Annotated in this window: 41 protein-coding genes; 20 read left to right on the top strand and 21 right to left on the bottom strand. The window is 68.5% G+C overall.

Annotated features, from left to right (window positions below):
* Window positions 1–381: 381 nt before the first annotated feature.
* Window positions 382–1,230 carry a hypothetical protein gene (locus ACFPJ1_RS16105; protein WP_380104562.1) on the bottom strand — a complete coding sequence of 283 codons (849 nt, stop codon included), beginning with the start codon at window positions 1,228–1,230 and terminating at the stop codon, window positions 382–384.
* Window positions 1,231–1,368: 138 nt separating this feature from the next.
* On the bottom strand, window positions 1,369–1,863 hold the full coding sequence (locus tag ACFPJ1_RS16110) for a winged helix-turn-helix transcriptional regulator (RefSeq protein WP_380104564.1): 495 nt from the start codon (window positions 1,861–1,863) through the stop codon (window positions 1,369–1,371).
* A gap of 206 nt (window positions 1,864–2,069) precedes the next feature.
* On the opposite strand from ACFPJ1_RS16110, the gene ACFPJ1_RS16115 reads away from it, so the two are divergent.
* From ACFPJ1_RS16115 to ACFPJ1_RS16125, 3 genes are all read left to right on the top strand, one after another.
* On the top strand, window positions 2,070–3,611 hold the full coding sequence (locus tag ACFPJ1_RS16115) for an N-acetylmuramoyl-L-alanine amidase (RefSeq protein ID WP_380104566.1): 1,542 nt from the start codon (window positions 2,070–2,072) through the stop codon (window positions 3,609–3,611).
* Window positions 3,608–4,831 (top strand): SpoIID/LytB domain-containing protein, encoded by a 1,224-nt coding sequence (locus tag ACFPJ1_RS16120; protein WP_380104569.1) that lies wholly within the window; start codon window positions 3,608–3,610, stop codon window positions 4,829–4,831. The genes ACFPJ1_RS16115 and ACFPJ1_RS16120 overlap by 4 nt, the downstream gene beginning before the upstream one ends.
* Before the next feature lie 84 nt (window positions 4,832–4,915).
* Window positions 4,916–6,085 (top strand): glycoside hydrolase family 76 protein, encoded by a 1,170-nt coding sequence (locus ACFPJ1_RS16125; protein WP_380104571.1) that lies wholly within the window; start codon window positions 4,916–4,918, stop codon window positions 6,083–6,085.
* Between the two features lie 98 nt (window positions 6,086–6,183).
* On the opposite strand, the gene ACFPJ1_RS16130 is transcribed toward ACFPJ1_RS16125, so the two are convergent.
* The 3 genes from ACFPJ1_RS16130 to ACFPJ1_RS16140 form a co-directional block, all read right to left on the bottom strand.
* Window positions 6,184–7,062, bottom strand: coding sequence for a peptidylprolyl isomerase (locus tag ACFPJ1_RS16130; protein WP_380104573.1), 879 nt, complete (start codon window positions 7,060–7,062; stop codon window positions 6,184–6,186).
* A 70-nt stretch (window positions 7,063–7,132) separates the two neighbouring features.
* The gene (locus ACFPJ1_RS16135) at window positions 7,133–8,908 is read right to left on the bottom strand and encodes an acetyl/propionyl/methylcrotonyl-CoA carboxylase subunit alpha (RefSeq protein ID WP_380104575.1); all 1,776 of its coding nucleotides are present in this window, start codon (window positions 8,906–8,908) and stop codon (window positions 7,133–7,135) included.
* A 67-nt stretch (window positions 8,909–8,975) separates the two neighbouring features.
* Entirely contained in the window at window positions 8,976–9,425 is a 450-nt protein-coding gene (locus ACFPJ1_RS16140) for an Lrp/AsnC family transcriptional regulator (RefSeq protein WP_380104577.1), read from the bottom strand.
* Between the two features lie 73 nt (window positions 9,426–9,498).
* Between ACFPJ1_RS16140 and ACFPJ1_RS16145 the strand changes: the two genes are divergently transcribed.
* Both ACFPJ1_RS16145 and ACFPJ1_RS16150 read left to right on the top strand, forming a co-directional pair.
* Complete coding sequence (locus tag ACFPJ1_RS16145; protein ID WP_380104579.1) at window positions 9,499–10,431, top strand: SMP-30/gluconolactonase/LRE family protein; 933 nt, start codon at window positions 9,499–9,501, stop codon at window positions 10,429–10,431.
* A gap of 41 nt (window positions 10,432–10,472) precedes the next feature.
* Window positions 10,473–11,396: an SMP-30/gluconolactonase/LRE family protein gene (locus ACFPJ1_RS16150; RefSeq protein WP_380104581.1), complete on the top strand. Its 924-nt coding sequence runs from the start codon at window positions 10,473–10,475 to the stop codon at window positions 11,394–11,396.
* Window positions 11,397–11,489: 93 nt separating this feature from the next.
* Here ACFPJ1_RS16150 and ACFPJ1_RS16155 read toward each other — a convergent pair whose 3' ends face one another.
* Entirely contained in the window at window positions 11,490–12,929 is a 1,440-nt protein-coding gene (locus ACFPJ1_RS16155; RefSeq protein WP_380104583.1) for an Nramp family divalent metal transporter, read from the bottom strand.
* Between the two features lie 156 nt (window positions 12,930–13,085).
* Between ACFPJ1_RS16155 and ACFPJ1_RS16160 the strand changes: the two genes are divergently transcribed.
* The 3 genes from ACFPJ1_RS16160 (at window position 13,086) to ACFPJ1_RS16170 (ending at window position 18,541) form a co-directional block, all read left to right on the top strand.
* Window positions 13,086–15,701, top strand: a complete 2,616-nt coding sequence (locus tag ACFPJ1_RS16160) for an ATP-binding protein (protein ID WP_380104585.1) — start codon at window positions 13,086–13,088, stop codon at window positions 15,699–15,701.
* On the top strand, window positions 15,670–16,110 hold the full coding sequence (locus tag ACFPJ1_RS16165) for a helix-turn-helix transcriptional regulator (protein WP_380104587.1): 441 nt from the start codon (window positions 15,670–15,672) through the stop codon (window positions 16,108–16,110). Before ACFPJ1_RS16160 ends, ACFPJ1_RS16165 begins: the two co-directional genes overlap by 32 nt.
* Before the next feature lie 370 nt (window positions 16,111–16,480).
* Entirely contained in the window at window positions 16,481–18,541 is a 2,061-nt protein-coding gene (locus ACFPJ1_RS16170) for a hypothetical protein (protein ID WP_380104589.1), read from the top strand.
* A 186-nt stretch (window positions 18,542–18,727) separates the two neighbouring features.
* Here the strand turns inward: ACFPJ1_RS16170 and ACFPJ1_RS16175 are convergent, their stop codons facing one another.
* Window positions 18,728–19,168 (bottom strand): YdeI/OmpD-associated family protein, encoded by a 441-nt coding sequence (locus ACFPJ1_RS16175; protein ID WP_380104591.1) that lies wholly within the window; start codon window positions 19,166–19,168, stop codon window positions 18,728–18,730.
* Between the two features lies 1 nt (window position 19,169).
* Window positions 19,170–21,416 carry an MMPL family transporter gene (locus ACFPJ1_RS16180; RefSeq protein ID WP_380104593.1) on the bottom strand — a complete coding sequence of 749 codons (2,247 nt, stop codon included), beginning with the start codon at window positions 21,414–21,416 and terminating at the stop codon, window positions 19,170–19,172.
* Window positions 21,417–21,636: 220 nt separating this feature from the next.
* Here ACFPJ1_RS16180 and ACFPJ1_RS16185 point away from each other — a divergent pair, with 220 nt between their 5' ends.
* The 5 genes from ACFPJ1_RS16185 to ACFPJ1_RS16205 are packed head-to-tail and all read left to right on the top strand — an operon-like array spanning window position 21,637 to window position 30,730.
* Window positions 21,637–23,019: an MFS transporter gene (locus ACFPJ1_RS16185; protein ID WP_380104595.1), complete on the top strand. Its 1,383-nt coding sequence runs from the start codon at window positions 21,637–21,639 to the stop codon at window positions 23,017–23,019.
* A complete protein-coding gene (gene nirB, locus ACFPJ1_RS16190) occupies window positions 23,016–28,559 on the top strand; it encodes a nitrite reductase large subunit NirB (protein ID WP_380104597.1) in 5,544 nt (1,847 codons plus the stop codon). The genes ACFPJ1_RS16185 and nirB overlap by 4 nt, the downstream gene beginning before the upstream one ends.
* 11 nt (window positions 28,560–28,570) lie before the next feature.
* Window positions 28,571–28,906, top strand: a complete 336-nt coding sequence (gene nirD / locus ACFPJ1_RS16195) for a nitrite reductase small subunit NirD (protein WP_380104598.1) — start codon at window positions 28,571–28,573, stop codon at window positions 28,904–28,906.
* Entirely contained in the window at window positions 28,899–30,023 is a 1,125-nt protein-coding gene (locus tag ACFPJ1_RS16200; protein ID WP_380104600.1) for a uroporphyrinogen-III synthase, read from the top strand. The genes nirD and ACFPJ1_RS16200 overlap by 8 nt, the downstream gene beginning before the upstream one ends.
* Entirely contained in the window at window positions 30,020–30,730 is a 711-nt protein-coding gene (locus tag ACFPJ1_RS16205) for a sirohydrochlorin chelatase (protein ID WP_380104602.1), read from the top strand. Before ACFPJ1_RS16200 ends, ACFPJ1_RS16205 begins: the two co-directional genes overlap by 4 nt.
* On the opposite strand, the gene ACFPJ1_RS16210 is transcribed toward ACFPJ1_RS16205, so the two are convergent.
* The 3 genes from ACFPJ1_RS16210 to ACFPJ1_RS16220 form a co-directional block, all read right to left on the bottom strand.
* The gene (locus ACFPJ1_RS16210; RefSeq protein WP_380104604.1) at window positions 30,731–31,291 is read right to left on the bottom strand and encodes a dihydrofolate reductase family protein; all 561 of its coding nucleotides are present in this window, start codon (window positions 31,289–31,291) and stop codon (window positions 30,731–30,733) included.
* Window positions 31,292–31,371: 80 nt separating this feature from the next.
* Window positions 31,372–33,123 carry a SulP family inorganic anion transporter gene (locus tag ACFPJ1_RS16215; protein ID WP_380104605.1) on the bottom strand — a complete coding sequence of 584 codons (1,752 nt, stop codon included), beginning with the start codon at window positions 33,121–33,123 and terminating at the stop codon, window positions 31,372–31,374.
* A 68-nt stretch (window positions 33,124–33,191) separates the two neighbouring features.
* Complete coding sequence (locus ACFPJ1_RS16220) at window positions 33,192–34,022, bottom strand: amidohydrolase family protein (protein WP_380104607.1); 831 nt, start codon at window positions 34,020–34,022, stop codon at window positions 33,192–33,194.
* A gap of 215 nt (window positions 34,023–34,237) precedes the next feature.
* Here ACFPJ1_RS16220 and ACFPJ1_RS16225 point away from each other — a divergent pair, with 215 nt between their 5' ends.
* The 3 genes from ACFPJ1_RS16225 (at window position 34,238) to ACFPJ1_RS16235 (ending at window position 38,080) form a co-directional block, all read left to right on the top strand.
* Window positions 34,238–34,609, top strand: coding sequence for a hypothetical protein (locus ACFPJ1_RS16225; protein ID WP_380104609.1), 372 nt, complete (start codon window positions 34,238–34,240; stop codon window positions 34,607–34,609).
* 41 nt (window positions 34,610–34,650) lie between these two features.
* Complete coding sequence (locus ACFPJ1_RS16230; RefSeq protein ID WP_380104611.1) at window positions 34,651–34,989, top strand: hypothetical protein; 339 nt, start codon at window positions 34,651–34,653, stop codon at window positions 34,987–34,989.
* A 109-nt stretch (window positions 34,990–35,098) separates the two neighbouring features.
* A complete protein-coding gene (locus tag ACFPJ1_RS16235; RefSeq protein WP_380104613.1) occupies window positions 35,099–38,080 on the top strand; it encodes a helix-turn-helix transcriptional regulator in 2,982 nt (993 codons plus the stop codon).
* Here the strand turns inward: ACFPJ1_RS16235 and ACFPJ1_RS16240 are convergent.
* The 6 genes from ACFPJ1_RS16240 to ACFPJ1_RS16265 form a co-directional block, all read right to left on the bottom strand.
* Window positions 38,077–38,880 carry a SagB/ThcOx family dehydrogenase gene (locus ACFPJ1_RS16240; protein WP_380104615.1) on the bottom strand — a complete coding sequence of 268 codons (804 nt, stop codon included), beginning with the start codon at window positions 38,878–38,880 and terminating at the stop codon, window positions 38,077–38,079. The two genes, ACFPJ1_RS16235 and ACFPJ1_RS16240, sit on opposite strands and share 4 nt — an antisense overlap.
* 9 nt (window positions 38,881–38,889) lie before the next feature.
* Complete coding sequence (locus ACFPJ1_RS16245; RefSeq protein ID WP_380104617.1) at window positions 38,890–40,959, bottom strand: TOMM precursor leader peptide-binding protein; 2,070 nt, start codon at window positions 40,957–40,959, stop codon at window positions 38,890–38,892.
* Entirely contained in the window at window positions 40,956–43,154 is a 2,199-nt protein-coding gene (locus ACFPJ1_RS16250; protein ID WP_380104618.1) for a hypothetical protein, read from the bottom strand. Before ACFPJ1_RS16250 ends, ACFPJ1_RS16245 begins: the two co-directional genes overlap by 4 nt.
* A gap of 595 nt (window positions 43,155–43,749) precedes the next feature.
* Window positions 43,750–44,043, bottom strand: a complete 294-nt coding sequence (locus ACFPJ1_RS16255) for a hypothetical protein (RefSeq protein WP_380104620.1) — start codon at window positions 44,041–44,043, stop codon at window positions 43,750–43,752.
* A 97-nt stretch (window positions 44,044–44,140) separates the two neighbouring features.
* Window positions 44,141–45,238 carry a Nickel transporter NicT gene (gene nicT, locus ACFPJ1_RS16260; protein WP_465261075.1) on the bottom strand — a complete coding sequence of 366 codons (1,098 nt, stop codon included), beginning with the start codon at window positions 45,236–45,238 and terminating at the stop codon, window positions 44,141–44,143.
* A gap of 98 nt (window positions 45,239–45,336) precedes the next feature.
* On the bottom strand, window positions 45,337–46,371 hold the full coding sequence (locus tag ACFPJ1_RS16265; protein WP_380104623.1) for a DUF4331 family protein: 1,035 nt from the start codon (window positions 46,369–46,371) through the stop codon (window positions 45,337–45,339).
* 195 nt (window positions 46,372–46,566) lie between these two features.
* Between ACFPJ1_RS16265 and ACFPJ1_RS16270 the strand changes: the two genes are divergently transcribed.
* Complete coding sequence (locus ACFPJ1_RS16270; protein WP_380104624.1) at window positions 46,567–49,383, top strand: ATP-binding protein; 2,817 nt, start codon at window positions 46,567–46,569, stop codon at window positions 49,381–49,383.
* A gap of 10 nt (window positions 49,384–49,393) precedes the next feature.
* Here the strand turns inward: ACFPJ1_RS16270 and ACFPJ1_RS16275 are convergent, their stop codons facing one another.
* Entirely contained in the window at window positions 49,394–50,326 is a 933-nt protein-coding gene (locus tag ACFPJ1_RS16275; protein ID WP_380104626.1) for a polyphosphate kinase 2 family protein, read from the bottom strand.
* 147 nt (window positions 50,327–50,473) lie between these two features.
* On the opposite strand from ACFPJ1_RS16275, the gene ACFPJ1_RS16280 reads away from it, so the two are divergent.
* Window positions 50,474–51,301 carry an alpha/beta fold hydrolase gene (locus tag ACFPJ1_RS16280; protein ID WP_380104627.1) on the top strand — a complete coding sequence of 276 codons (828 nt, stop codon included), beginning with the start codon at window positions 50,474–50,476 and terminating at the stop codon, window positions 51,299–51,301.
* A 19-nt stretch (window positions 51,302–51,320) separates the two neighbouring features.
* Here the strand turns inward: ACFPJ1_RS16280 and ACFPJ1_RS16285 are convergent, their stop codons facing one another.
* Both ACFPJ1_RS16285 and ACFPJ1_RS16290 read right to left on the bottom strand, forming a co-directional pair.
* Window positions 51,321–54,110, bottom strand: coding sequence for a cation-translocating P-type ATPase (locus ACFPJ1_RS16285; RefSeq protein ID WP_380104629.1), 2,790 nt, complete (start codon window positions 54,108–54,110; stop codon window positions 51,321–51,323).
* Window positions 54,111–54,196: 86 nt separating this feature from the next.
* A complete protein-coding gene (locus tag ACFPJ1_RS16290) occupies window positions 54,197–54,589 on the bottom strand; it encodes a MerR family transcriptional regulator (protein WP_380104631.1) in 393 nt (130 codons plus the stop codon).
* A gap of 73 nt (window positions 54,590–54,662) precedes the next feature.
* Between ACFPJ1_RS16290 and ACFPJ1_RS16295 the strand changes: the two genes are divergently transcribed.
* Complete coding sequence (locus tag ACFPJ1_RS16295) at window positions 54,663–55,829, top strand: acyl-CoA dehydrogenase family protein (RefSeq protein ID WP_380104633.1); 1,167 nt, start codon at window positions 54,663–54,665, stop codon at window positions 55,827–55,829.
* A 70-nt stretch (window positions 55,830–55,899) separates the two neighbouring features.
* Window positions 55,900–57,426 (top strand): acyl-CoA carboxylase subunit beta, encoded by a 1,527-nt coding sequence (locus ACFPJ1_RS16300; RefSeq protein ID WP_380104635.1) that lies wholly within the window; start codon window positions 55,900–55,902, stop codon window positions 57,424–57,426.
* Window positions 57,427–57,457: 31 nt separating this feature from the next.
* On the opposite strand, the gene ACFPJ1_RS16305 is transcribed toward ACFPJ1_RS16300, so the two are convergent.
* Window positions 57,458–57,595: a hypothetical protein gene (locus tag ACFPJ1_RS16305; RefSeq protein ID WP_380104637.1), complete on the bottom strand. Its 138-nt coding sequence runs from the start codon at window positions 57,593–57,595 to the stop codon at window positions 57,458–57,460.
* Window positions 57,596–57,671: the final 76 nt, after the last annotated feature.

Consider the following 57,671-nt stretch of genomic DNA (forward strand, 5'->3'; position numbering starts at 1 on the left):
GCTCACTTACCAGCGGCTACAGGCACCGAGTCTGCCAGCGACCGACCCGATAACACCCATTAGGAAGTCCTGCGTTGTCCGTGCGCCTGAACACCCTCGTTGCGCGTGGGGGTTGCCCCGCGAGCGAGGTCTTCCTGTCGCTCGGTACAGGCGCACCCGTGCGGCGGCTCGATGGGGACTTCTTCTGAGGCGACCCGGTTAGCCTGATCAGCTGACTGCGGCCTGGCAATTGCCCGGGCCCGGCTGGTGATAACTCGCCCCACTGCGATCACCCGGCATTCGCTGAGCGGCGACGGAGGAGCGCGTGAGGGTCGCAGTACTCAGAAAACAAGCAGCCGGTGTGGACCATGGGGTCCGCCACCGGCTGTTGTTGGGTGTGGGTTAGAAGTCGCCGCCGAAGTCGCCGCCGCCGAAGTCCCAGCCGCCGGAGTCGCCGCCGCCGCTGTCGCCCATGTCGAAGCCGCCGCCGTCGCCACCGTCGCCGCCGCCGTCACCTCCACCATCGCCGCCGCCGTCACCACCGCCGTCGTAGCCGGCCGCGTAGTCGCCGTAGCCGCCGCCCGCGAACATGCCACCGAGCATGGTGCCCAGGAACATGCCGGTCATCACGCCACCGAGGGCGCCGAACATGCCTTGTGCGTAAGGGGAGTAGGCCGGGCCGGCCTCCCAGTACGGGACGCGCTGCGGGCCGACCATGACCTTGCGGACGTCCGGCTCGGCGCCGGCGCGGATGCGCTCGGCGTCAGCGGCACAGGCCGGTACTTCGCGGGGCGCGCCGCCCGGGGGAGACCACATCACGTCCACCACGGACGGGCCGTGCTGCGGGTTGAAGAAGCAGGACGGGCGCCGCTGCGGCAGGGGCTCGTCGTTGACCCGGGCGCGGACGCACGCCATCGCGTAGCGGCCGTCCTCCAGGATCTCGATCACGTGCTTGATCTGCTCGGCCTCGGTGACCTTGCCGACCGCTTCCTTGGCCGCCTCGTAGGAGTCGAGGGCGCGCTGGTAGTCCTGCCGGGCGCCGTCGCCGAGGTCCTTGCCGACCATGTCCAGGTCGAGGTCCTGCAACTCCTCGCCGAACTTGGTGATGTCCTCGTCCGCGGTGCGCTTGACCGATTCGAGCTCGGCCGAGCTGATCTCGTCCCTCTTCTTGGTCTGCAGCTGCGTGCGCCGGTACGAGCGGTAAGCCAGTACGGCGATCACGACAACCGCGATCAACAGGATGATTTCCATGACGCGCCTTCCTCGACGAGTGTTGCGTCGAGCGTACCGGGATCCGGAAACCGACCGAAATCTCCTGAGAATCTCCTGAAAATCAGCGCGATCGCAGCCTCGAGCGCAGGAAGAACCCTCGGCGACCCCGCGACGCGATCACGCGGTTCGCCGTACGCCCGCGTACCGTTTCCGCATCGCCGGGCTCGCCGCGGGTCCGGAGGTGAAGACGAAGTCCGGTCCGTCGATTCGTCGGCCGGTCGCCTGGTCGACGACGACCGGCTCGACCTCCTTGCCGGTCTCGCTGTCGACGAGGATCATCGTCCGGTCCTCGGGGGCGAGCCGCTCGTTGCCCCACGCGGCCAGGGTGATGATCACCGGCCGCAGCGACCGCCCGAGCTCGGTCAGCACGTATTCGTACCGCGGCGGCTTGTCCTGGTACTGCCGGCGCTCCAGCAATCCGTCGTCCACCAGGGTTCTGAGCCGCGTCGTCAGCATGCTCGACGAGATCTTCAGGTTGCGCTGGAACTCGTCGAAGCGGGTGAATCCGTCGAAGGCATCGTGCAGGATGAGCAGCGTCCACCACTCTCCGACGTGCTGCACGGTCGTGGACAGCGGGCAGGACAGGTCCTCCAGCCGGAACCGGTTGGTCATCCCGCCTCACCCCACTCGGTACTGCGCTTCGGGTCCCTGCATTCGAGTCACTGCGATTTCAGCAGTAATTCTAGCCGCCGGGTCGCACGCCACGCAGGGTGACGACAATGCCCGGGTTTCGAGTCACGCCGTGCACATAATCGATTACTGCTGTCCCCGCAAGGTCTGGGACCACATCAGTGATGCCCTGGCCGGAAGGCTGACCCATGAGCCATCTTCCCCGACTGGCACCGTTCCTTCACCGGCTGGCCCTTCCGCGACTGGCCCTGCCCCGACTGGCCCTGACCGGGGTGACGGGCCTCGCCCTGCTCGCGCCCGCGCCGGCCCTCCAGCCGGGCTCAGCGCAACCAGTCGCGACGCAGAGTGCACAACTCGGGCCGAGCTACGAAGAATTCCCGCTGCGACCGAGCTCCGGAGTGCTGCGACAGAGCCCCGGTGCGCTGCGGCAGGGCCCCGGTACGGCGTACGCGAGCGCGGCGGTTTCGCGGACGAAGCCGTTCAGCCTTGTCGGCGTGACTTGGCCGAGCCGGGCGGACTCCCAGCACGTCGAGGTGAAAGTCCGTGTCCAGCGCAACGGCCGATGGTCCGCCTGGGAACGCCTCCCGGTGGAAGACGACCACGCGCCCGACCCGTCCGCCCCGGAAGGTGTCGAGCGATCGGGCACCGAGCCGTACTGGGTCGGCGACGCGAACGGCGTACAGGTCAGCCTGACAACGACAGACGGTAGGACGATCCGCGACGCCAAGGTCGCCCTGATCCAGCCGGGCACTCTCGCCACCGACGCGGAGCCGCCGGCCACCGCGCAGGCAGTTCCCCTGGCGGTCAGTGCCGCGCCGTACGCGATGCCGCCTATCGTCACCCGCCGCGGCTGGGGTGCCGACGAGCGGTTGCGCGCTTACAACGGCGCGGCCTGTGCGAAGCCGAAGTACACCAGTACCGTGCAGGCGGCCTTCGTGCACCACACGGTCGACCGGAACGACTACACCCGCACCCAGGTCCCGGCGATGGTCCGCGGCATGTACGCGTACCACGTGAAGAGCCGCGGCTGGTGCGACCTCGGCTACAACTTCCTGGTCGACCGGTTCGGCCGCGCCTTCGAGGGCCGGTACGGCGGGATGCACCTGCCGGTGCTCGGCGCGCACACCGGGGGGTACAACGCGAACTCGTTCGGCGTCTCCATGATCGGCAACTACGAGACGGCCGTGCCGTCGACCGCGGCGCTGGAGATGACGGCGAGGATCATCGCCTGGAAGATGGACGCCAACTATCGCTCGCCGCGCACCACCCTCGTCCTGGCCGGCACCAAGTTGCTCAGCATCTCGGGCCATCGCGACACCACGGCGACCGCCTGCCCGGGCAAGAACCTGTACGCCGCGCTGCCCTGGCTGCGGCAGCGGACACATATCCTGATGGGCAAGAGCGTCGCCACCGAGATCTACCGCTTCGCCCTCCGGCTCGGCGGGTTCCCGGTGGTCGGTCAGCCGGTCTGGGGCGAGCATGCGACCAGGACCGGACGGGCGACCTACTTCGGCGTCCGGGACATCCATTGGTCCGTTGCCACCGGCCCCCATTCGGTGATGGGATCGTTCCGGACCCTCTTCCGGAAGCTGGGGGACAGCCGGCTTGGGCTGCCGACCACCGAGATGTACAGCGTCCAGGGCGGCAAGCGGCAGGATTTCCAGGGCGGGTCGATGGTCTGGCACACCGCCGACCGCAAGGTTTACGTCCAGTACAAGGCGCTCTCGTGAAGCGCGCGATGGTCGCCGTGGTCCTGGCCTCGACGTTGCTCAGCGCAACGGCCGAGGCACGCGAGGTGCTGCTGCCCGTTGACCAGCAGGCGAACACCACCATCACCGGACGCGGCTACGGTCACGGACGCGGCATGTCGCAGTACGGCGCTCAGGGCGCGGCGATCGCCGGACGCTCGGCCAAAACGATCCTCGACTTCTACTACCCCGGTACGACGGTGGGGAAGGCGACGGGTGGTATCCGGATTCGGATCACCGCGGACACCACTGACGGGGTCCGGGTCGCCGCGGCGAACCAGCTGCGGATCCGTGACCTCAAGGCGGGCCAGGTCACCACGTTGCCCACGGCATCCACCCGGAACCAGTGGTCGATCGACCCGTACGGCGAGCACGGGTCCCGGGTGCGGTCGTACAACGCCGGAACGAAGGCATGGACCCTCTGGAAGACCCTCGCGGGGATGGCGCAGTTCGAAGGACCGACGACGATCTCGCTGATCCTGCCGAGCGGGTCTGTCGTCAGGTACCGCGGCGCCCTCCGGTCCGGGGATGTCGCCGGTGCGCACCTGGACACGATCAACGTGCTGCCGCTGGAGAGCTACTTGCGCGGCGTGGTTCCACGGGAAGCCCTGGTGAGCTGGAAACCTGCGGCGCTGCAGGCGCAGTCGGTTGCCGCGCGCACCTATTCGGTGTACTACCGCAAACGCAGCACGGCGCGGATCTACGACCTGTGTGACACCACCTCGTGCCAGGTCTACGGCGGCTCCAACTCGGAGCAGACCGCAACCAACACGGCGATCGCCGCCACGGCCGGCCAGATCCGCCTCTACAAGGGAAACCCGATCATCGCGGAGTTCTCCTCGTCGAACGGCGGAGCCACCGCGGCGGGGACGCCGGCGTACCAGGTGATGAAGGTGGACGGCTGGGACGCCTACCCGGGCAACAGGAATCCGTACGCCAGTTGGTCGGTGAGCAGGACCAGTGCGCAGTTGCAGGCGGCCTTCGGGGTCGGGACCCTGCGCAGTTTGCGAGTGACGAAGCGGACCGGTGTCGGTCCCACGGGAGGTCGCGTGGTGTCGGTCGAAGCGGTCGGCTCGAGCGGCAAGCGGGTGTTCACGGGCGACCAGGTCCGGTCGAAACTCGGGCTCCGCTCGGCCTGGTTCACCTTCGTCCCACCGCAGCCGGCGACAGTTGATATATCAAGACAACCGGAAATCGGCTGACCGCGAGCCATTGACGCGGAATCCCTGCGACGGTTAGAAACTGACATCGATGTCAACCGCTGCCGCCCCAGGAGGAGCAGGTCGATGGCCAGAAAATTTGGTATATCAACTCGGAAAATCACCGGCGGATTGCTCGCCGCCGGGATGCTCGCCGCACTGCACGTCCCGGCCGCCGAGGCCGCAGAGTCAGCCCCGACCGTGAACCCGGCCGCACGGGCCGTCGCGTCGTACCAGGCGCTGGACACGTACTTCGCCACCAGCCAGGGCCTGCTGCTGGAGGAGTACCCGAACACCCAGCAGAACCCGTACTCCTACGTCTGGCCGTACTCGCAGGCCGTGGTGGCCGCCGAGAACCTGGCGGGGATCCCGGGCATTGGGAGCAAGTGGTCCGCCGAGGCCGAGCACCGGCTCAACGGCTACGAGCCCTACTGGAACGCGACGACCACGCCCAAGGGCTACGACTCGTACGTGCGGCCGCCGCTCGGCCAAGGTGGCGACAAGTTCTACGACGACAACGAGTGGATCGGCCTGAACCTGATCCAGCACTACCAGCGGACTGGTGACCGCTCGTCGCTGGCCCGGGCGAAGGAGATCTTCGCGCTCGTCGTGCACGGCTGGGACACCGACCCGGCCCACCCGTGCGCAGGTGGCGTCTACTGGACCCAGGCGCCGTGGAGCCAGGACCGCAACACGGTGTCGAACGGGCCTGGCGCAGAACTCGGCGCGCACCTGTACCTGCTGACGAAGGACCAGTCGTACCTGACCTGGGCGAAGCGGATGTACGCCTGGGCGCAGCAGTGCATGCTCGCCCCGAACGGCCTGTACTGGGACCACATCGACCTGGCCGGGACGGTCGAGAAGACGCAGTGGAGCTACAACCAGGGCGTCATGCTCGGCGCCGGCACCTTGTTGTACAAGGCAACCCACGACAAGAAGTACCTCAACGACGCCAAGGCACTCGCGACGGCGTCGCTGGCCTTCTACAACACCGACGACCGGCTCTGGAAGCAGCCGACCCGGTTCAACTCGATCTACTTCAAGAACCTGCTGATCCTCGACTCGGTCTCGCACGACCGCAGCTACAAGGCGACCATGCAGGCGTACTCCGACCGCGCCTGGCGCGAGGTCCGCGATCCGGCCACCGGCCTGTTCCACTTCGCCGAAGGCCCGGTCACGCTGCTCGAGCAGTCCGGCATGATCCAGATCGACGCGTTGCTCGCCTGGCCGCGCAGCCGCTACGACGAACTCGCCTGATCTGTCTGGCCGGCCGGTCCGGATGCCCGGCCGGCCAGACCTTGCCAAACCGAACGCCCCGCCTGCCAGTACCGGCAGGCGGGGCGTTGGTCTGCTTGCTAGCTGGCCGCGGTGGCGGACTTGATCTTGACCTCGAGGAAGGGCTTGCCGTCGGTCGGGGTTCCGCCCGGCTCCGGGACGACGCCCGCGTTGGCCACCTTGTCGATCACCTTCAGGCTGGTCGCGTCGACCGTCCCGAAGACCGTGTACGCCGGGCTCAGGCCGGCCGCGTCGCCGTACACGATGAAGAACTGGGAGCCGTTCGTGTTGGGGCCGGAGTTCGCCATCGCCAGCACGCCGCGGCCGTACTTCAGCTCGGGGAAGACCTCATCCTTGAAGCTGTAGCCGGGGCCGCCGCTGCCGGTGCCGGACGGGTCGCCGCACTGCAGCACCTGGAGGCCTTCGACGGTGAGCCGGTGGCAGGTGGTGTTGTCGAAGTACTTCTGCCCGACGAGGCTGAGGAAGCTCTTCACCGCGCACGGCGCCAGACTGCTGTCCAGGGTGAGGCGCACGTCCCCGACCGAGGTGTTCAGCGCGACCGGCGACGTGCCGCTGGTCTTGGTCTTACCGTTCGGCGGCGGGTTGACCTGCTTGCTGGCGGGTTCCGCGGACTTCGTGAAGGTGCAGTCGACCTCGGCCGCCAGCGGGGTCGGGCGCTTGTTCGGCGCCGCGAGCGCGGTCGGGATCGACTTCGGCTTGTTCTCCGGACCGGGCGAGGCCGCGCTCGGGCTGCTGCTCGGAGTGTCACCGGCGGCCGGCGTGTCGTCCCCTGTGTTGGCGGCGATCACGAAGACACCGGCGATCACCACGACCACCGCCACGATCGCCGTGATGGTGATCGTCAGCATCTTCCGCTGGCGGGCGCGCTCGGCCTCCCGCTCGGCCATCCGTTGGGCCTTCCGCTGGGCCAACTGATGCTGATGGGTCTTCTTGGACATCCGGAGTTCTCCTCACCGCGGGGCGATCCTCGGGGAAAGCTACAACCAAACCCTGAGAAACCCCTGTAAATCAGTCCTTGATCTCGCAGATGGCCGCGCCGGCGGCGACCGTCGCGCCGACCTCTGCGGACAGGCCCGTGATGGTGCCGGCCTTGTGGGCGTTCAGCGGCTGTTCCATCTTCATCGCCTCGAGGACGACGATGAGGTCGCCCTCGGCAACGGTCGCGCCCTCCTCGACGGCGATCTTGACGATGGTGCCCTGCATCGGCGAGGTCAGCGAGTCGCCCGAGGCGGCCGCGCCCTTGCCGCCGCCGCTCGCCCGCCGGCCCGGCTTCTTCTTCGCGCCGTTGCCGGTGGCGACCGCGGACGCGCCGAGTCCGGCCGGCAGGACGACCTCGAGTCGCTTGCCGCCGACCTCGACGGTGACCTTCTCGCGCTCGCCGGGCTCCTCGCCGGGCTCGGGCACGCCGTCGTACGGCGGGATCTGGTTGTCGAACTCGGTCTCGATCCAGCGGGTGTGCACCTTGAAACCGTCCTCGCCGACGAAGGCGGGGTCGGATACCACGGCAGCGTGGAACGGTATGGCGCTGGGCATACCCTCGACGACGAACTCCTTCAGCGCGCGGCGGGACCGCTCGAGTGCCTGGGTGCGGTCGCGGCCGGACACGATCAGCTTGGCCACCAGCGAGTCGAAGGAACCCGGCACGGTCTCGCCCTGGTCGTAGCCGCCGTCGAGCCGGATGCCCGGCCCGGACGGCGCGTGCCACTTGGTCAACGTGCCAGGTGCGGGCAGGAAGCCGCGGCCCGGGTCCTCCGCGTTGATCCGGAACTCGATCGAGTGTCCGGAGATCTCCGGGTCGTCGTAGCCGAGCTCCTCGCCGTCGGCGATCCGGAACATCTCCCGGACCAGGTCGATGCCGGTGACCTCTTCGCTGACCGGGTGCTCGACCTGCAGTCGCGTGTTCACCTCGAGGAAGGAGATCAGGCCGTCCTGGCCGATCAGGAACTCACACGTCCCGGCGCCGACGTACCCGGCCTCGCGCAGGATCGCCTTGGACGAGGTGTAGAGCGTCTCGAGCTGCTCGGGCGAGATGAACGGCGCGGGCGCCTCCTCGACCAGCTTCTGGTAGCGGCGCTGCAGCGAGCAGTCCCGGGTGGAGATCACCACGACGTTGCCGTGGGCATCGGCCAGGCACTGCGTCTCGACGTGCCGCGGCTTGTCCAGGTAGCGCTCGACGAAGCACTCGCCGCGGCCGAAGGCGCTGATCGCCTCGCGGGTCGCGGACTCGAACAGCTCCGGCACCTCTTCCATCGTGCGCGCGACCTTCATGCCGCGACCGCCGCCGCCGTACGCCGCCTTGATCGCGATCGGCAGCCCGTACTCGGTGGCGAAGGCGACCACCTCGGCGGCGTCGGCCACCGGGTTCGGCGTACCGGGGACCTGCGGGGCGCCGACCTTCTCGGCGATGTGGCGCGCCTTCACCTTGTCGCCAAGGGAGTCGATGGCGCTCGGCGGCGGGCCGATCCAGATCAGGCCGGCGTCGATCACGGCCTGGGCGAACTGGGCGTTCTCGGCCAGGAAGCCGTAGCCCGGGTGGACCGCGTCCGCGCCGGAGCGGGCCGCGACGTCCAGGATCTTGGCGATGTTCAGGTAGGAGTCCGCCGGGGTCGCGCCGTCCAGCGAGTACGCCTCGTCGGCCAGCCGGACGAACAGAGCGTCGCGATCAGGCTCCGCGTACACCGCGACACTGCCCAGACCCGCGTCGGCGGCGGCGCGGACCACCCGGACGGCGATCTCGCCCCGGTTCGCGACCAGGACCTTGCTGATGCGCTTGCTGTCAGACACAGCTGAACTCCCTTCGGCAACGCCTGAGTCTAGGGTCAAGCGGGCTTCAGGAGTGACAGGGTGTTGATCACATCACCGCGGGTGGCCGTTCGAAGAAGGACTCCAGCACGACGACTGTCTGAGTACTGGTCACCCCGTCCACCTGGTGGAGAGCGCGCAGAGTCGCCTGGAGTTGTTCCGTGCTGATGGTGCGGACCTTGACCAGGATCGACGCCGGGCCGGCGATGACGTGAGCCTCCTCGACGGCCGGGATCGCCCGCAGCGCGTCGGCGGTCGGCTCGTCGCCCATCCAGCTCTCCGCGTCGAGCAGGACATAGGCCAGTACTCCGGCGCCGAGTGCGGCCGGATCTACCTCAGCTGTGGTTCGGCGGATCACCCCGGCCGCCTTGAGCTTGCGGACCCGCTCGTGGGCCGCCCCGGCGGACAACCCGACGGCCTCGCCGAGCGCGGCGTACGACTGGGTCGCGTCCTCTTGCAAACGCGCGAGCAGCTCGCGGTCTATCTGATCTACAGTCATCTATGCCTCTTGCTGAATCTGATCCTGTGTCGTAGAACAATAGCAGGATCAGATTCGGATAAGTGAGGAAATCATGACTATCACTGTGGCTGAACCACCCACCCGGCTCCGCGCCGACCTGGTCACCCTGGACGAGCGGTTCGGCGCCGTCGCCCGCGGCGACGAGTACGTGGAGCGCCTGTACGACGGCGGCCGCTGGCTTGAGGGGCCCGTCTACTCGCCGGCCTGGCGGTGCCTCCTCTTCAGCGACATCCCGAACGACCGGATGCTCCGCTGGGACGAGGTGTCGGGCGCGGTCTCGATGTTCCGCCAGCCCGCCGGGTACACGAACGGGAACACCCTCGACGCGTCCGGCCGGCTGGTCAGTTGCGAGCAGGGCAACCGCCGGGTCACTCGGACCGAGGTGGACGGGTCGATCACCGTGCTGGCCTCACACCTCGACGGGAAGCGGTTGAACAGCCCGAACGACGTCATGGTCCGGCGGGACGGCTCGGTCTGGTTCACCGACCCGCCGTACGGCATCACCTCGAACTACGAGGGCCACGCGGCCGAGCAGGAGATCGCGGGCTGCCACGTCTACCGGCTCTCCCCGGACGGCGAACTGACCGTCGTGGCCGACGACTTCATCCGCCCTAACGGCCTCGCCTTCTCCCTCGACGAGACGCGGTTGTACGTCGTCGACACCCCGGCGCGGCACATCCGCCGGTTCGACGTGAAGGACGACGGGCGCCTCGCCGGAGGTGAGGTGTTCGCGCTCTGCGAGGCGGGGATGTTCGACGGGATCCGGCTGGACGCTGTCGGGCGGGTCTGGGCGGCGACCCACGAGGGCGTGCACTGCTTCGATCCTGACGGCACCTTGATCGGCAAGCTGCTCTTCCCGGATGTGGTGTCGAACTTGTGCTTCGGCGGCCCCAAGCGGAATCGCCTGTTCGTCACCGCGACGACGTCGGTCTACTCCTGGCTGCTCACGACGGATGGGGCTCCGCAGCCGTACGATCACGGGTGACAACGCAGTCACCCGTGCGCGATCGATCGTGAGGAGCCCGCATGACCCTGCTCGAGCCGTTGGCCGGAACCGTGCCCGCCGAGTTCCAGAAGCTGGACGATCGGTTCAGCGGGATCCGTGGGGACGCACAGTTCGAGCGGTTGTGGACGGGGGGCCGCTGGCTCGAGGGTCCGGTGTACTCCCCGGCCGGGCGGTACCTGCTTTGGAGCGACATCCCGAACGACCGGATCCTGCGCTGGGACGAGACGTCGTACCAGGTCTCGGCCTACCGGGAGCCGGCCGGCAACACGAACGGGCACACGCTGGACCAGCAGGGCCGCCTGGTCAGCTGCGAGCACGGCAACCGGAGGGTCACCCGGACCGAGCACAACGGCCGGGTCAGCGTGCTCGCGGACAACTTCGAGGGCCACCGGCTGAACAGCCCGAACGACGTCGTCGTCCAGGCCGACGGGACGGTGTGGTTCACGGACCCGGCGTACGGGATCGACAGCGACTACGAGGGTCACAAGGGCGAGATCGAGACGCAGGGGTGCCACGTCTACCGGATCACCCCGGACGGTGTGCTCAGCAAGGTGGCGGACGACTTCAACCGGCCGAACGGGCTCGCGTTCTCCAACGACGGCAGCCTGCTCTACATCACCGACACCGAGGAGGCGACCATCCGCGTCTTCACCGTGACGGAGTCAGGGCTCAGAGGCGGCAAGTTGTTCGCTGAGTGCGGTAACGGCGTCTTCGACGGGATCCGGCTGGACTCCGAGGGCCGGATCTGGGGTGCGGCCGGCGACGGCGTGCACATCTACCACCCGGACGGCGGCCTACTCGGCAAGCTGCTAGTCCCCGAGACCGTCTCCAACCTCTGCTTCGGCGGCGCCAAGCGCAACCGCCTCTTCCTCACTGCGACGACCTCCCTCTACTCCCTCTTCACCACCGTCAACGGCGCCCCCCAGCCCTACGACCACGAGTAGGCGACCCACTGGGGAACGGGTCCGCCGAGCACACGACGACGCTGTGCTCGGCGGACTCGTCTCAAGGCTTCTCAGTCTCAGAGCCTCTCGGTGTCAGAGCTTCTTGACCTGGTCGATGATGGTGAAGACGGCCAGGAAGCCGAAGGCCAGGAACGAGAACAGCATGACCGCCGCGCGGACCCGGGTGATCCGGATCGCCCGCGGCAGCGCGCGGGAGTTCATCCACCAGAGCAGGCCCGAGTAGACGAACATCATGGTGCCCGCGGTGCACGCCGAGATGACCAGCAGGACGAGCGGCTGGTCCAGTCCGGCCAGCAGCACGATGATGCCGAAGGCAACGAGTCCCCAGACCAGGCCGAAGTACAGCTTGGACTCGCTGATCGTGGACGTGCGCAGGTAGCGGGACTTGATCATGTCCGAGGCCAGCCGGGACGTGTAGTCGACGATGCCGGCTGCCGCCGCGAACAGGGCGAACGCGCCGATGGCCCAGAACAGGTAGCCGAACCAGTCGCCCACCAGGGTCTGCAGCGTGGTGCCCTCGATCTTCAGGAAGCTGATCTTGTTCTCCACCGCGGGATTCCCGAACAAGGTGGCGTGCGCCAGCATCGAGGTGAACACGATCGTCACCACGGTGATCAGCACGAACGTCATCAACTGCTCGACGTTGGCGAACTTCCACCAGCGCCGCCAGCGGGCCAGGTTCTGCTCGTCGGGCGGGAAGGTGTAGCCGTTCGCGGTCGGGTCCGCCTCCGGCTCACCGGTGACCGGGGAGGTCAGCCGGGGCACGTGCGCGCCCATGCCGAACCCCTTGTCGCGGATCCAGTTGCTCTGGCAGAGGTTCTGCCCGCCGCCGGCCCCGGCGTACGCGATCGCGCCCATCATCAGCGCGAAGCCCAGCGTCTCGACCGGGAACTCCGGGTGGGTGACGGCGTCGCCGAGCGCGCCGTAGGTCTTGCCGCGGATCGCGAAGATCAGCGCCAGGATCACCAGCAGCGCGACGGCCAGGATCTTGACGAAGATCAGCCGCTCGAGCATCACGTAGACGACCGGTGCCAGGGTCAGGATCAACCCGATCACGACCAGGATGCCGATCGCGATCCAGCGCGGATCACCCGCGCCGAACAGGTAGGTCAGCATCGCCGCGGACGAGGTCGCCCAGCCGGGCCAGAGGTTTGCGAAGTACGTCATGATCGCGAAGAACAGGCCCCAGTGCTTCCCGAACCGGTTGAAGCCGGTCAACGCTGTCTCACCAGTTGCCAGCGTGTACCGCTCGATCTCCATGTTCAGGAACCACTGGACGAACACCCCGACGACGGCGCCCCAGAGGAACACGAGTCCCACCTGGGACGAGATGTACGGCCAGAGGATGAACTCGCCCGACGCCAGCCCGACGCCGGCGCCGACCATGCCGGGTCCGACGATCTTCCAGGTCTGGGTCGGTGGTTCGGGTAGATCCCTCACCTGGGGCGCGGGCAGGTTCTTGGTCGGCAGGTTGAACCGATCGGCTTGGTCTGTGGATGTGGTTTGTGCCATTGGCTCCTCACTTCCTCGACCCCCGCTTTCGGACCCTAGCCAACTCCCATGGCACAGGCGAGTCGACACAAGTCGCGCGCGGACAACACTTGTGCGGGTGCGCTTCCCGGGCGCGGGTAGGAGTGCAGTGGCCGGGCGGGCTGGCAGACTCGGTCCATGGGTGGGGCGACTGTGACTGCTGTGGTGGTGTCGTACGCGCCGGACAGCGGCCCGCCGATCGCTCCGGCGTTGGAACGGCTGGAGCAACTGGTCGCAGAGTCACTCGCGGTCGCCGGCGGCCGGTCCGTCCTGCGGGACGCGGCGCGGCCGATGGTTGTGTTCGAGGATCCGGCCGAAGCCGTTGCCGCAGCGCGGCATTTCCGTGCAGCCGCCGTGGATCTGCCAGCCGGGCAATTGGTCCGGATCGCCGTTTCCACAGGGATCACTGAGCGCCACGTCGTCCGCCACGCCCAACGCCTGAACGAGATCGCCAACCCGGGACAGCTCCTCCTCTCCGCCCTCACCGCCGAAATCGCTTCAGCTACTACCGGTACGGTGGACCCGGATTCCGTGGGCGCGTTGTTCGTGGATCTGGGGCTTCATCGGTTGAGGGACCTGGGCCCTGCGGAGCGGGTGTTCGCCGTACAGGGACCGGCGGGTGAGGCGTTGCGTTCGCTGGACGGCGTGCCGAACAACCTGCCGGTGATGTTCACGAGTTTTGTCGGGCGACAGGCGGAGCTCGGGGCACTGCGGGCGCAGGTGATGGGGCACCGCCTGGTGACGCTGACCGGTGCTGGAGGCAGCGGGAAGACTCGGTTGGCGGCGCAAATTGCCGCTGAGCTGGCGGATCGGTGGCCGGACGGAGTCTGGTGGATCGACCTCGCGCCGGTCACTGACGGTGGGCAGGTACCTGAGCTGGTGGCTTCGGCTATCGGGGTGCTGGCCGAATCGTCCGCGCGCAGCGGGCCGTTGATCGCGAGTCAGCTGAGCAACCGGAAAGCCCTGCTCTGCTTCGACAACTGCGAACACCTGCTCGACGGCGTGGCCGAGTTCGTGGTCACCGTGCAGGTCGCCTGCCCGGAGATCACCGTGCTGACCACGAGCCGGGAGCCGCTGGACGTTGCCGGTGAGGTGGTCTGGCGAGTTCCCTCGCTGACTGCGAGCGAGGCTGTCTCCCTGTTCGTCGAGCGAGCCGGGCCGGGCTTCACCACTGACGAGCAAGCCGAGCAGGCGATCAGGACGATCTGCGCGCGGCTGGACGGGATCCCGCTGGCGCTGGAACTGGCAACCGCCTGGCTCCGGACGCTCACCCCGCAGCAGATCGAGGCCGGCCTGGACGACCGCTTCGGCCTGCTGGTTCGCAGTACGCGGGGTGTGGCCGCACGGCAACAGACGCTGGCATCGTCGATCGACTGGAGCTACGACCTCCTCGATATCGAAGAGCGTGAGGTGTTCCGCAGTCTGGCCGTGTTCGTCGGCGGGTTCACCCTCGAGGCCGCCTCCGCTGTCTACGGACCCACCGAACTGCGGGAAGTGATCGGGCGGCTGGTGGACAAGTCGCTCGTGGTGGCGGCGGACGCGCGGTACCGGTTGGTCGAAACGATCCGCGAGTACGCCGCAATGCGGCTGGCGGGTGAACTCGATGGTCTCCGCGATCGGCACCTCGACTACTTCCTGCGCGTGGCCGAGGAGGCCGCGCCGGAGCTGGACAAGAACCGCGACGCCTGGCGGGCGGTGATCGAGCCGGAGCGCGAGAACTTCCGCGCGGCCCTCGACCACGGGCTGTCCGGTGCGGAAACGGCCAAGGGCCGTCGGCTGGCGGCAGCCCTTCCGTGGTTGTGGAATCTGCAGGGGACCGGACAGGAGGGCATCGCGTGTCTGCGTCGGGCGATCGAGAGCAGTCCCGACGACAGGTCGTTGCTCCAGGCCCGCTTGCTCTACGGCTACGCGACGGTCGCGGACACGGCCGCGCCCTTCGGGTGTGACGCTGCCGAGCGGGGTCTGGAGCTCGCGACCGAGCTGGGTGATGACAGGCTGCGCGCTCGGTGTCTCGCGATGGTTGCGGTGCGCAATTACTACCTCGACTTCCAGGCCGCCTGGGATCGCTGCGAGGAAGGCCGGTCGCTGGCGGAGTCGATCGGCGACGAGGTGGCCAGGGACGCCAACCTCGGCGTGGAATGTCTGCTGCTCGTGCTTTGGGATCGGCACGACGAGGCTCGTCCGTTGCTGGAGACCGTGTCGGACGGCCTGATCGCGCGGGGTGAGCGCGGGATCGCGACCGCCATGGTGACGCTGCTGTCCGACAGCCTGGCCTCGACCGGGGAGCTGCCGCTGGCTGTCGAGACCGCCCGGAAGGCGCTCGCGATCGCAGAGCCGCTCGGGGATCTCCACCGGGTCGGAATGGCTCGTGGCCAGGTTGCGCAACTCCTCGGCCGGTCTGGCGAGCTCGACGCGGCGCTGGAGCTGATGCATCCGTTCCTGCGGCTGATCGAGAACGCCGGCACCTGGGTTCCCAGCCTCGGCAAGGTGATGGGCGACCTGTACCGCTGGAACGGCGAATACGAGAAGGCGATCGACTGGCTGCGCCGTGACGTCCCGACGGAGGGGCCGGTCGCCGACACCTACATCCCGGCGGTCACGTTGCCCGCGCTCGGCACCGCCCTGCGCCAGGCGGGCCGGCTCGACGAAGCTGCTGAAGCGCTGGATCGCGCAGTGGTGGTTGGCCCGCCGCTACAAGCTGCCGCGGATCCTGGCGGATGCCTTGGAGCAGCAGGGTTACCTGGCTCTCGATGAGGACCCCGACAAGGCAGCCGATCTCCTGCACGAGTCCCTCTCCTTGCGGGTAGACCACGACCTGCGCCTCTACTGGCAGGACAGCCTCGACGCCCTCACACTCCTGGCCGAGCAGACGAACCGCCCGAAGGACGCCGAGCGGATAGCCCAACTCGACCTGGACGAAGCCGTCGCCTACGCACGCCGTACACGTGGTGCGCGCGGCCGTCCCTCGACCGGCTGGGCGAGCCTGACCCCGACTGAACGAGACGTGGTCGCCGCCGCCGTGGAAGGTCTGAACAACCCGGAGATCGGGGCCCGGTTGTTCATGAGCCGGGGCACGGTGAAGACGCACCTTGCCCACATCTACGCCAAGCTCGGCGTCGCCAACCGCACCGAACTCGCAGCCCTGGCCGCCAAACGAACCTGACCGGCTTGACTGGTGCCCTATCAAGAGGCGTTGGGGTTGTGACCGTGAGGTCCCGGAACCGGTAGAACAGCTTGCCGGCGATCTCGGGGCGGTGTTTCCACGCCGGTGAACACCATCCTGCACCCCCGAACCGCCCGCCCAGTGAGCACTTTCCTCATCCACTTTTCCTCCGTCCCATTGCTGTCACGCGCCGAGCCTCGGCAGCCCCGGGAAGAGCTGCGGCTGTCCCAAGCGCGACCTTGTCCATGCCTTCTCCTATAACTTACGTGGCTTGACAGCGCTCGGCCGGCTCGACTTTCCCCTTGTGGATAAGGCGAAACGAGGAAGGAGCGATTTGCGAACGACGATGTCCCAGAGTAGAGTCGAACGCATGTTCGATAGGGATGTGGCTGAGTTGGGTGCGACCGAGACGCTGACCTCGGCCGCCGAGCTGCATGGGCTGCGTACGCGGGCCGAGGTGCGGCTGATCGAGCTTGCGCAGCATTTCGCCGACCTGCATCCCGACCCTGCGACGATCCCCGGCCATGTTTCGTTGGCCGGTGGCGAGCGCGGTGTCGTGTATGGGGGTGTGGGCTGTCCTGGTGTCGCGGAGTTCGCGGTCGCCGAGTTCGGGGCGGTGATCGGTCGCTCGGCGGGTTCGGCGGCGGTTTTCATCGGTCAGTCGCTCGCGTTGCGTCATCGGCTGCCGCGGATCTGGGCTCAGGTCAAGGGCGGTCATGGTGAGCCGTGGAAGGCGCGCACTGTCGCGACGGCGTGTTTGGCGCTGTCGGTGGAGGCGGCCGAGATTGTCGACCGTCGGGTCGCGGGGATTATCGATACCGTGACGCCGGTGCGGTTGGACAGGATCGTGAAGGCGGCTGTTCAGCAGGCCGACCCGGACGCGGCGCGGGCTGCGGCCGAGGCCAGAGCCAAGGAGCGCGGTGTGTGGGCGGGTCGCGCCGACGATCACGGCACCACCACCTTGTATGTCCGGGCGGCCACCGGCGACGTGATCCATTTCAAGGCGACCATTCGCCAGATCGCCGATGCGCTCGCGCAACTCGGCGATACCGACACCTTGCCGCTGCGCAAGGCCAAGGCGATCGGGATCATCGCCGACCCGGCCCTGACCAACGAGCTCCTCACCGTCGCCCACCACCTCACCCCAACCACCACCACTCCGCAGGCCGCCACGCCCCAGGCCGCCACGCCCCAGACCGCCACGCCCCAGACCGCCACGCCCGCAGCGCCCGGGGCGACCGCAGCCGCGTCACCACAGGCCGCTCCAGCCGACCCCAGCGCCGGTCCCGCGGCGGCGACCCCCGCGCAACCCACCACCGACCACGCCGCCCCTCCCACCGGCCGGCGTGCGCCGCTGACCGACGAGGCCGTGGATTCCGCCGACCGGCGTGTGCCGCTGACCGGCGAGGACGCAGATCGAACCGGCGGACCTGTGCCGTTGGCCGACGGGGTTGCGGATGGCACCGGCGGACCTGTGCCGTTGGCCGACGCCGCGGATTCCACAGACCAGCCGGCGTCGCGCGCTGGGAACACCGTGGAGGCCGCCGGGCATGCCGAGCGCATGAGTCGCGTCGGGGAGCAGAGTCCTGGCCGCGGGCAGGGAAGCCCAGCCAGTGGTGGAGAGGCTAGGGCGGCGGGATGGTTCGTTGGCGACGAGCCTGGCGAGCACGATGAGGCCGACCGGGAACCACCACACCCCAGCGACCCGGTCTACGACCGCCTGTCCTGTTCGGCTGGTCTGCCTGATCCAGGGCCAGCGCACGACCCCTGCGCGGAGGCCCCTGAATCACCGCCAGGCGACGGTCCAGGGATGGACGGTGCTGGACGCCGGGAGGTCGCGAGGAAGCTGGCGGCGATCAAGGAGAGTGCCTACAGCAGCCAGAGTCGCGGGGTCGCTGGGCGCAAGCCTGCCCGGACGACGCTCTACGTGCATATCACCGACGAGACGCTGCTGGCCGGCGGTGGGGTCGCGCGGGTCGAGCGCTTCGGTCCCGTGTTCGCGGCCCGGCTGGAGGAGTTGCTCGGCCATGACCAGATCGTCGTCAAGCCGGTCATCGATCTGAACGGCAAGGTCGGCGTCGACGCGTACGAGATCCCGCGCCGGATCCGGGAGCGGGTCAAGCTCACCCACCCGGTCGAGCAGTTCGTGTTCGGCGCCGCCGAGACCACCGACAGCATCGATCTGGACCACATCGCGCCGTTCGACTTCGGCGCGACCGGGCCGCCACGGCAGACCAGCACCGACAACCTCACCCCGCTGCGGCGCTACAGCCACCGGGTCAAGACCCACGGCGGTTGGCGGGTACACCGCCTGGACGACGGTGCACTGGAATGGACCACCAAGCACGGCTTCAAATTCCGCGTCGACCACACCGGAACCCACCCACTCGCGGACCCCACCGGTGCCCCCCGTCCACTCACCGACCAATAGCAAGGATCAGTGGATCGGACTGTACGGCTGCGGCGACCGGGACTGTTCTAGCGCGGCGCCGCCGCGCCAGGCAACGGCAGGAGTTCATCGGGTCAGCCGGTCTTAGAGCCGATCGCGTTGTCTTGGGCGGGTGTGGCCGGGGCGGTCGCCGCCCCCTCAAGGACCTCAACATTTCCTGCCGAGGCGTTAGCTGGGCTTGAGCATCTCGATGGCTTTGGTGATTCGGCGGGCGCGGGTTTCGGGCTTCTTGGCTTCGTTGATGGCGTTCACGTGTTCTCGGCGGTGGCTGAAGCTGAGTTTGTCGAAGGCCTCTCGTGCACCGGCAGCGGCGAGAGCGGCGGCCAGGTCGTCCGGTACTTCGACCGTACGCTCGGCGTCGTCTCGGGTGACTGTTACGACTACCGGGTCGCCGGGACGCTTGCCCAGGTCCGAGCGGATTTGTTTGAGCACGCCGAGTGCCATGCACCCGCCCATCGACGCGATCGACCCGCGGTAAGCGATCCCGTCGAAGGTTGCCTGGACCGGGATCCGCCCGCCGCCTCCGAGCGCGCCGAGCACCTCGGCCGGCACCTCGACGTACGCGCCGCCTCCGTTGGCGTCCTGGATCACTGCCTCGAAGGTCTCCATCTCACTCCTTCGCTCGGGAGAGCTTGCTCGGCCACCAGACCTTGCGGCCGATGTCATAGGACAGGGAGGGCACCAGCAGCGACCGGACGACGGTCGTGTCGAGCAGCACGCCGAAGGCCACCATGAAGGCGATCTGTACCAGGAACAGGATCGGCAGCACCGCGAGCGCCGAGAACGTGGCCGCCAGGACGACGCCGGCCGAGGTGATCACGCCACCGGTGACGGCGAGTCCGATCAGTACGCCGCGCTTGGTGCCCTGCTCGATCGACTCCTCCCGCACCCGGGTCATCAGGAAGATCGAATAGTCGATGCCCAGGGCAACCAGGAAGACGAACGCGTAGAGCGGGATGGACGGATCCGCGCCCGGGAAGTCGAAGATGTGGTTGAACGCCAGCGCGCTGACCCCGACGGTGGCGCCGAACGACAGCACGTTGCAGATCACCAGCAGCACGGCCGCGACGACCGAGCGGAGCAGCAGCATCAGCACCACGAAGATGACGGCGAGGATGGTCGGGATGATGACCCGGAGATCCCGCTTGCTCGCGTCCAGGACGTCAAGGTTGATCGCGGTGTTGCCTCCGACCAGGATGTCCGGGCTGACCGTGTCCAGCTCGGTACGCAGGTGCTCGACCACCTTGGTGGCCTCGGGGGAGTCGGCCGCGACCTTCAGCGTCGCCTGCACCAGGACCTTGCCCTCGACCACCTTCGGCGGCACTCCAGGCGCGGGTGAGGCCGAAGCCGTCGCGACACCGTCGACCTTCAAAGCGGTCTGAACGACCTGATCGGCCTGGTCCACCGGGGTGAGGATCTGCACGGGCGTGCCGGCGCCCGCGTCGAAGTGCTGAGCCAGTACCTCCTGCCCGGTGACCGACTCGACCTCGTTGAGGAAGAGCTCCTCCTGGGAGATGCCTTCCGCCTTGAACGTCGGCAGGAAGGCGCCACAGGCGAGCAGCGCCAGGGCGGTGATCGCCCACACCTTCCGCGGGCTGCGGCCGACCAGACCGGAGATGCGGCCCCACAGCTTGCGGCCACCGACCTGGTCCTTGGCGTGCACGTGGTCGAGACGCGGGATGGCCGGCCAGAAGATCCGCCGGCCGAAGGCCAGCAGGACAGCGGGCAGGAAGGTCATCGACGACACCAGCGCGCCGGCGATGCCGATGGCGCCGACCGGTCCGAGGCCCTTGGTGCTGCCGAGTTGGGCGAGCAGCAGGCAGAGCAGGCCGAGGATGACGGTGGCGGCGCTAGCGGCGATCGGCTCGACCGAGGCCCGCCAGGCGACCCGCATCGCGTCGTACTTGCTCTCGAAGTCGTGCAGTTCTTCCTTGTACCGCGAGACGAGGAGCAGGGAGTAGTCCGTCGCGGCGCCGACGACCAGGATGAAGAGGATGCCCTGACTCTGGCCGTTCAGCTCGATCAGGTCGTTCTTCGCCAGGGGATAGACCACCAGGGCGGCCAGCGCCAGGCCGAAGACGGCAGTCAGCAGCACGGCGATCGGCAGCACGGGACTGCGATAGACGATCAGCAGGATCACGAACACGACCGCCAGTGCGACGCCGAGCAGAATGCCGTCGATCCCGCCGAAGGCCACCACGAAGTCCGCGAAGACGCCACCGGGGCCGGTGACGTACACCTGCAGCCCCGTCGGGGTCAGCGTCTGTTTGATCTCCTGGCGCATCTGGTCGGCGACCGCGAACAGCACGGTCTCGCCTTCCTTGACCACCTCGTCGGCGCGGTCGCCGTCCAGTTCGACGGTGATCAGCAGCGCCTTCTTGTCCTCCGACGGGATCACCTTGCCGACTGGCGCCGCCAGGTAGTCCCCGATGGTCTTGCCGTTTCCGAGGTCGAGCGTCGGCACGGTGGCGACGAACTCGTTCGCCTTCTGCAGGTCGGCCGGGGTGATCCCGCTGTCCCGCACGATCAGGACGAAGTACGGCAGGGCCTTGGAGTCGATGAACTTGGCCGACTCGTTGGCGACCAGGGTGGACTCGGCCTGTTTGGGCAGGAAGTTGGCGTTGTCGTTCTCCTGGACCTCGCTCAGCCGGCCGACCGTCGGGCCGCCGAGCGAGCCCAGCACGAGCCAAGCGAGCAGCACGGCGGCGATCCCCGCCCGCCACGCCCAGCGCCGGTTCTTGTGCCGCGGCGCCGTCTCCTGCTGCTCCACCAGGACCCCCTCGTCGGTGTTCGTAGACAGGAACAGTACCGACCCCACCCGGCAGGCCTCCGCACCCGTTCGGGCGACTTCTCTCACCGGCCCACGGGAGGTGTGCGGGAGCCGTTTCGACGGCGTAACAACGAGATGACCGCTCGGAAACACCCCGGTCATAGCGTCCTGGTTAGGTCGTATGCGGTAACCCCCCGCCTACTGCGCGGCACTCGGCACGGCACCTCGCACCGAGCACCTGCTCGCTACGGCGCGGGATTACCGCATACGACCTCAATCAATCAGGTCGGATGATCGGAGACGAACGATGACGCTCGAGGCACGACCGGAGGTCGTCACTCCGCGCGACCAGGCCGGCGCGGTGGGTACCGTCGAGGCGCCCCGGCGCGGGCGCTGGATCGACGTCTGGGACCCCGAGGACGCCGGGTTCTGGGCGGCGAAGGGGCGCCGGGTGGCGCGCCGCAACCTGCGGCCGTCGATCTTCGCCGAGTTCCTCGGCTTCTCGGTCTGGCAGCTGTGGAGCATCGTGGTCGTCTCCCTGCCGGCCGCGGGGTTCGGCTACAGCACGGACCAGATGTTCTGGCTGGTGGCGCTGCCGAGCCTGGTGGGAGCCACGCTGCGGCTGCCGTACACCTTCGCCGTACCGAAGTTCGGCGGGCGGAACTGGACGATGGTGTCCGCGTTGCTGCTGCTGATCCCGTCTCTCGGTCTCGCGTACTTCGTCAGCCGGCCGGACACGCCGTTCTGGTTGATGGCACTGGTCGCGGCCACCGCGGGTGCGGGCGGCGGCAACTTCGCCAGCAGCATGACCAACATCTCCTTCTTCTTCCCCGAGCGGGACAAGGGCTTCGCGCTGGGCCTGAACGCGGCCGGCGGGAACCTGGGCGTGGCGGTGGTCCAGTTGCTGGTGCCGATCGTGATCGTGGCGGGCGCCGGGCTGACGCTCAACCGCGCCGGGCTGATGTGGATCCCGCTGATCCTGCTGGCAGCGGTGCTCGCCTGGCGGGTGATGGACAACCTGACCGCGGCGACCTCGTCGTTCCGTGCCTCCGTCGCGGCGGCGAAGCGGCCGCACACCTGGGTGATCTCGTTCCTCTACATCGGCACCTTCGGGTCGTTCATCGGCTTCTCGGCGGCCTTCCCGCTGCTGATCAAGACGACGTTCCCCGAGATCACGGTGGCCCACATCGCCTTCCTCGGCGCGCTGGTGGGGTCGGTGTCCCGGCCGTTCGGCGGCAAGCTGTCCGACGCGGTCGGCGGCGCCTGGGTGACGGTCTGCGCGTTCGTGGTGATGGGGATCGGGATCCTGTCGGCGATCGTGGCGCTGAACGCCGAGAGCTTCACCGGGTTCCTGCTCAGCTTCCTGGTGCTGTTCGTGGCCAGCGGCGCCGGCAACGGTTCGACGTACCGGATGATCCCCGCGGTGTTCCGGCAGACCACCCGGGACCTCGACGGCGGGCCCGACCTGGTCCGGGCCCGCCGGGAGGCCGCTGCCTGCATCGGGATCGCCTCGGCGGTCGGCGCGTACGGCGGGTTCCTGGTGCCGCGAGGCTTCGCGATGTCGAGCGGCCACTACGGCTCGCTTGTCCCGGCGCTCTACTGCTTCTGCGCCTTCTACGTGGTCTGTCTGGGGCTGACCTACTTCTGCTACCTGCGCCGGGGTGGCCCGCTCAGCCAGGAGCGCGTGTGACGGGAGTCGACACCCACTGCCCGTACTGCGCCCTGCAGTGCGCGACGACGCTGCACCCGGCCGACCAGCCGGGTGCCGTCACCGTGCGGCCGCGGGAGTTCCCGACCAACCGGGGCGGGCTGTGTCGCAAGGGGTGGACTGCTCCCGAGGTGCTCACCGTGCCGGACCGGCTGACGAAGCCGCTGATCCGGGACGACTCCGGAGCTCTGGTCGAGACGACCTGGGAGCACGCGCTGGACTTCGTCGCCGACCGGCTCCGCTCGCTGCAGCGCGAGCACGGCAACGACTCGGTCGCAGTCTTCGGTGGTGGCGGGCTGACGAACGAGAAGGCGTATGCGCTCGGCAAATTCGCCCGAGTCACGCTCCGGACCTCGAACGTCGACTACAACGGCCGCTTCTGCATGTCCTCCGCGGCAGCCGCGACGAACCGGGCCTTCGGCATCGATCGCGGCCTGCCGTTCCCCCTGGCGGATCTCGGCGGCGCCGGCGCGATCCTGCTGGTCGGCAGCAACATCGCCGAGACCATGCCGCCTGCCGTCGCTCATCTGGCCGGCGCCCGGGACGCGGGCGGGCTGCTGGTCGTCGACCCACGCCGTACTGCGACCGCCGGGCTGAGCGAGGACGGCGCCGGGATCCACCTGCAAGCGACTCCGGGGAGCGACCTGGCTCTGGTGCTCTCGCTGACTCACGTGGTCCTGCAGGAGGGCCTGGCGGACACCACCTATCTGGCGGAGCGCACGGATGACCCGGACGGGCTGTTCCGCTCTACCGCCGCCTGGTGGCCAGAGCGAGCCGAGCGCGTCACCGGCGTACCGGCTGTGGCGATCAGGAAGGCAGCGCGAGTGCTGGCGGCGGCTGCTCCGGTCCATGGCGGGGCGGGGGCGTTCATCCTGACCGGCCGGGGTGCCGAGCAACACAGCAAGGGCACAGACACAGTCACGGCCTGCATCAACCTCGCTCTGGCACTCGGACTGCCCGGGCGGCTCGGTAGTGGTTATGGCTGCATCACCGGGCAGGGCAACGGCCAGGGCGGACGCGAGCACGGCCAGAAGGCAGACCAGCTTCCCGGCTACCGGAGCATCGCCGATCCCGAGGCGCGCGCCTACGTCGCGGGCGTCTGGGGCGTGGATCCCGACGAGCTGCCCGGTCCCGGCCGCAGCGCGGTCGAGCTGATCGACGCGCTCGGTACGACGGACGGGCCGCGCGCGTTGCTCGTCCACGGCAGCAACCTGGTGGTCTCTGCGCCGAAGCTGGCCTCGGTCCGCGAGCGACTCGCGGCACTGGAGTTGCTGGTGGTGGCGGACGTGGTCCCGAGCGAGACCGCGCTGCTGGCCGATGTCGTCTTCCCGGTCACGCAGTGGGCCGAGGAGGAGGGCACGATGACCTCCCTGGAAGGACGCGTGCTGCGCCGCCGGGTCGCAGTACCGGCTCCTGGCGAGGTGCGGAGCGATCTTGCAGTGTTCGCAGGGCTGGCCGAGCGGCTGCGCCCCGAGGTGCCGTTCTCGACCGATCCGGCTGCTGTATATGACGAGTTGCGGGTCGCGAGTGCAGGTGGGATCGCCGACTACTCGGGGATCAGCTGGGACCGGTTGGATGCCGGCGAGGCCGTCTTCTGGCCCTGCCCGTCCGACGACCACCCCGGTACGCCGCGGCTCTTCGCCGACCGTTTCGGTACTCCGGACGGCCGGGCCCGGGTCGTCATCGTGGATCACCGGGCGGTCGCCGACGACCTGCGGCCGGACGCGCCGTACTACCTGGTGACCGGCCGGTTGCTGCAGCACTACCAGAGTGGAGCGCAGACCAGGCGGGTCGCGGAGCTGGCCGAGGCGGAGCCGGAGGTGTTCGCCGAGATTCATCCGCGGGTCGCCGCGCAGTTGGGGATCGTCGACGGGCGGCCTGTCCGGTTGCGGACCACCCGGGGTTCGATGGTGCTGCCGGCGCGGGTGACGTCCGACGTACGACCGGACACGGTGTTCGTGCCGTTCCACTTCGGTGGCGAGGGCAGCGTGAACGAGCTGACCAACGACGCGCTCGATCCGATCTCGCGGATGCCGGAGTTCAAGGTCTGCGCGGTGGAGCTGACCGCTGAGACCTCACCCGACTTCTCCACTCGCAGCCGCCTGGCTGTGGAGACCGCCGAATCCGTTCGTGTCCGAGCGCCAAAGGCGAGGCAGCCCAAGGTCGGCTCGCCCACAGCTCAGCAGGTACGGCGGGCCGTGGTGCTGGGCGGCGGGGTCCGAGCCGTCGAGGCGGCCGCCACACTGCGGGAGCGCGGGATCGCGGTGACGGTGGTGCATGCCGGGGAAACGCTGCTGGACAAGGCGATTCGGCCCACCGCGGGACGGCGGATCACCCGGGCTGTTCGTGAGCTCGGCATCGAAGTACTGCTCAACGCCACGGTGGAAGGGGCCGACCTCAAGGACGGCCGGTTCCGTTCCGTGACGGTGAGCGGCCGGGCCGTCTTCGGAGAACTCCTGGTCGACGAGCCCATCGATGACGGGCTGGACGAGGTCGTCCGGATCACCGCGGGCGGGCTCGACGTACTGATTCTCGGCGGCCGGGACGAAGAAGGTGAAGCCGTCCGGCTGGAAGACGGCGAGCGCTACGTCCGCGCGGTACTGCGGGACGGCGTGGTGCAGGCGGCCGTGGCTATCGGTGCGCCGGAGGTTGCCGCCGAGCTGGTGCTGCTGGCCGATCGGCAGACGCCGGTGCGCGCGGATTCATTGCTGGCGGCACCTGAACCGCCCAAGCGCAAGGCGTTGACGGTCTGCCGGTGCAACGGCGTGACGAGGGCCGCGATCGAGGCGGCGTGGCAAGCGGGTGCCGACAGCGTGGCCGGCATCGCGGCGACAACCAGAGCGACCACCGGTTGCGGCAGCTGCACAGGGGCTGTCGGTGACCTTCTCGACCGGCTCCAGCGCGGCGAGACCGAACCCGTGCCGACCAGGAGGGCAACCATGACAGAGCTGAAGAAGGCCCGGCATTTGGTGATCGTCGGCGGAGGCATGGTCGCGCACCGGCTGGTGGAGGCGCTGCGATCCCGCGACACCGGGATCGAGTGGCGCATCACCGTGCTGGCCGAGGAACCGCGGCTGCCATACGACCGGGTCGCGCTGACCAGCTACTTCTCCGGCCGGGACCCGCACGACCTCTCGCTGGGTGAGCCCGAGCTCTGGGACGACCCAGCGGTGACCCTGCGCAAGGGTGTCACGGTGGCCTCGTTCGATGCCGAGGCACGCACGGTGCAGACCACTCGCGGCGACGTGATCGGCTACGACGAACTGGTGCTCGCGACAGGCTCGAGCGCCTTTGTCCCGCCGGTGAAGAACAGCGACGTCAATGGTTGCTTCGTCTACCGGACCATCGACGATGTCGCCGCTCTGCGGGTGTACGTCGAGAGGTTGCGGTCGGAGGGCAAGGAGGTTCGCGGCGTTGTGGTCGGTGGCGGTCTGCTCGGTCTGGAGGCGGCCGGTGCCCTACGAGCGTTGGGTGCGGCGACGAAGGTGGTCGAGTTCGCGCCGCGGCTGATGCCGTTGCAGGTGGACGAGGGTGGCGGCAGCGCGCTCGCGCGGCTCATCCGCGGCCTCGATGTGGACGTGCTGACCGCAACCCAGGTCACCCGGGTGAAGACGACCTCGCAAGGAGCCGCCCGGGCGATGGCCGTAGCCGACGGTCCCGATCTGCCAGCGGACGTCGTTGTCTTCGCCACCGGTGTCCGGCCGCGCGACGAACTCGGCCGGGCCGCCGGCCTGGAGGTCGGCGAACGTGGTGGTGTGGTCGTCGACGACACCTGCCGTACTTCGGTGCCGGGTGTCTGGGCGATCGGCGAAGTCGCCTGCATTGAGGGACGCGTCTGGGGACTGGTTGCCCCGGGCTACGCGATGGCCGAGATCGTCGCCGATCGCCTACTCGGTGGCGAGGCAACCTTCCCCGGTGCTGACTCGTCGACCAAGCTCAAGCTGCTCGGCGTCGACGTGGCCAGCTTCGGTGACGCCTTCGGAGCCACCGAGGGCGCACTCGACATCGTGTACGCCGACCCGGTGGCGGGGGTCTACAAGAAGCTGGTGCTGTCCGACGACGCTCGCACCTTGCTGGGCGGAATCCTCGTCGGCGACGCGTCGGCGTACTCGGCCCTGCGGCCGATGGTGGGTCGGGAGCTCGGCGCCGACCCCGCGTCGTTCCTGCTGCCGGAGGGCTCGCAGCCCGCGCAACTGGAACTGCCGGACGACGCGCCGGTCTGCTCGTGCAACAACGTCGCGGCCGGGGCGATCCGATGCGCTGTGCGCGACGAGGGATGCGGCGATCTGAAGTCTCTGTGCGGTAAGACCAAGGCCGGTACGAGCTGTGGATCGTGTCTGCCGATCGTGAAGAACCTGCTCAACGCCGAACTGGCCGCGGCCGGCGTCGAGGTCAGCAAGGCGTTGTGCGAGCACTTCGCGCTGTCCCGGGCCGAGCTGTTCGACGTGGTCCGGGTGACCGGGCTGCGCACCTTCAGTGAGATCGTCGACCGGCACGGAACCGGCCGAGGTTGCGACATCTGCAAGCCCGTGGTCGCCTCGATCCTGTCCAGCCTGGACCCGGCCGGGCACGTGCTCGACGGAGAGCGTGCGACCCTGCAGGACACCAACGACCACGTGATGGCGAACATCCAGAAGGACGGCACCTACTCCGTCGTACCGCGGATCCCAGGTGGCGAGGTGACGCCCGAGGGCTTGATCGCGATCGGCGAGGTGGCCCGGGACTTCGGCCTCTACACCAAGATCACCGGCGGGCAGCGGGTCGACCTGTTCGGAGCCCGGATCGAGCAGTTGCCGGCGATCTGGCAGCGACTGGTTGACGCCGGATTCGAGTCCGGCCATGCCTACGGCAAAGCGCTGCGCACGGTGAAGTCCTGCGTCGGTTCCACCTGGTGCCGGTACGGCGTACAGGACTCCGTGGGGATGGCGATCGCGCTGGAGCTGCGGTACCGCGGGCTGCGGTCGCCGCACAAGCTGAAGCTCGGCGTCTCCGGTTGCGCGCGCGAGTGTGCCGAGGCTCGTGGCAAGGACGTCGGCGTGATCGCGACCGAGAACGGTTGGAACCTCTACGTCGGCGGCAACGGCGGCATGACGCCGCGCCACGCGCAGCTGCTCGCCTCCGATCTCACCGACGAACAGTTGCTGCAGGCAATCGACCGGTTCCTGATGTACTACATCCGCACCGGCGACCGGCTGCAGCGGACGGCCGTCTGGATCAACGAGATCGACGGCGGTCTCGACCACGTCCGCGACGTCGTGCTGAACGACAGCCTCGGCATCGCGGCCGACCTGGACGCGGCGATGGCCGCGCACGTCGACTCCTACGTGGACGAGTGGCAGGCCACCTTGCAGGACCCGGACAAGCTGGCCCGTTTCGTCTCGTTCGTGAACGCGCCGGACCAGCCTGACGCCGACCTGCGCTACGTGGTCGAACGCAACCAACCGCGGCCGGCGACCCCGGCCGAACGCGGTCAACTGGAGCCGGTCCTGCTCGCCGGCCCCCGATTGGAGGTACGTCGATGACCCTGTCGCCGATGACGGAGGTGGCAATCACCGCCGTAGCGGTCTGCGCGTACGACGCGTTGCTGCCGGAGCGAGGTGTCGCCGCGCTGGTCGGGGATCGCCAGATCGCGGTGTTCCGCACCTACGACGGCGAGGTGTATGCCCTGGGGAACCAGGACCCGGTGAGCGGGGCGAACGTGATGTCGCGCGGTATCGTGGGCAGCCGCGGTGACGTGCCGACGGTGGCGTCGCCGATGTTCAAGGAGGTCTACGACCTGCGCACCGGTGTCTGTCTGGACGACCCCGAGGTCAGCATCCCGACGTACCGGGTGAGGGTGGCCGACGGCCAGGTGATCGTCGGTGACTAGGCCCGGTCCGCTGAGCGGCTGCACGATCGCCGTCACCGCGCACCGGCGGGCGGAGGACCTGATCGGGTCGTTCGAACGCCGGGGCGCGAAGGTGCTGCACGCGCCGACGCTGCAGATCGTGCCGGCCGCCGACGACCAGCCGCTGATCGAGGCCACCCGGCGGGTGATCGCGAACCCACCGGACGACGTGGTGGTCACCACCGCGGTCGGGTTCCGGGGCTGGGTCGAGGCCGCGGACACCGCCGGTCTCGCGGCGGATCTGCTGACCACGCTGGAGTCCTCGCGGCTGCTCGCCCGCGGCCCCAAGGCGCGCGGCGCGATCCGTGCGGCCGGGCTGGTCGAGCACTGGTCCGCCCGGTCCGAGACGACCGCCGAGGTCGTCGACTGGTTGCGCGACCAAGGCGTCGCCGGGCGCAAGATCGTCGTTCAGCTGCACGGCTTGTCGGATCCCGCGCTGCAGGACGAACTCCGTGCTGTCGGTGCTTCGGTGCGTGGACTCGAGGTGTATCGCTGGGGCCCGGCACCGGATCCGGCCGTCGTCGAGCGGGTGATCGGGCAGATCTGTGCGGGTGGAGTCGATGCTGTCGTGCACACTTCCGCGCCGGGTGCGCAGGCGTTGCTGGACGCGGCCGCGCTGACGGGTCAGTACGACGCGTTGGTCGCGGCGTTGCGGACCGGCAGGGTGCTGAACGCCTGCGTCGGACCGATCACCGCGGGGCCGTTCGTGGCGTTGGGGTTGGAGCCGTTGGTGCCTGATCGCTTCCGGCTCGGTGCGTTGATCCGGATCGTGACGGATCGGCTGACCGACGACAATGCCCGCTCGATCGAGACGGCCTTCGGACAGTTGGTGATCCGTGGCGGCGCCGCGGTGCTGGACGGGGTCGTGCTACCGCTCGGGCCGGGGCCGCGCGCAGTGCTGGCTGCGTTGGTGGCGGCTGGTGGAGACGTTGTGTCCCGGCCTGCTTTGTTGGCCGTGCTGCCTGGTGCTGAGGACGTTCATGCGGTGGAGGTGACGGTCAACCGGCTCCGTACTGCGGTCGGGCGGCCCGAGTTGGTTCGTACCGTCGTACGGCGGGGGTATCGCCTGGCCGTCGAGCCGGTGGGGTTGCCGACATGAGCGTCGACCTGATCGCGGCGGCGCACGGGACCGCCGATCCGCGGGGGATTCGCGAGGTCCACGAACTCGTGCGGATGATGGCGCGGCTGCGCCCTGAGCTGCCGATCTCGCTCGGCTTCGTGGACGTCGACGTACCGGCGCTGCCTTCGCTGGTGGACCGGGTTGTTGCTGACAGCAACCAGGCGGTGGTGGTGCCGTTGTTGTTGAGCAGCGGGTATCACGTTGCGGTGGACGTCCTCGGCGAAGCTGCGCGCCGGCCGGGTCACGTACAGGCGGCTGCGGCGCTCGGGCCTGATCCTGTGCTGGCTCAGGTCTTGGCCGACCGGTTGGGGGAGTGCCTGGGTGAATCCCGGTCCAGTTTTGACGAGGTCGATCAGGTTGTTCTCGCCGCCGCGGGTTCCTCGGACCGCCGTGCGCTGCTTGACTGCTCCGCCACCGCCGCGATGCTCTCCACCCTGATCGACCGCCCTGTCGAGGTCGGCTGCATCTCCGGCGCCGGCGAACACCTCGCCCCCGTCCTCGCGCGCAGTACCGGCCGGGTTGCTGTTGCTACCTACATGCTGGCGCCTGGGTTCTTCGCGGATCGCGTGCACCGCATCGCCGGCGACCTGCCGGTCAGCGCACCTCTCGGCGCCGACCCCCGCGTGGCTGGACTGGCCCTCGCCCGGTACGACGCCGCGCGAGCACTGTCGGCGGTAGCGGTCTAGCTACCGCGCGGGGCGGCAGGTGGCGATGATGACGCCGGTGGTTGTGGTGACGCTGTCGGTGAGTTCGAGGTCCTGGCGCGCGGCGGGGTCGAAGAGACGTTTGCCGGTGCCCAGGACCAGTGGGTGGATCAGGAGCTTGTACTCGTCGATCTGACCCTGGATCGAGCTGATCAGGGCGCCGCTGCCCAGGATGATCAGGTTCTGCGCTTCCTCGAGGGCGGGGATGTCCGCCGCCTTGACGACGGTGGAGTTCGCCCATGGAAGAGGCTCGGCCAGCGTGTTCGAGACGACGTACTTCTGCTGCCGGTTGAGCGCCTCGGTGTACGGGTTATCCTCCTGCTTCGGCCAGAAGTCGGCGAAATCCTCATAGGTCCGACGCCCGAGCAGCAAAGCCGCCGGCTCCGCGCCCGGATCGCCCATCACCCGTCCCATCGCGTCGTGGCTGTACGGAACCGCCCACCCGCCGTACTCGAACCCGCCACGGGTGTCCTCATCCGGTCGACCAGGCGCCTGCATCACACCGTCCAGCGTCAGGTTGCAGACGACCACGATCTTGCCCATCGCGCACTCCTCGGGTTGGCGGCCGGCCTCCTTGCCGGCCTCTCACCCCCTATACGAGTGCGAACTCCTCGGATCGACAGTCACGCCTTTCTGTCCGGTGTGCGCCAGGTCGCGCCCGTCTCCCGGACGTACTCCTCGACAGCCTCGTCCAGCGTCGGCAGGAAGTGCCTCGGCTCGATCGTGCGGGTGAGCTCGTACTGCTCGATCTTCTCGCGCACCGGATCCTTCATCTCCGCGAAGACCAGCGAGACACCGCGCTCGTTGAGCCAGGAGTCCAGCTCCTGCAGCATGTCGGAGGCTGTGGTGTCGATGTCGGTGATGGGCTCGGCGGCCACGATGATCCAGCGGAGGTCGGGATGATCCTCGGCGATCGCTCGCAGCTTCTCACCGAACATTCGCGCGTTCGCGAAGATCAGCGGCGCGTCGAAACGGTAGACGACCAGACCGGGCAGGAGTTCGGCGTCAGGATAGCTCTCGGTGTCGTGCAGGCCGTCGATCCCCTCCACCCGGCCGAGCTCGGCCTGGTGTGGCCACCAGGCGCGGCGGAAGACGTTGAGGATGGACAGGCCCACCGCGATCAGAATGCCGGGCAGCACCCCCAGGAGGGCGACGCCGAGCAGCGCGATGATCGACAGCACGAACTCCATCGGGCGCTGATGCCACAGCCGACGCGTCCCGGCGATGTCGGCCAGCGACAGCGCGGCGGCGATCACGATCGCGCCCAGCGTCGGCTGAGGAACGTACTGCATCAGGCCGGTGGCGAAGACCAGGACCACGGTGATCATCACGGCGCCGACGAGGCCGGTCACCTGGGACTTGGAGCCGGCCTGGTCGGCGACGGCGGTGCGGGATCCGCTGGTGCTGACCGGGAAGCCCTGGAAGAACCCGGCCGCGATGTTGGCGGCGCCGATGCCGACCATCTCCTGGTTCCCGCGCACCCGCTCGCCCTTGCGAGCGGCGAAGGCCGACGCCGTGGACATCGTGTCGGCGAGCGCGACGACGGCGATGGCGAGCGCCCCGACGAACAGCGGCGGCAGGTCGTCCAGGGTCACGTCCGGGACCGTGAAGGGCGGAAAACCTTGGGGGAGAACGCCGATCGTGTCGACGTCGTGGGACTGCAGGTCGAACGCGCTGACCAGGATGGAGGCCAGCACCACGATGATCAGAACGCTCGGCAGCTTGGGCAGCCACCGATTCAGCACCAGGATGCCGACGAGCGACCCCACCCCGAGGATCGCGGCCGTCGTGTTCGCGTCGCCGTTCGCGAGCCCCGACACGACGGCCTGCGCCTCGGCCACCAGTCCGTCGGCATCGACCGAGAACCCGAACAGCTTGGCCAACTGACCGATCACGATGGTCAGTGCGAGCCCGTTCATGTAGCCGATCTGGGTCGGCTTGGAGAGCAGGTCCGCCACGAACCCGAACCGGGCCAGCCCGGCGACCGCCATCACGACGCCGACCATCACCGCCAGCATCGAGGCGAGCGCGATGGCCCGAGCGGGGTCACCGTTGGCGAGCAGAAGTGGCGCGATCGTTGCCGCGATCATCGGGCCCAGGGACGAGTCCGGACCCAGCACCAGGACTCTGGACGGCCCGAAGACCGCGTAGCCGAGCAGGCACAGGATCGAGGTGTAGAGCCCGGTCACCGGCGGCAGCCCGGCCAGCTGTGCGTACGCCATCCCCTGCGGCACCAGCAGCGCCGACAGGACGAGGCCCGCGACGATGTCCTTGGGCAACCATGCCCGCTGGTACGACCTGGCCAGGATGACGCCGGGCACGTACTGCTGCCAGCCAGGTGGGCTGACGTCGGGACGGTCTGTGAGCGAGGCCATAGTGCCCACTGATTCTCCGCCCAGGGAGACTTCCTGCATCACCCCTTCCGGATGAAGCCAGACCGCCGCTACGAGCCGTACAGGGTGGTGAAGTTGTCGGTGAACATCAGTCGACCCAGCTCGCCGTCACCTGTCGCGGCCGCGAGACGGGCGGCCTCGCCCGCATAGTCGCCCCATGGCTCGTCGCTGGCGAAGAGGACGCGGTCGTGGCCGATGCCCCGGCGCTCGATCTCGCTCGCCAGCCAGCGCGGCGCGAAGCCGACCGCCCAGCTGGTGTCGGTGTAGACCTTCTTGCCGGCTTCGATCCAGTCGAAGAAGCGGGAGCTGACCAGCTTGATGTGCCCGCTGATGCCGCCCCCGAAGTGCACCAGGTGGATCTTCGCGTCGTCGCCGTACTTGTCCACCAGCTGGCCGACCTTGTCGATGTCGGACGCCGCGCCCGGCGAGGTGTGGAAGTGGACGACGAGGTCGTGCTCCCGGGCGACCGCGAACATGTTGTCGAGTTGCACCTGGCACTCCGGATCCTCGACGCTCCCGCCGAGCAGGAAGCTCGTCTTGAGCGCCTTCACGCCGGGCTCACCCGCAAGCTCCAGGGCCTTTGCCGTCATTTCGGCGTCCTGGGGCCGCGGTGATACCCACAGACCGCAGCTGATCCGGTCGTCCTTCGCAGCGGCCTCCAGCACCAGCTGGTTGAAGCCGAATGACACCTTGGCGTCCGGTACCCCGTAGTTGGGGAGGACCAGCGCACGTTCAGTGCCTTCGCGGTCGAGGTCGGCGATGAGCTCCGCCAGGGTCGCGCGTGCCGACATGTCCGGGTTAACAGGTGCCCCGCCATAGAACGGGTACGCCGGCATCACACCGAGGTGGCGATGGGCGTCATTGGTCAACTGAGTGGTCATGCACCTGAACTGTAGTGGCGCAGTGTCTCCTATACAAGATATCTGTGCATTATTGGAAAGATTCGCTCCAGGCCGCCCGGGCGACACCACGCCATCGCGAAATCTGAGGAGTGATGTTCCGGTTTCTGAGGGGTTGTCTCCGATGTGGCTGCGGGGCATAGAGCCGACTGTGAAGGAGAGCGGCGATCCCGCCGCATCGATCTCATGGAGGAATCATGAACCGCAGGTACTCCGCCCTCGCACTGTCCGCAGTCGCGATGGGCGCCGTCGTCCTCACCACGACCGAGGCGTCGGCGACGAAAGACCCGGGGGGCGGGTCCACGTCTCAAGCTGTACCGAACTCTTCGCCCGACTGGCCTGACGAAGGAGCCGGCTACCCGCGAGCCGACGCCAAGGGCTCGGAGCCCAACTACCCGAACTACGACCCGAAGTACGAAGTGACCCCCGTACAGGCGGCGACGGGCCAGAGCGCGTCGGACGACAACGCGGCCGAGGCCCTGCAGGCTAGCGCCTCCGCGCTCGGTGGTGCCGCCGTCGCCTTTGGCGGCATGTGGCTGTACCGGCGTCGCCACGTGCTGGCCGGCTAGCCGAGCCGGTCGGGACTCTCCGCAGGAGGAGGCACGGGCTGATGTGGGCAATCCCTGTGCTACTGATCGTCGGGCTGGCTGTGGGGGTAGGGCTTCTGGTCCTGGTCAGCCATCCCGGCGTGGGGCTCGACGGTCCGGAGGCAGAGTCCGCGAACTGGCGCCGGGTGGACGCCGAGGTGATCTCTGTGCTGCGGGCCGGCCATCGCACGTTCCTGCTGGTCCGCTTCACCGTGGGAACCTCGCTGATCCGCAACGACGTGCGGTACCCGCTTCCGGGCGCGGTGCCGCACGCCGGACAGCGGGTCCCGATCAGGTACGACCCGATGTCGCCGGCGCGGGTGGTGTTCGACCTGCAGCCGCACTCCAGCCGTAGTTCGTGATCGTTCGGAGGGCTCGCACGACCGATTATCGGCTCCTGGCGAGCGGTCGCTCTGGTCGTGCTCGCAAATCCTGCAGACAGTGCAAGGTGATGGGCGCAGACTGAACGTTGTGGGAGGGGCAGCGGTCACACGCTCACTCGGTGTAGCCGGTCGGATCGGGGAAAAGGGGATTCTCGGGTCGGCGATCCGGGGAGCTGTCGAAGGACGACCGTGTGCGGTGTTCGTGCACGGCGAGGCCGGCGTGGGCAAGACCCGCCTGGTCCGAGACGTTTGTGACGAGGCCGCGGCGGGGGGCGTGGCGGTCCTGTGGGGTCGATGCGTCCGCTTCGGCGCCGTCGACTCGCCGTACAGTCCGCTCGTCAGCGCGCTGGAGGGTTGGGCTGAGTCGGCCGAGCCCGACGAGCTGACCGGGGTGCTCGATGCGGTCCCTGCTGCGGGCGGGCTGTTGTCTTCGCTGGGTGGGTATGCCTCCGACAGCGCGGTCCGGCTCTTGTCCGTGGTGGATGGGCTGGTGATGGCGATCGCTTCGCGTCGGCCGACGGTTCTGGTCATCGACGACGTGCAGTGGGCCGATCTCGCGTCCCGCGACGCGCTCGCGTACCTGGTTGCCGGGTTCCGACGACAGCGGCTGGCGATTCTGACCACCTATCGGGATGAGGAGCTCGGAACCGGTCATCCGATGCACAGCTGGCTGGCGGATCTCAGGCGATTGCCGTCGGTGACCGACATACGGCTGGACAGACTGAGCTGGGACGAGACCGAGCAACAGCTCACGATGTTGCTGGGTGGTCGCCCGCACCACCACCTCGTGGACGACGTCGTACGACGATCCGACGGCAACCCCTATCTCAGCGAGCTACTCCTCGACGGAGTCACGATCACGGCCGACGAGCTGCCTGCTGATCTGCCGGCCGAGCTGACGGGAGCCCTGCTCGCTGCCTGGCATCGGCTGTCCGCGCCCGCGCGTGAGGTCATGCGGGTGCTGGCGGTCGCCGGACGACCGACGTCGATCGATGACCTCAGGGAGGTCGCCGCAGCGCGTGGGATCGGCCCCGCGTCACTGACAACAGCGCTGGCCGAGGCGACGGACAGCGGGATCAGTGTGGCGCAGGGTGCTGACCTGTGCTGGTTCCGCCACCCGCTGCTCGCGGAGGTGCTGTACGCCACCTTCGTGCCCGGCGAGGCGGAAACCGTGCATGCCGCCTGGGCCAAGACGCTCGAGTCCCGCTCTGGTACCGGGCCCGACGAGGTCCAACGGCTGGGTGACCTTGCCTTGCACTACGAGGGCGCACATGACTTCGAATCCTGCCTGGACGCGTCACTGCGAGCAGCTGAACTCGCGAATGGGATCAGGGCGCGGCGCGAGGAGGCGGTCCATCTGCGCCGGTCGGCGCGCCTGTGGTCCACAGTCCACCGCGGTGACACAGAGCGGGTGGACGAGGAGGTGGACCTGCTGGAGCGCGTCGCGCGAGCCAACGATCTGGTCGGCGACGGCGAGGCGGGTTTCGCAGCGTGGAGCCGCGCCCTCGAACTGGTGGACGAGCGCACAGACCCGCTTCGGGCGTGCAGGCTGCTGAGGCGCTGGGCAGACTCGGCATGGGCGACGGGCCGAACCAAAGGGCGGCCGGTCGCCGAGGCAGAGCGCGCGGTCGAGCTGAGCCGGGCGTTTGCCGACAGCGAAGAGTATGCCGCGGCACTGGCGTTTCTCAGCTGGTGTCAGTGGTGGAACAACGAACTCGAGCTCTCGCGGAGGTACGCGGAGGAGGCGGTCCAGGCAGCTGAACGATCCGGTTCCAGCGCGGCACTGGGCTTCGCCTATGCAGCCCGCGGAAATGCGGACCACGACAGCGAGCGTTCCGATCGCGACACCGCGAAGGCATTGCGTTTCGCCGAGCTGACCGGCGACCCGGAACTGACCTGGCGGATCCTCGTGATCAGAATGAACTACTTGAACCGGCGAGGTCGCGTCACGGAATGCGTCGAGGTAGCAACGAGGTTCCTCCCGTTCGCCCTCGACGTAGGCGCGCTGTCGGTGGCGGTCTTCGCCGCCGGCATACTGGCCCACTACCTCCTGATGCTCGGACGCTTCCCGGAGAGCAGTGACGTCATCCGGGAAGGCCTCTCCTTGGCCGGCCTACCGAACGCCAGCGCCATGGTTCGATTGACTGCGGCATCGTTGTCGGTGAGGCAAGGGAACCCGGAGGTGGCGGGCATGCACCTGCAGCGAGCGAAGGAGCTGATGCCGTCACTCGAGAACCGTGCAGGCCTATCGGCGCAGCCTGTTCTTGCTGAGCACATGGTCGCTACTGGCAGGCCCGAGCAGGCCCTCGATCTGCTTTCGCGAACGATGGGCGCCCAATTCGCTGATACCCGCGACGCGGACGAGAATTTGGTGTGTGGAGCACGTGTCACCGCTGATCTGATGGAGGCCGCCCGGGACCGGCGCGACCGCGAAGCCGTCAGGAAAACTCGAGCGGCATTCGATGACCTCCTGACCGTGCGCCGAAGCATGCAGCCTGCGCCCTTCGAGGTCGGCGGACCCGAGGATCTGATCCAACCAGCGATGGAAGCGTTGTTCACGGCAGAGACCGCACGGAGCATGGCGGAGACGCCCACATCCGCCGCATGGGAGGAAGCCGTACGCCGGTGTGACGCCGCGGGAATGCGGTGGGATGAAGCCGTGGCGTCCTGGCGGTGGGCACAGGCCCTGCTGGCCGAGGGAGCCACTCGGGCCGCGGTCGCCGTACCGCTGAGGTCGGCGCACCGCTTCGCTGTCGAGGCCGGCGCGATCCCCTTGCGGCGCGAGGTGGACACGCTGGCCGGCCTCGGCAAGATCCGGCTCGACGAGCCGTCGGCGCCGTCGCACGATCAGCCCCCGGCGCCCTTCCGTTCGCTGACGAAGCGGGAGCTGGAGGTGCTCTCCCATCTCGTGGCCGGCCGGACGTACGCCGAGATCGCGAAGGCGCTGTTCATCAGTGAGAAGACGGTCAGCGTGCACGTGTCGAACCTGCTGCACAAGACCGGGACCTCATCACGTCGTGAGGTGGCTGCGCTCGCCATCAGACTCGACCAGTCGTCGACGAACGACTAACCGTCCTGCAGCCGGTCGAGAGCCCGGCGGGCGGTGCGGTCGCCGGAGGACGGACGGCCGATCGCCGTGCCGTACAACACGATCTCGGACTCGAGGTCGAGGCGCAGCAACCTTGACAGCTCGTCGTCGAAGAAGCCGCCGAGATTGACCGCGCCGAGATCGAGTCCGGTCGCCGCGAGGACGATGTTCTGTGCCACGTGCCCTGCCTCCAGCAACAGGTAGCGGTACCCGCGGTCGCCGTACTTGACAAGACTGCGCGCGCAGACCGCGGACAGCACCAGTACGACGGCAGCCTCGGCTGCCCACGGTTGGCCCATGAACAGGTAGCTGACCAGCGGCGCCGGTACCGCGCCGTCGCGGACCTGCTCCAGACCGTCTGCGAGCGGTACGTAGTGGTAGACCCCGGCCGGTAGGCCATCCACCGAGCGCGCAAGCACGCTCAGTTCGAGCGGGTAGAGCCCGCCGCCGGACGGCACCGCGCGATCGATCATGTACAGCGGGCCGTCGTCGGTCGGTCCGGTGGTGCCGTACCCGGTCCGCAGCAGCGTGGCCAGCTCCGCGAGATCGATCGGCCTGTCGCGGAAACTGCGGCAGGACACTCGTTCGTGGACCAGTTCGACCAGCGGTGTGACAACCCGTACGCCGGGTGGCAAGGGGACCCACGGTGCCGTCGGGTCCTCCCGGCCCGGCTGCGGCGGAGGGCTCGCCTCCTGGGTGTTGAGCAGCCGACCTGTGGTGCCACGGTGGTAGGTCCAGGCCAGCGGCTGACCAGTGCGGAAGGCGGTGGGTTCAGCGGTCATCGGCCGTCCTCACGCGAGTGGGTGCGGATCGAGATTGAGGTCGTCCAACCGCGCCGGCCCCGGTCGCAGCCCGATCCGGCCCGGCATCTCCAGCAGCCGTGATCCGCCGAGCCGGGCCTGGTCGGCACCGAACCAGATCGGCACGAATCCCGGCACCACACCGCGGACCACGCGGACCCCCAGGGCGACGACATCGGGCGGCGTGACGTCGACGGCGAGCACGTCCGGCGCCACCTCGGCCAGCGATCGGATCAGGGACGCGAGGTTATTGTTGCCTTGGGCAATCAGTGACGGCTCCGGGTCCGGCCACGGTTCCCGCGGGGCTTCGCGGAGGAATCGCATCCCGGTGGCGGCCGCCGCCGGGTCGGCGTACACCAGATCGTGGTCGTCCAGGGTCGCGACCTTGGACGGCGCAGACGCCAGTTCCGCCAACCTGGCAAGTACCGCGGCGTGCCGGAGCCGGGTGCGCAGCAGCGGCCTCACCTGCGCGACCTCGAGCACCGCGGACCGTGCGGCGGCGACCGGCTCCAGCGCGGCAGCGAGCCCGATCACGGCGGCCGGTGCCCGGGGAGACCACGCCACCGCGAGGACGACGGCCGCCGACGTGTCGGTCGGTAACAGGTGCACCACGAGCTCGACACCACGCCGTGCGTGCGTCGCGGCGATCGCGCGGGTCTGTGCGTCCGGTACGTCTGTGCCGGCCACGCAACGGCCGGGCAGCCGATGCGACCAGGCGATCGCAAAGGCGTCCCGCTCGATCACCTCGAGCAACGCCCGCAGCGTGGCGCCGGCCGTGTCCGGCCCGGCCGCGAACCCGTTCGACGTGGCCGGGAACAACGCGGCAGCGGCGGGCGGCCGGTAGCCCAGATGCGTTGCCAGCAAGGGAATCCAGACCTCCTCGCCGGACACCATCGACTGTGCCGGCACCCACTCGAGCTCGGTTCCCGGCCGCCACGGCTGGAACGGCAACGTGGCGTACTGGTGGTCTGCGAACAGCACCAGGTCCCGTGGGTGCAGCCCGGGACGGTCCAGGCCGTCGTACGTCGAGCTGATCCTGCGCTCAGGTTGCCAGGTCATCGCGGCGTACCGTTCCAGGGCCTCGCCGAGCGCGCTGTCGCGAGCCTGTCGCCTGGTCCAGCCCTTGCCCGAGCAGGACACGAAGGCGTGGGTGCTCGCGCGGAAATGAGAGTTCGCCAACTCGGCGCGGACGACGAACGGCCGCTCGGGCTCATCAACGTCCTTCGGCATCACCTCCAGCGTGCGGACCACCCCGCACAGCCGATCGACCGCGCGCCGGGCAATGCCGTCGAAGTCGGTCGTGGCGCGACCAGCCTCAGCCTGGTCCGGCAGCGCGGCCTCCAGTGGCCGACGGCCTTTTTTTGCACACGCCGGGCAGTCCGGGCGTGGCAGGACCGGGTGCAGCTCCTCGACGCCACCGAGCGCGTCGATCGTGAGCACGCCGGCGGCCAGCCGCGGCGGCGCGATCGCCAGCGTCAGCGCGAACAGTTCAGCCACCAGCGCGCCGGTGACCATCGGCAGCAGGGCTGGGAGGGCCGGTCTCGCCGCTTCATCCGTCAACCGATCGGCATCGCGCCTCTCCTCGAGCGCCATCGCCGCGGTGAAGTCTTCCTCACAAGCCAGTGCGCGCATCCGCCAGCACAGGTAGCAAGGGCCTTCGGCAGGCAGCACCAACGGACCGATGGTCGCCCGGGTGCCCCGCAGGTCGGCGTGCACTGTCGGAATGTCCGACCGCAGGCCGGCCGTGTTGACCCACGGATGGAGCACCGGCACTGATCCATCACCGACCGCGACAACGAGATCCGCACCCGCCATCAGCACCGGGAGTTCGTCGCGCTGCCGCGGGTACGGCGCCCGGACCACGCGGTCGGGTTCGATCCCCGACCCGGCCAGAGCCGCGCGGACCGCCTCCGCGACGTCAGCGCGCCCGATCAGGACGACGCGTAGCGCGGCCAGCCGTCCGGCGAGCCTCTCGCGCTCGTGGGCCGACGACGGCACCGAGTACAGCCAGCCGGGGACCGGCACGATGAACGGTCCGGTCCCCGCCTGCGTCGAGGTCATCCGCCGAGGTCTGCGAACCGCTGAACGGCGCCGGCGTCGTACTCGCCGAGGTTGCCCGGTCCGTCAGAGGACTCGAAGATGCCCATCATCGCGCACCTGTGGGCACCGAGGCCCGAGGCATTACCAGGCTCGGATCCGCCCGCATCGACGACGCCTTCACCGCCTCGACGATCGATTCCCAAGCCGAGCGCCAGGATGTCGCGGACCTTGAGGTAGCCCTGCCACTCCTGGTCGGTCACCGCCACCAACTGCGCCTGCATTGCGAGGACCCGGCTCTTGAGCTCCTCGATTTCCTGACTTGTCATCGCTCCCCCTCCGGTTGAGGATCGTCCCGTCGGCCGTAGGCCTTCAAGGCTTGAAGTGGTCGGAACTATTTCCAGCGTCTCGGCAAGGGCACGAATGTCATCCAGCACAGGCTGGTTAACTCCTCTGGCGGCGAGATCCTCCCGCAAGTCACCGAGCTCCTGGCGCGCAAGATCCGCACTGCCTTGGGCGGCAAGCATGGTCGCGCGGAAACGGCCGACATCGTTGTAGGCGAGATTGGATGCGCTCGAGGTCGTTTCCCGGTAGTAGTCGAGGGCGGGCTGTGTGATCGCGATGGCTTCCGCGGGATCAGCTGTGTGAGTTTTCACCAACCTGTCGCCCTGGCGGCGGAAGAAGTCGTCGCCAACGCTCCTCGCGACGACCAGACCGGCCTTCACCCCGAGGTCCTCGTTGCCGAATCGCTCAGCGGCTTCACGCAATGCGCTCATGCCGTCCGCAAGGAACGGAGACTGTGAGCCGTCGACCGCGAGCGTGAGCCCCACGTCAGGAGTGAAGTAGACCTGGGCGAAGCGGTCCTCTTCACGGCTCATCGGTCGTCCGATCCGGATGCGCAACGTGTTCGAGGTCAGGAGGATGCCGCCACTGCTGTAGGCGATGCGCACCTCGTACCGGCCTGGCCGGTCGAACATGAATCCCCGGGTCCCATAGGTCAGCAAGACAGGCGCGCTGTAGCGATCCCGCCCCTCGTTCGACCCGTCCGTTGCCAGCGGCTCCAGTCTCATCGGACTCGGCTCGCCGAGCTCGCAGACGACGGGATTGAACATCGCGACGTCGCCGCTCGGGTCCTTCACGTACACGACGGTGTTGCCGAATCGTGGATCGAGCCTGCCATCGACGTCGATGAACATCGTCGTTCGGTTCCGGAGCCGCGCCTCGATCTCGACCGGTTCCATGAAACCGAAGTACGGCTTGGAGCGCAGCAGTAACTCCAGCGGGCTCCCCGGCTCGGACTCCATCGTGCCACCGGTCGGTGCATCGAGGTGACCGCCAGATGCCCAAGGGTCACCGCCCATGATGACCGAAGCACGATCACCATGCCGGATATGCAGTAGCTCCTGGTCGTCGAAGCGGAACCTGAACTCGCTCCAGAAGGAATCCTGACCGTTGCGGGCATCGTATTTCGACGGATAGTTCATCCAGGACAACGCGTCTGGCCGCGCCTTGTTCCACGAGTGCAGCAGGTTGAACGCGTGCCCCGCTTCATGTGCCCAGGTGTACAAGAACTGACGCATGGCCGCAGCCTCGTTCTGGCTCGTCGGTGGCTGCGCGACCAGGCTGTCGAACCAGCGGTGATCTCGGAAGACTGCGAAACCCTGGCGATCCGGGCCACGGCCGGCACCTCCGTACTGCGCGCCGGCGTCGAACATGAGTCCGCCCGTTTTGGGATCGTCGTAGGCGCCGGCCAAGAGTCCCCACAGGTGCCACGCCGGCCAGACCTCCGGGAATCGGCTGTACGCCTGCTCCATCGCATCATGCAGTTCTGCTGGGGACCACGACGCGAAACCGGCTGCGCTGTCATCCAGGTCGGTGTGCTGAGCAGCGACAGAGACGCCTATCCCTGCTTCGCGGTAGACATTCTCGACGGTCAGCAAGCGTTGGGGCGTGTCGACAGGGTGCACGCCGTGCGCGTGCGTGTCGTAGGCCGGCAACTGCGGGGGCTGGTTGACGGATCGGCAGTAGTCGGTCTCCAGGACCACGTCGCGGAAATTGTCAGAGCGAAATGTGCAGCTGTACATGAGTGTTGCCGCGCCTGCGGCTTCGAGACTCACTTGGGCAGGACCGACGGCGCCCTGCGTCCATGGAATGACGATCTTGAGACGGGTCGGCGGATGTGAACCCAGCCAGTATCGGACGGAGCCGGTGATCTCCACCCGGCAACGCGACCACTCGACCTGTGGGGCGTCAAGGATCCATGACTCGACATAGGTCCGCGCCACTGTCATCGGTCCGGGCGGACCGACCGGGTTCGCCGGTGCCAGTACGGGTCGTTGAGCGTAGACGTCAGCACTGATTCGGTTCAGTACCGGTGAATTGGTGCTGTACCTCTGGTCGATGTCGACCCGCAGGTCCAAGATCGTCGCCGACAGCCACGGGCCGGCCTGACGGCCCTCGTAGCGACCGCTCACTGGTCCGAGCCGGAAGCACCGCCACCAGTCCACGGGTGGTGTCCACGGCTGGTCCGCCGGCCGCTCACTTGCCGGAGTCTGCGGAAATGGTGGTCCGGGTATCGGCGGAGCCGGGCCCGGATCAGGCGGGAAAGGAGCTGGCGTGAACTCTGCGTCGTCCCCGCGATTGCCAGTTTCCATGCTGGCGTCCCCTTGTCGTAACACTGACTGATCAGGTCAGCACTTACGACTCGCCGCCTTACTGAACGGCGTTTCGCGCTCATGCCTGAGACTATGCCGCAGGCGCTGCCCCCTCCGCCCACTGTGCGCCGGTACGAACGACCACGCAACAGGCCGGGCCCTACAGATACCCGGGAGCTTCGCCTTGATGTCGTAATTCAAGCTCGTCCCCACGAATGGATGCGAGTACGGCGCCGGCGGCGGGCACAATCGTTTCGGCCTGTAGGCCCCGACTCACGACCTCGATGCGGATCCGGGCCGTCGGCCCCGATACACCGCAATCCACAATCCGCGCGTAGCCGAGCAGTAGCTTGGACGTCACCTGGAGTAGGTGATGGGCCGCGGCGCCATCGATCCAGACCATCACTTCATCGTTGTCGAAGCCGTCTTCCAGGTGAATCGACAGACTCTGCACGACGCCCACCTCCTGACGTGCACCCTAGATGAAGGTGCCGCGGCGGCGGGTCGAGCTCGATCGAGAAGCTGTAGCCGTTGCCCGACGCAACGAGGTGTCAGCGGGCGTGGTCGGTCGGCCGGATGGTCCAGCGTTGCTCGATCCGGCCGTAGCGCCAGACGAGCAGAGCGACGATCCAGGTGAGGGCGAAGACGCCGGTGATGACGAGGCCGACCTGGTTCAGGTCGAGTCGGCTGATGGCGGTCAGTGGTCCGGACTCGAGGTGGAGTTGGTTGGTCACGATGGACAGGATCTCGATGGTGCCGATGCCGAGAGCGATGGCCACGGACAACCCCGTGATGACGAGGTTGTAGAACACCTTCCGGACTGGTTTGATCGCCGCCCAGCCGTAGGCGTAGCTCATGAAGCAGCCGTCGATGGTGTCCAGCAGGCTCATGCCGGCGGCGAAGAGGATGGGCAGGACGAGGACGGCGTACCAGGGCAGTGCGAAGGCCGCGGCTCCGCCGGCGAGCACCAGTAGCGAGACCTCGGTCGCGGTGTCGAACCCGAGGCCGAACAGCAGCCCGATCGGGTACATGTGGCGCGGTTTGCGGACGGCTCGAGTCAGAGGGTGCAGCAGCCGGTTGAGCAGGCCGCGGTGGTTGAGTTGGGCCTCGAGTTCGGTCTCGTCGAGCTCGCCCTGCCGCATCCGGCGGAAGATCCCTGCGATCCGGGCGAGTACGACGAAATTGACCAGGCCGATGGCGACCAGGAACACGCCGGACACGGCCGTGCCGATCAAACCCGTGGCCGACTGGAGCGCGGAAGACTCGTCTTCCACCTGGCCGACCAGTGAACGGACACCGAGGGCAAGCAGGAGACACAAGCCGAAGACGACGCTGGAGTGGCCGAGGGAGAACCAGAACCCGACGGATACCGGTCGCTGCCCGGCGGCGGTCAGTTTCCGGGTCGTGTTGTCGATCGCCGCGATGTGGTCGGCGTCGAACGCGTGCCGCATGCCCAACGTGTAGGCGGTCAGCCCGAGGCCCAGCCCGAACCCGCCATGTACGCCGAGGCTGTAGTGCCCTGGAGCGATCAGTCCGACGAGTACACCCCATCCGGCCACATGCAGCAGCAGGATGAACGTTCCCATCGCCAGGATCGGCCGTACGGGGCTTCGGTCAGCGGTTCTTCGGGCAGTCCGGTTGCCGGTCACTTTGGTGCTCGCTCCCCGGCCGCACCGGACGCGGGTGTCGCGTCCGGTGCGGCCCGTCTCGTTGCGGGTTCTTCTCGTCCTTCGTTGCCGCCGGGGCGTCAGATCGCCGCCGGGACGTACGGGAAGGAGGCTCGCGGCTTCGACGTGATGGATTCCTTGCCGATCCCGAGGGAGACGGGCGTGTTGGCCGCGATCGAGAACATGACGTTGGGTGCGTTGTCGGTGAGCGACCGGCCGTTCCAGGAGTTGAAGCCGAAGCTTGCGGGTGTGCCCACGACGTACGGAAGGACGTTGGGCAGGAACCGGTGGACGACCGACGCCGCGTACGCGTCCGGGTCCTCAGCCGTGCCGTAGGCGCGTACGACGCCGGCGATCTCGTAGCTCAGCAGTTTCCCGTAGGTCTCGAGGTCGTCGCTGGGCCGGCCGCCGTTGAGCTCGTCTCCGAGTTTCTCGTTGAGCTGGGTGAACAGCGGGTGGATCATCGGCAGCCCGATCCTGTTGATCGAGCGCCAGCCGCCCGCGTCCGTGGCCAGGCTGGCGACGGCCCAGACGTCGATCGGCCGGGTCGTCTGCGCGGGGTCGAGCAGTTCGGAGTCGGGGATCTCGAGGACGATCGAGTACACGGTGTGCCCGGCGAACAGGTTCTTCGCCTGGTCGGGGGTCCAGGTCCCGAGGTCGATCGTGGTCCCGTCCTGGACGGCGTGACCGACGGCGTGCAGGACGTCGGGTTCGATCCAGAACGGGTCGCCGGCCTTTCCGGTCCAGACGCGAAGTCCGCCGTCTCCGGCCAGCGTCTGCTCGGTCTGTCCGGAGGCTACGACCGTGCCCGCGACGAACGGGTCGGACGCCGCCTCGCCGGTGATCCGGTGCACGGTCACGGACTGCCGGCCCTGGTCGTCGCGCTCGCCGAAGACGAACCGGTAGGTGAGGTCCTCGACGCTGTCGCGGTCGAGGTCGATCTTGAACTCGTACATCCCCTCTGGGTGGTAGCCCGGCGTCGGGATGTCTCCGGCGAGCGAGTGGCAGACGTTGATGGCGAGCACGGTGCCGGCTTCGCCGCGGAACACGTAGAGGTCGGTGATGTCGAGCCGGACGTCCTGACGTGCCAGCGGTGAGTCCAGGTGGTGTGACATGGGTGGTGCCTTTCTTCGATCAACTCTCGACGAACCTGGTGGCCCGTGGTGGCCCGTGGTGGGCCAGACCACTGTGGCGTTGCGGATGCCTGGTGCGGATGAGTCATCTGACTCGATCGGCTGTGGTTGAGTAAGTGCGGGCCGGGTCCCGGCACTCCTTGCACGCCGGAACCGACGGATCGCGGAGGTGAGTCAATGACGCGCACTGAGGGTGGCCGTGACGACGTACCTCCGGCCGCGCCAGGAGACTTCTCACCTGTGGTGCTCGTCGGACGGCTGCCGGAGCTGGAGTTCCTCCGGACCTTCGTGCGCGAGGCCGCTGTCACCGGCGGGAGCCTGGTCGTCTCGGGAGAACCTGGTGTGGGCAAGACGACGCTGCTCGACGCCGCTGAGGAGTACGCCCGGGCGTCGGCAGCGACCGTCCTGCGGGTTGCGGGCACCGAGCTCGAGGGCCAGCTCAGCTACGCCGCGCTGAACCAGGCGTTGTACCCGCTCGTCGACGAGTTCGACGAGCTGAACACCGCACAGCGGGACGCGCTGCAGGTGGCCCTCGGGTTCGGGGACGGCCCACCCCCTGGCCAGCTGCTGGTGTCCAATGCCGCCGCCGTCCTCCTGCGCAGGGCGGCAGCCCGATCGCCGCTGCTGCTGATCGTCGACGACATGCCCTGGATCGACCGGGCCAGCGCAGGCGTCCTGAGCTTCGTCGCCAGGAGGCTCGCCGGCAGCAGGGCGGGGTTGCTGGTGGCCAGCCGGACCGGCGAGGACCAGGGGTTCTTCGACCGGGCGGGGCTGCCGGAGTACGAGCTGAAGCCCCTGGATGACGCAGCTGCCGGGCAACTCCTGACTGCTCGGTTCCCGGACCTCCACGCGACCGTCAAGGCTCGGATTCTCGACACTGCGCAAGGCATTCCACTCGCACTGCTCGAGCTGCCGAGAACCTTGAGCCACCCGCAGCGCACCGCCGATGAGCCGCTCCCCGCCGTACTGCCACTCGGGCACCACTTGCAGAGGCATTTCGTGTCCCGCGTCGCGACACTCCCGGACGCGACGAAGAAGCTCTTACTCACGGCGGCCTTGGAGGGCACGGGCGACCTCGCCGTACTCGAAGCCGCGAACGACGGGGCGTACCGGATCGACGATCTGGCGCCGGCCGAGCGGGACCGGCTGGTGCAGGTGAAGGAGTACTCGCACCGGGTGGTGTTCCGGCACCCGCTCATCCGCTCGGCGGTTGTCGAGGCGACCACCTCGGCAGAACGCCGCTCGGCGCACCGCAGGCTGGCCACAGTCCTGGTGAACCAGCCCGAGCACCGGGCCTGGCACCTTGGCGAGGCCACGGTCGAGCCTGACGAGCAGGTCGCGGCGGTCCTGGAGGAGGCGGCTCACAACGTCGTCGCGCGAGGTGACTACACGTCCGCGGTCGCCCTGCTCACGCGCGCTTCCGATCTGAGCCCGAGCCCTGCCGAGCGCGGTCGCCGGCTCGCCGCGGCCGCGTACATCGGCGCAGAGGCGATGGGCGAGGTCCGGAGTACGGCGGACCTGCTGGAAGGCAGCCGACGAGCCGGCAGCCAGGCGAGTTCGTCGTTGCACTACGCGTCCGCTGCCACGTTGGTGATGCTCAACAGCGACGCGCATATCGACACCGCCCACCGCATGATGGTCAGCGCCATCGAAGGCAGCCAGGACCGCGGCGATGCCGACCCCGTCGAGCTCGTCAACGGGCTCGCGACACTGCTGCTGATCTGCTTCTTCGGTGGTCGCAGCGAACTGTGGAAGCCGCTGTACGCCGCGCTCGGGCGTCTCTCGCACGAACCCCCGCCGTCTCTCACGCTGACGGTGGACATGGTCGCCGATCCGGCACGCACCGGCGTCGGCGCTCTGCCTCGTCTGATGGCGGCGCTGCAGGCTGTTCACGACGAGACCAACTCTCAGCTGGTGCAGAGCCTCGCGGAGGCCTCGTGGTACGCCGACCGGCTCGCGGACCTTCGCGAGCCGTTGTGGCGGGCGGTGCTGCTGGGCCGCGAGGGTGGCCCGGCGAGAAGGCATCTGGTGGCACTCATGGACATCTGCGTCGACGACTTCCATCGAGGCAGGTGGGACGAGGCCGCGGAACTCGCCGCGGAAGGGCTCTCGCTCACCGAGGAGGGTGGCGGCAGATTCTTCGGCTGGTACTTCCGCTATCACCAGGCGTTGCTGGCCGCGGTCAGGGGCAGGTTCGAGACGAGCCGGGTGCTGGCCGAACAGATGATCGCCTGGGCGGGTCCGCGAGGTGTCGGCACGGCAAGGGTCTTCGCCCACCATGCCCTCGTCCTCGGCGACCTCGGACGCGGCGACTTCGAAAGCGCCTATCACCACGCGTCGACGGTCAGCCCCGCCGGCACCCTCGCCTCACACGTTCCGCACTGCCTGTGGATCACCATGGACCTCGTTGAAGCCGCGGTACGTACCGACCGACGGGCCGAGGCCGACCGCCACGTACGCGCCATGCAGGACGCAAGACTCTCGGAGCTCTCACCCAGACTGGCGATCCTGGCGGCGGGATCCGCCGGCCTGGCAGCCGCGGACGAGGATGCTCCCGCACTGTTCGAGGAAGCGCTGAACCTTCCCACGGTCGACCAATGGCCCTTCGATGTCGCCCGGGTGCGCCTCGCCTACGGAGAGCGCCTGCGCCGCGCCCGCGCACTCACCGAAGCCAAGGTCCAGCTCCAAGGGGCTCTCACCGCGTTCAGAACCCTCGGCGCCGATCCTTGGACCGCCCGAGCCGAACGGGAGCTGCGAGCCGCCGGCCTCGCTTCCAGCCAGTCAGCTCCGGACATCTCCAACCTGACCGGCCAGGAACTACAGATCGCGACCCTCGCCGCTTCAGGCCTGACGAACAAGGAGATCGCCGCAAAGCTCTACCTCTCACCCCGCACCGTGAGCGGCCACCTCTACCGAATCTTCCCCAAGCTGGGCATCACCACCCGAGCCGCCCTCCGCGACGCTCTTGGCACAGACCCGAACACCTCTGGATGACGACCTCGGCCTACCCTGCTTCGAACGGATCTGGCGCCGCCCCCTCCGGCGACTGTGCCTCGAGGGTTTTCTTGACCTCCAGGAGCGCTTGTCGTGCGTCGCTGTCGATCGTGGGGTAGCGAGGATCGATCTCGATCATCGCGTTGGCGATCACCGCGGCCGAGGCGATGCGGGCGTACCACTTGCGGTCGGCGGGAATCACGTGCCACGGGGCCCACTCGGTGCTGGTGTTGGACAGCACCTTCGAGAACGCCCGCTGGTAGTCGTCCCAGTACTCCCGCTCGCGGAGGTCGGCCGAGGAGAACTTCCAGTTGTGGTCAGGGAGGTCGATCCGCCGCAGGAAGCGGGTCCGCTGCTCCTCCTTGGACAGGTTCAGGAAGAGCTTCACGATCTTGATGCCGTTGCGGCTGAGGGTTCGCTCCCACTCGTTGATCTCCTGGAAACGCTGTTTCCAGATCCCCTGGCCGCGGGAGCTGCGGGGCAGGTTCTGCCGGTCGAGGAGCTCTGGGTGCACGCGGACGACGAGCACCTCCTCGTAGTGCGAGCGGTTGAAGATGCCGATCTCACCGCGACTGGGCAGGCGCAGCCCGTAGCGCCACAGATAGTCGTGATCCAGCTCCGCGCTGGAGGGGACCTTGAAGCTGTGCACCGACACACCCTGGGGATTGACCCCGGTCATCACGTGCCGGATGGTGCCGTCCTTGCCGCCGGCGTCGAGCGCCTGCAGCACCACCAGCACGCCGTGGGTGTGCTGTGCGTACAGCCGCGACTGATACTCGGCCAGCAGGTCCGTCCCCTCTGCCAGCAGCCGACGGCCTTCCTTCTTGGAATGGATTGTGCCCTTGAAGGCTGGATCGAAGTCCTTGGCCAGCCTGACCTTCGAACCCGGCTCGACGCGGAACGCCTGGATGAAGTCGGCGATCCGTTGCTCGCGAGATGTCATCCGCTTCCCCCCACCGGCTGGATCCGGCACTGCCGTTCACGGGATCGTTCGACCATCAGTCGAACGCTCGGGAGAGCGTTCTGCATCACCCCTCCCGGGTGAGGCTGGACCCTGGCGCACCCGTCCCGACCCGGGAGAGAATCCGCCATGGCGACCGACGACGGGTGGGTTACGGAGCACGTACGCGTCGAGGGCAGGTCCGTCCACGTCCGGCGCAGTGTGGGTGGCAGTGGCGTGCCCCTCGTCCACATCCACGGCTTCGCCATCTCTGGCACGTACCTCATGCCCACGGCACGCAGCCTGGCCGGCCGCTGGCTCAACGTAGTCCCGGACCTGCCGGGCTACGGCCGCAGCGAGCGGCGCGACCACGTCCTTGACGTTCGCGCTCTGGCCGGCGCCCTGCTGGCGATCCTGGACGCTCTGGACATCGACCAGGCAGTGCTGATCGGGAACTCGATGGGCTGTCCGATCGGGCTCGAGGTGGCGTACGAGGCGCCCGAGCGGGTCCACCGCCTTGTCCTGGTCTCTCCCGCCGGGGGCGGGCAGAACCAGCCGCTGGCCCGCGGGCTGGGCCAGCTGGCCGTGGACGTGATGCGTGAGAGCCCGAGGATGGCCCCGGTCGCGCTTCCGGACTATCTGAGGTTCGGGCCGGTCAACGGCCTGCGCCTGTTCCACGAGCTGACCCTCTTCCCGTCACTGGAGCGATTGCTGCACACTCCCGTCCCGACGTTGGCCGTCCTGGGTGGCCGGGACCCGCTCATGCCGTCTCCGTCCCGCGTCGCCGAGGTGGTCCGGCTCGCTCCCGAGCAGCTGGCGGTCGCGCTCGTCGAACAGGCGGCGCACGCGGTGAACTTCAGCCACCCGGAGGAGCTGGCGAAGCTGATCGAGGCCTGGCTGGACGGCGCGCTGCTCGCCGGTGGCGCCGCACTCCCTGCCGGGGTGCGCGTGGTCCACCTCCCCGGGGACCCCGTCTGACCCGTGCCTCCTCCGGGATCTACGCCTGGGACGTGCTCCGGGCACGAGCCGGCGCGACGGCGTACTCCGGGTCGAGCGTCGCCGGCTTCGGCTGCCGGCGCCTCCTGATCGCCTTGCTGACCTCGACGACGATCGGGAGAAGCGCGGCCAGGCCCGCACAGGTGAGCCACTGGCGCGGACTGAGCTGGACGGTGAGCAGCCCCTTCTGGAGCGAGGGGAGCTGGGTCGCCAGGAAGAGTAGGACGACGGGGATGAGACCGATCGCCAGCGCCTTCATGATCGGTGGGGTCAATCCGCTGGTCGGGTCGCGGCGGTTGACCAGCGCGTTGAACGTGGTCCCCAGACCCATCACCACGAAGGTCATGGTCATCGACACGCTGCCTTGCGTGGTACTCGGCTCGTCCGGCCCCGCGACCAGGGGTGCCAGCGCGGCGATGAACAGCACGAGGGCATAGCCGATCCACATGATCACGGCGCTCCGGTTCGTGATCGGGACGGCGGGGTCACGCGGTGGACGGTGCATGACGTCGGGATCACCGGGATCGACAGCGATGATGACGACACCGACCGCCGTCGCGAAGAACAGCAGGAACAACACCATCTGCGGAGTCATCGCGACACCCTCGTTGATGTTGACCACCGAAGCGGCGAGGAAGAGGAAGACCAGCGACAGCAGTTGCGTCATCTGGTAGCGCACGTACGAGACGACCTTGTCGTAGACGCGCCGGCCGATCTCCACGGCGTGCACGAGCGTGCCGAAGTTGTCATCGGTGAGCACCATCCGCGCGGCCTGCTTGGTCACCTCGCTGCCGCTCCCCATCGCCACCCCGATGTCCGCCTGTTTGAGCGCGGCCGCGTCGTTGACCGCGTCGCCGGTCATCGCGACGATCATGCCCTGCTCCTGCATGGCCCGGGCGAGCCTCAGCTTGTCCTGGGGGGTGACCCGCCCGAACACGTGCAGCTCGGGCAAGCGCTGCTTCAACTGCTCGTCGGTCATCGCCCGCAGTTCCGTGCCGCTGACCGCTCCGGGACCAAGGCCCAGGTCCTCGCCGATCGCCTGAGCGGTGACCGCATGGTCACCGGTGATCATGCGTACGTCGATGCCGGCCTCGAGCGCGATCCTGACCGCGCTCTTCGCCTCCGCGCGCAGCGGGTCGATGATTCCGGCCATCCCGACGAACGACAGCCCCTGGGTCAAGGACATCGGATCATTGGTCATCGTGGCCAGTTCGTCGTCGGTGATGAGGCGGGCCGCGAACGCCAGGACCCGCAGGCCTTTCTGCCCCATCCGTACGTTGGCCTCGTCGATGCCCGCGCGCGACTCCGCGATCGGGACCTGCGAGCTGCTGAGCGGTCCCCCCGCCTGGCTGCAGCGCGCGACGACGACGTCAGGCGCTCCCTTGACCAGCTCGATGACGTACTCGACACCGTCGATCTTCACTCGGTGGAACGTCGCCATGAACTTGTACTCGGAATCGAACGGAACCTCGGACAGCCGCGGGTAGGCCCGCCGGGTCTCCTCCGCGTCGATGCCGAGCTTCGCCGCCAGCACCACCAGCGCCGCCTCGGTCGGGTCGCCGATCACCGACCCGTCGTCACCGACCACCGCGTCGCTGTCGAGGGCCAGTCCCAGGCCGAGGCGGGTGAAGTCCGGGACGGGGGTGCCGGCCACCGAGCGGATCGCGCCGCTCTTGCGATACCCCTCGCCGTCGACGGTGAACCACGACCCGCTCGCGTACAACGTCGAGACCATCATCTGGTTCAACGTGAGGGTCCCGGTCTTGTCGGTGTTGATCGCGCTGGTGGCGCCGAGAGTCTCGACATCGGTGAGGTTCTTCACCACCGCCTTCGCCGCGGCCAACTGCTTCGCGCCGAGCGAGAGGAGGCCGGAGACGAACGCAGGCATGCCGGTCGGGATCGCCGAGATGGCCATCGCGGTGCCGAGCAGCAGCACGTCCTTGCCCGGCACCCCGCGGAGCAGGCCGGCCACCACGATGATCGCGACCGCTCCCCAGGCAACGATCCCCAGGATCTTCGTCAGTGAGTCCAGCTCCCGCTGCAGCGGCGACCGGGTGCGGGTCACCGAGGTGAGCATCGTCGCGATCTGGCCCATCTGCGTCTGCATCCCGGTCGCGGTGACCAGGATCGTGCCGGTGCCCCGGGTCACCGAGGTGTTCTGGAACAGCATGTTGGTCTGGTCGCCCAGCGCGACATCGGTGGAGGTCAACGTGCCGGCGTCCTTGGCGATCGGCGCGCTCTCCCCGGTGAGCGCCGCCTCCTGCGCCTCCAGCGTCGCGGACCGGACGATCCGGCCGTCGGCGGGCACGATGTCGCCCGCCTCGACCTGGACGATGTCACCCGGAACCACCTGAGTGGCCGCGACCAGCGTCAGGTCGCCGTCGCGGACCACCCGCGCCTGCGGTACCTGCATCTTGGCGAGGGCGTCGACGCTCGCCCGCGCCGTCAGCTCCTGGCGGGTGCCCAGTCCGACGTTCAGCAGGATGAGCAGGGCGACGATGATCCCGGTCGAGAGTTCCCCGATCAGCAGGCTCACGACCACGACCCCGACCAACATGAGGTTCATGGGGTCGCGGAGCTGCTGAACCGCGATGGCCCGGATCGAGGGCGGCTTCTCCGCCGCGATCTCGTTCGGGCCGTACGACGAGAGCCGGCTTGCCGCGTCGGTCCCGGAAAGCCCTGAAACGGCGTCGGACCGGGCCGCGGCGACAACCTCGTCCGCCGCGAGCGAGTAGGACGGCGGCCCCTCGGTGCCGGTCGGTGAAGACGCTGTCATACCGGTCTCGCTCACGGTTCCTCCCCCTCCGCCTCGTGTGCGGCGGCCCGTTCACGGTAGTCCCTGCGTCGCCTCACGCCTATGGCTGCGCGTCCCGCGATCTACCTGGTGCGGAGGGTGTTGAGGTCGGCTTCGCAGCGGCGCTCTACCTCGGCCAGTTCTTCGAGGGTTTCGTCGATGTCCTGGCGGCGTTGCTCGAGCTCCGCGCGGCGGGTGGTGATCTGGTCGAGGAGGTAGACGAGCTGACCCTCCTCGCCGGGTTCGGCGTCGTACATATCGACGATGGTGGCGATCTCGTCGAGGGAGAAGCCGAGGCGTTTGCCGCGCAGGATCAGGCCGAGGCGGACCCGGTCGCGGGGGTGGTAGACGCGGACCGTCCCACGGCGCTCGGGGGTGAGCAGGCCGCGGTCCTCGTAGAACCGGATCGTGCGCAGGGTGACGTCGTACTCGGCGGCGAGCTCGGCGATCGACCACGTCTGTGAAGCCAGGGGCACCGGAACATTGTGCACGCACCCCATCGTGCTTTACGTTTACGTAAGCGTCAATCACGAGGGCCGGGAGAGAGTCATGTCGTACGAGCTGTCCGAAGAGCACCGCGAGTTCGCCCACAGCGTGCGCGACTTCGCCCGGGCCGAGATCGCGCCTCACGCCGCCGAGTGGGACCGCAAGCACTACTTCCCGGTCGAGGTGGTCCAGAAGATGGGCGCGCTCGGGCTGTTCGGGCTGACCGCGCCCGAGGAGTTCGGCGGGTCCGGCGGGGACTTCACCAGCCTGTGCGTGGCGATCGAGGAGATCTCCAAGGTCGACCAGTCGATGGGCATCACGCTCGAGGCGGCGGTCGGGCTCGGCATCAACCCGATCCTCACCTTCGGCACCGACGCGCAGAAGCAGCAGTGGCTGCCCGATCTCGTCGCGGGCCGCACGCTGGCCGGGTTCGGGTTGACCGAGCCGGAGTCCGGCTCCGACGCGGGCGCGACCAAGACGAGAGCCGTCCTCGACAATGGTGAGTGGGTGATCGACGGCTCGAAGCAGTTCATCACCAACTCCGGCTCGAGCATCACCTCGCTGGTCACCGTGACCGCGCGGACCGGCGAGAAGCCCGACGGCCGCCCGGAGATCTCCACGATCATCGTCCCGACCGGTACGCCGGGCTTCGTGGCGGAGGCGGCGTACGACAAGCTCGGCTGGCATGCCTCGGACACCCACCCGCTGTCGTTCAGCGGCTGCCGGGTACCGGAGGCGAACCTGCTCGGCGAGCGCGGCAAGGGGTTCGGCCAGTTCCTCGCCACCCTCGACGACGGCCGGGTCGCCATCGGCGCGGTCGCGCTCGGCTGCATCAAGGCGTGCCTGGAGATGTCGATCCAGTACGCCGGGGAGCGCAAGACGTTCGGCGTGCCGATCGGACAGAAGCAGGGGGTCGCCTTCCAGATCTCCGACCTGAAGGTGATGGCCGACGCGGCCGAGCTGCTCGTCTACCGGGCGGCCGCGCTCAAGGACGCGGGGGCTCCGATGCGGGAGTTCAAGCAGGCAGCGGCCGTCGCCAAGCTCTACGCGACCGAGTCCGCGGTCACCGCGACCCGGATCGCCACCCAGGTGTTCGGCGGCTACGGCTTCATGGAGGAGTACCCCGTGACGCGGTTCTACCGGGACGCCAAGATCCTCGAGATCGGCGAGGGGACGTCCGAAGTACAGCGCATGCTCATCGCCCGCGGCCTCGGCCTTCCCGTCGAATGAACGCCTAGCGTCCGAAGAACCGAGGGCTATAGCCCCACTTTCTTCGGACGCAACAGGTAGAAAGGCTGTCATGAGGGATCACTGGACCGAGGTCAAGGTCGCGCGTGAGGCGACGCTGGGGCCGCCCGAGAAGGCGGCGGCCAAGCTCGCCTCGCAGAACAAGCTGTACGTCCGGGACCGGATCGCGCTGCTCGTCGACGAGGGCAGCTTCATCGAGGACGCCCAGCTCGCCAACGCGCTGAACCCCGGCCTGCCCGCGGACGGCGTGGTCACCGGGCGGGCCCTGGTCGACGGCCGCCCCGCGCTGCTGGTCGCCAACGACCCGACCGTCAAGGCCGGCTCGTGGGGTGCCCGGACGGTCGAGAAGATCGTCCGGATCACCGAGGTCGCGATCCGCGACGAACTGCCGATCTTCTGGCTGATCGACTCCGCCGGCGCGCGGATCACCGACCAGGTGGACCTGTTCCCCGGCCGTCGCGGTGCCGGGCGGATCTTCCACAACCAGGTCGCGCTGTCCGGCAAGGTGCCGCAGATCTGCTGCCTGTTCGGCCCGTCGGCCGCGGGCGGCGCGTACATCCCGGCCTTCTGCGACCTGGTGATCATGGTCGACGGCAACGCCTCGATGTACCTGGGCTCGCCCCGGATGGCCGAGATGGTGGTCGGCGAGAAGGTGACGCTGGAGGAGATGGGCGGCGCCCGGATGCACACCAGCGTCTCCGGCTGCGGCGACCTGCTCGCCTCCGACGACGCCGAGGCGATCGACCTCGCCAAGCAGTACTTCTCCTACCTGCCCGGCTCGTGGCAGTCCGGCCCACCCTCGTACGACGCGTCGCCGGCCGGGCGTGACTTCACCCGGGACCTGGTTCCGGCCGAGGAGAGCATCGGGTTCGACATCCACGACGTGATCGACGCGGTACTCGACGCCGACACCTTCTTCGAGATCAAGCCGGCCTACGCGCCGGAGCTCGTCACCGGGTTCGGCCTGCTCGCGGGCCAGGTGGTCGGCATCGTGGCGAACCAGCCGGCCGTGAAGGGTGGCGTGCTGTTCGTCGACTCGGCGGACAAGGCGGCCCGGTTCATCTGGCTGTGCGACGCGTTCAACGTGCCGCTGATCTACCTGTGCGACGTACCGGGCTTCATGATCGGCTCGGAGGTCGAGCGGGCCGGGATCATCCGGCACGGCGCGAAGATGATCACCGCGGTGTCGGAGGCGACCGTGCCGACGGTGTCGGTGATCGTCCGGAAGGCTTACGGCGCGGGGCTCTACGCGATGTGCGGACCGGGTTTCTCGCCGGACGCGTGCCTCGCCCTGCCGACCGCGAAGATCGCGGTGATGGGCCCGGAGGCGGCGATCAACGCGGTCTACTACAACAAGATCCAGGAGATCGCGGACGCGACCGAGCGGGTCGAGTACGTCTCCAAGCTCCGCGAGGAGTACGAGACCGACATCGACATCCTCCGGCTCGCGGCCGACCTGGTGATCGACGCGATCGTCGAACCGGAGCACCTCCGCGACGAGTTGATCGCCCGGCTCGCCGCCGCCCAGACGAAGGACCGCCACTTCTCCAACCGCCGCCACGGAGTACCGCCGGTCTAGGACGCAGTACGGCGTCAGCGGTGGAGCGAGGTCAGTGGTAGGTCGTGGCGCTCCACTGCTCGAACGTGCTGTGGTCCAGCGGGTCCTCGTCCTGGTCGAGATTCGCGAAGCCGGGGATCGGCCGTCCCCGGAGCCAGTCGAGCAGCGTTTCGACCAGACGACCGGGCAACGGTGGGCCCTGCTTCTCGTGGCGGGGATAGACGATGAGCGGCCAGTCATTGGTTCGCCGAGCGTGAGCCAGCCGA

Source organism: Kribbella qitaiheensis (assembly GCF_042657745.1).
In the GTDB taxonomy this organism is placed as follows: domain Bacteria; phylum Actinomycetota; class Actinomycetes; order Propionibacteriales; family Kribbellaceae; genus Kribbella; species Kribbella qitaiheensis.

Bases quoted from the DNA above. Each gene is read 5' to 3' on its own strand.
- ACFPJ1_RS16270 (WP_380104624.1), top strand. From the start codon at position 46,567: ATGACGCGCACTGAGGGTGGCCGTGACGACGTACCTCCGGCCGCGCCA.
- ACFPJ1_RS16210 (WP_380104604.1), bottom strand. From the start codon at position 31,291: ATGGGCAAGATCGTGGTCGTCTGCAACCTGACGCTGGACGGTGTGATG.
- ACFPJ1_RS16140 (WP_380104577.1), bottom strand. From the start codon at position 9,425: ATGACTGTAGATCAGATAGACCGCGAGCTGCTCGCGCGTTTGCAAGAG.
- ACFPJ1_RS16280 (WP_380104627.1), top strand. From the start codon at position 50,474: ATGGCGACCGACGACGGGTGGGTTACGGAGCACGTACGCGTCGAGGGC.
- ACFPJ1_RS16125 (WP_380104571.1), top strand. From the start codon at position 4,916: ATGGCCAGAAAATTTGGTATATCAACTCGGAAAATCACCGGCGGATTG.
- ACFPJ1_RS16185 (WP_380104595.1), top strand. From the start codon at position 21,637: ATGACGCTCGAGGCACGACCGGAGGTCGTCACTCCGCGCGACCAGGCC.
- ACFPJ1_RS16175 (WP_380104591.1), bottom strand. From the start codon at position 19,168: ATGGAGACCTTCGAGGCAGTGATCCAGGACGCCAACGGAGGCGGCGCG.
- ACFPJ1_RS16110 (WP_380104564.1), bottom strand. From the start codon at position 1,863: ATGACCAACCGGTTCCGGCTGGAGGACCTGTCCTGCCCGCTGTCCACG.
- ACFPJ1_RS16150 (WP_380104581.1), top strand. From the start codon at position 10,473: ATGACCCTGCTCGAGCCGTTGGCCGGAACCGTGCCCGCCGAGTTCCAG.
- ACFPJ1_RS16130 (WP_380104573.1), bottom strand. From the start codon at position 7,062: ATGTCCAAGAAGACCCATCAGCATCAGTTGGCCCAGCGGAAGGCCCAA.
- ACFPJ1_RS16245 (WP_380104617.1), bottom strand. From the start codon at position 40,959: ATGACCTCGACGCAGGCGGGGACCGGACCGTTCATCGTGCCGGTCCCC.
- ACFPJ1_RS16170 (WP_380104589.1), top strand. From the start codon at position 16,481: ATGTTCGATAGGGATGTGGCTGAGTTGGGTGCGACCGAGACGCTGACC.
- ACFPJ1_RS16300 (WP_380104635.1), top strand. From the start codon at position 55,900: ATGAGGGATCACTGGACCGAGGTCAAGGTCGCGCGTGAGGCGACGCTG.
- ACFPJ1_RS16155 (WP_380104583.1), bottom strand. From the start codon at position 12,929: ATGGCACAAACCACATCCACAGACCAAGCCGATCGGTTCAACCTGCCG.
- ACFPJ1_RS16265 (WP_380104623.1), bottom strand. From the start codon at position 46,371: ATGTCACACCACCTGGACTCACCGCTGGCACGTCAGGACGTCCGGCTC.
- ACFPJ1_RS16215 (WP_380104605.1), bottom strand. From the start codon at position 33,123: ATGGCCTCGCTCACAGACCGTCCCGACGTCAGCCCACCTGGCTGGCAG.
- ACFPJ1_RS16160 (WP_380104585.1), top strand. From the start codon at position 13,086: ATGGGTGGGGCGACTGTGACTGCTGTGGTGGTGTCGTACGCGCCGGAC.
- ACFPJ1_RS16220 (WP_380104607.1), bottom strand. From the start codon at position 34,022: ATGACCACTCAGTTGACCAATGACGCCCATCGCCACCTCGGTGTGATG.
- ACFPJ1_RS16205 (WP_380104602.1), top strand. From the start codon at position 30,020: ATGAGCGTCGACCTGATCGCGGCGGCGCACGGGACCGCCGATCCGCGG.
- ACFPJ1_RS16275 (WP_380104626.1), bottom strand. From the start codon at position 50,326: ATGACATCTCGCGAGCAACGGATCGCCGACTTCATCCAGGCGTTCCGC.
- nirD (WP_380104598.1), top strand. From the start codon at position 28,571: ATGACGGAGGTGGCAATCACCGCCGTAGCGGTCTGCGCGTACGACGCG.
- ACFPJ1_RS16295 (WP_380104633.1), top strand. From the start codon at position 54,663: ATGTCGTACGAGCTGTCCGAAGAGCACCGCGAGTTCGCCCACAGCGTG.
- ACFPJ1_RS16225 (WP_380104609.1), top strand. From the start codon at position 34,238: ATGAACCGCAGGTACTCCGCCCTCGCACTGTCCGCAGTCGCGATGGGC.
- ACFPJ1_RS16240 (WP_380104615.1), bottom strand. From the start codon at position 38,880: ATGACCGCTGAACCCACCGCCTTCCGCACTGGTCAGCCGCTGGCCTGG.
- ACFPJ1_RS16145 (WP_380104579.1), top strand. From the start codon at position 9,499: ATGACTATCACTGTGGCTGAACCACCCACCCGGCTCCGCGCCGACCTG.
- ACFPJ1_RS16230 (WP_380104611.1), top strand. From the start codon at position 34,651: ATGTGGGCAATCCCTGTGCTACTGATCGTCGGGCTGGCTGTGGGGGTA.
- ACFPJ1_RS16115 (WP_380104566.1), top strand. From the start codon at position 2,070: ATGAGCCATCTTCCCCGACTGGCACCGTTCCTTCACCGGCTGGCCCTT.
- ACFPJ1_RS16105 (WP_380104562.1), bottom strand. From the start codon at position 1,230: ATGGAAATCATCCTGTTGATCGCGGTTGTCGTGATCGCCGTACTGGCT.